The 43,311-nt window shown below is 46.4% G+C and carries 47 protein-coding genes and 1 tRNA gene; 22 read left to right on the forward strand and 26 right to left on the reverse strand.

Annotation, left to right across the window (positions count from 1 at the left end):
* On the forward strand, positions 1 to 375 hold a 375-nt coding region (locus JKY90_08725; GenBank protein MBL4852340.1), incomplete at its 5' end, for a DUF302 domain-containing protein.
* 67 nt (positions 376 to 442) lie between these two features.
* On the opposite strand, the gene JKY90_08730 is transcribed toward JKY90_08725, so the two are convergent.
* Entirely contained in the window at positions 443 to 952 is a 510-nt protein-coding gene (locus JKY90_08730; GenBank protein MBL4852341.1) for a TIGR00645 family protein, read from the reverse strand.
* Positions 953 to 1,145: 193 nt separating this feature from the next.
* On the opposite strand from JKY90_08730, the gene JKY90_08735 reads away from it, so the two are divergent.
* From JKY90_08735 to JKY90_08760, 6 genes are all read left to right on the forward strand, one after another.
* On the forward strand, positions 1,146 to 2,027 hold the full coding sequence (locus JKY90_08735) for a DMT family transporter (GenBank protein MBL4852342.1): 882 nt from the start codon (positions 1,146 to 1,148) through the stop codon (positions 2,025 to 2,027).
* A 2-nt stretch (positions 2,028 to 2,029) separates the two neighbouring features.
* A complete protein-coding gene (bioA, locus tag JKY90_08740; GenBank protein MBL4852343.1) occupies positions 2,030 to 3,295 on the forward strand; it encodes an adenosylmethionine--8-amino-7-oxononanoate transaminase in 1,266 nt (421 codons plus the stop codon).
* A gap of 124 nt (positions 3,296 to 3,419) precedes the next feature.
* Complete coding sequence (locus tag JKY90_08745) at positions 3,420 to 4,061, forward strand: TetR/AcrR family transcriptional regulator (protein ID MBL4852344.1); 642 nt, start codon at positions 3,420 to 3,422, stop codon at positions 4,059 to 4,061.
* Between the two features lie 166 nt (positions 4,062 to 4,227).
* Complete coding sequence (locus JKY90_08750) at positions 4,228 to 4,839, forward strand: glutathione S-transferase (GenBank protein ID MBL4852345.1); 612 nt, start codon at positions 4,228 to 4,230, stop codon at positions 4,837 to 4,839.
* Positions 4,840 to 4,875: 36 nt separating this feature from the next.
* Complete coding sequence (locus tag JKY90_08755; GenBank protein ID MBL4852346.1) at positions 4,876 to 5,553, forward strand: cupin domain-containing protein; 678 nt, start codon at positions 4,876 to 4,878, stop codon at positions 5,551 to 5,553.
* Between the two features lie 50 nt (positions 5,554 to 5,603).
* Complete coding sequence (locus tag JKY90_08760; GenBank protein ID MBL4852347.1) at positions 5,604 to 6,263, forward strand: glutathione S-transferase N-terminal domain-containing protein; 660 nt, start codon at positions 5,604 to 5,606, stop codon at positions 6,261 to 6,263.
* 34 nt (positions 6,264 to 6,297) lie between these two features.
* On the opposite strand, the gene JKY90_08765 is transcribed toward JKY90_08760, so the two are convergent.
* The 6 genes from JKY90_08765 to moeB form a co-directional block, all read right to left on the reverse strand.
* A tRNA-Ile gene (locus JKY90_08765) sits at positions 6,298 to 6,374 on the reverse strand.
* Positions 6,375 to 6,571: 197 nt separating this feature from the next.
* On the reverse strand, positions 6,572 to 8,407 hold the full coding sequence (rpoD, locus tag JKY90_08770; GenBank protein ID MBL4852348.1) for an RNA polymerase sigma factor RpoD: 1,836 nt from the start codon (positions 8,405 to 8,407) through the stop codon (positions 6,572 to 6,574).
* 85 nt (positions 8,408 to 8,492) lie between these two features.
* Positions 8,493 to 10,259 carry a DNA primase gene (locus tag JKY90_08775; GenBank protein MBL4852349.1) on the reverse strand — a complete coding sequence of 589 codons (1,767 nt, stop codon included), beginning with the start codon at positions 10,257 to 10,259 and terminating at the stop codon, positions 8,493 to 8,495.
* 76 nt (positions 10,260 to 10,335) lie between these two features.
* Positions 10,336 to 10,803, reverse strand: a complete 468-nt coding sequence (locus JKY90_08780) for a GatB/YqeY domain-containing protein (GenBank protein MBL4852350.1) — start codon at positions 10,801 to 10,803, stop codon at positions 10,336 to 10,338.
* Between the two features lie 42 nt (positions 10,804 to 10,845).
* Positions 10,846 to 11,061, reverse strand: a complete 216-nt coding sequence (rpsU, locus tag JKY90_08785) for a 30S ribosomal protein S21 (GenBank protein MBL4852351.1) — start codon at positions 11,059 to 11,061, stop codon at positions 10,846 to 10,848.
* Between the two features lie 164 nt (positions 11,062 to 11,225).
* On the reverse strand, positions 11,226 to 11,996 hold the full coding sequence (gene moeB / locus JKY90_08790; GenBank protein ID MBL4852352.1) for a molybdopterin-synthase adenylyltransferase MoeB: 771 nt from the start codon (positions 11,994 to 11,996) through the stop codon (positions 11,226 to 11,228).
* A gap of 67 nt (positions 11,997 to 12,063) precedes the next feature.
* Between moeB and moaA the strand changes: the two genes are divergently transcribed.
* The 6 genes from moaA to JKY90_08820 all read left to right on the forward strand — a co-directional run bounded on the left by moaA (position 12,064) and on the right by JKY90_08820 (position 16,032).
* Positions 12,064 to 13,104, forward strand: coding sequence for a GTP 3',8-cyclase MoaA (gene moaA / locus JKY90_08795; GenBank protein ID MBL4852353.1), 1,041 nt, complete (start codon positions 12,064 to 12,066; stop codon positions 13,102 to 13,104).
* Positions 13,105 to 13,394: 290 nt separating this feature from the next.
* On the forward strand, positions 13,395 to 13,874 hold the full coding sequence (gene moaC, locus JKY90_08800) for a cyclic pyranopterin monophosphate synthase MoaC (GenBank protein ID MBL4852354.1): 480 nt from the start codon (positions 13,395 to 13,397) through the stop codon (positions 13,872 to 13,874).
* Positions 13,875 to 13,880: 6 nt separating this feature from the next.
* Positions 13,881 to 14,117, forward strand: coding sequence for a MoaD/ThiS family protein (locus tag JKY90_08805; protein ID MBL4852355.1), 237 nt, complete (start codon positions 13,881 to 13,883; stop codon positions 14,115 to 14,117).
* Positions 14,118 to 14,119: 2 nt separating this feature from the next.
* Complete coding sequence (locus JKY90_08810) at positions 14,120 to 14,593, forward strand: molybdenum cofactor biosynthesis protein MoaE (GenBank protein MBL4852356.1); 474 nt, start codon at positions 14,120 to 14,122, stop codon at positions 14,591 to 14,593.
* Positions 14,587 to 15,603, forward strand: a complete 1,017-nt coding sequence (gene tsaD, locus JKY90_08815) for a tRNA (adenosine(37)-N6)-threonylcarbamoyltransferase complex transferase subunit TsaD (GenBank protein ID MBL4852357.1) — start codon at positions 14,587 to 14,589, stop codon at positions 15,601 to 15,603. Before JKY90_08810 ends, tsaD begins: the two co-directional genes overlap by 7 nt.
* 66 nt (positions 15,604 to 15,669) lie before the next feature.
* Entirely contained in the window at positions 15,670 to 16,032 is a 363-nt protein-coding gene (locus JKY90_08820) for a nuclear transport factor 2 family protein (protein ID MBL4852358.1), read from the forward strand.
* Positions 16,033 to 16,071: 39 nt separating this feature from the next.
* Here the strand turns inward: JKY90_08820 and plsY are convergent, their stop codons facing one another.
* Positions 16,072 to 16,656 carry a glycerol-3-phosphate 1-O-acyltransferase PlsY gene (gene plsY, locus JKY90_08825; protein MBL4852359.1) on the reverse strand — a complete coding sequence of 195 codons (585 nt, stop codon included), beginning with the start codon at positions 16,654 to 16,656 and terminating at the stop codon, positions 16,072 to 16,074.
* Between the two features lie 119 nt (positions 16,657 to 16,775).
* Between plsY and folB the strand changes: the two genes are divergently transcribed.
* Both folB and folK read left to right on the forward strand, forming a co-directional pair.
* Positions 16,776 to 17,132 carry a dihydroneopterin aldolase gene (folB, locus tag JKY90_08830; GenBank protein MBL4852360.1) on the forward strand — a complete coding sequence of 119 codons (357 nt, stop codon included), beginning with the start codon at positions 16,776 to 16,778 and terminating at the stop codon, positions 17,130 to 17,132.
* Positions 17,132 to 17,626 carry a 2-amino-4-hydroxy-6-hydroxymethyldihydropteridine diphosphokinase gene (gene folK / locus JKY90_08835; GenBank protein ID MBL4852361.1) on the forward strand — a complete coding sequence of 165 codons (495 nt, stop codon included), beginning with the start codon at positions 17,132 to 17,134 and terminating at the stop codon, positions 17,624 to 17,626. Before folB ends, folK begins: the two co-directional genes overlap by 1 nt.
* Before the next feature lie 16 nt (positions 17,627 to 17,642).
* On the opposite strand, the gene JKY90_08840 is transcribed toward folK, so the two are convergent.
* On the reverse strand, positions 17,643 to 18,374 hold the full coding sequence (locus JKY90_08840) for a pteridine reductase (protein MBL4852362.1): 732 nt from the start codon (positions 18,372 to 18,374) through the stop codon (positions 17,643 to 17,645).
* A gap of 105 nt (positions 18,375 to 18,479) precedes the next feature.
* Between JKY90_08840 and JKY90_08845 the strand changes: the two genes are divergently transcribed.
* From JKY90_08845 to JKY90_08860, 4 genes are all read left to right on the forward strand, one after another.
* Entirely contained in the window at positions 18,480 to 19,703 is a 1,224-nt protein-coding gene (locus JKY90_08845) for an SAM-dependent methyltransferase (GenBank protein MBL4852363.1), read from the forward strand.
* 142 nt (positions 19,704 to 19,845) lie between these two features.
* On the forward strand, positions 19,846 to 20,349 hold the full coding sequence (locus JKY90_08850) for a histidine phosphatase family protein (protein ID MBL4852364.1): 504 nt from the start codon (positions 19,846 to 19,848) through the stop codon (positions 20,347 to 20,349).
* Positions 20,350 to 20,439: 90 nt separating this feature from the next.
* Positions 20,440 to 22,593, forward strand: a complete 2,154-nt coding sequence (gene ppk1, locus JKY90_08855) for a polyphosphate kinase 1 (GenBank protein MBL4852365.1) — start codon at positions 20,440 to 20,442, stop codon at positions 22,591 to 22,593.
* Positions 22,594 to 22,607: 14 nt separating this feature from the next.
* Positions 22,608 to 24,122: a Ppx/GppA family phosphatase gene (locus JKY90_08860; GenBank protein ID MBL4852366.1), complete on the forward strand. Its 1,515-nt coding sequence runs from the start codon at positions 22,608 to 22,610 to the stop codon at positions 24,120 to 24,122.
* Positions 24,123 to 24,162: 40 nt separating this feature from the next.
* Here JKY90_08860 and JKY90_08865 read toward each other — a convergent pair whose 3' ends face one another.
* The 13 genes from JKY90_08865 to JKY90_08925 all read right to left on the reverse strand — a co-directional run bounded on the left by JKY90_08865 (position 24,163) and on the right by JKY90_08925 (position 36,140).
* Entirely contained in the window at positions 24,163 to 24,327 is a 165-nt protein-coding gene (locus JKY90_08865) for a hypothetical protein (GenBank protein MBL4852367.1), read from the reverse strand.
* Positions 24,328 to 24,439: 112 nt separating this feature from the next.
* Entirely contained in the window at positions 24,440 to 25,447 is a 1,008-nt protein-coding gene (gene lipA, locus JKY90_08870; GenBank protein MBL4852368.1) for a lipoyl synthase, read from the reverse strand.
* Positions 25,425 to 26,096 carry a lipoyl(octanoyl) transferase LipB gene (gene lipB / locus JKY90_08875; protein MBL4852369.1) on the reverse strand — a complete coding sequence of 224 codons (672 nt, stop codon included), beginning with the start codon at positions 26,094 to 26,096 and terminating at the stop codon, positions 25,425 to 25,427. The genes lipA and lipB overlap by 23 nt, the downstream gene beginning before the upstream one ends.
* Before the next feature lie 9 nt (positions 26,097 to 26,105).
* Positions 26,106 to 26,378: a DUF493 domain-containing protein gene (locus tag JKY90_08880; protein ID MBL4852370.1), complete on the reverse strand. Its 273-nt coding sequence runs from the start codon at positions 26,376 to 26,378 to the stop codon at positions 26,106 to 26,108.
* A 4-nt stretch (positions 26,379 to 26,382) separates the two neighbouring features.
* Positions 26,383 to 27,234 carry a D-amino-acid transaminase gene (gene dat, locus JKY90_08885; GenBank protein MBL4852371.1) on the reverse strand — a complete coding sequence of 284 codons (852 nt, stop codon included), beginning with the start codon at positions 27,232 to 27,234 and terminating at the stop codon, positions 26,383 to 26,385.
* Between the two features lie 20 nt (positions 27,235 to 27,254).
* A complete protein-coding gene (locus JKY90_08890; protein MBL4852372.1) occupies positions 27,255 to 28,403 on the reverse strand; it encodes a D-alanyl-D-alanine carboxypeptidase in 1,149 nt (382 codons plus the stop codon).
* Positions 28,404 to 28,536: 133 nt separating this feature from the next.
* Positions 28,537 to 29,397 carry a septal ring lytic transglycosylase RlpA family protein gene (locus JKY90_08895; GenBank protein ID MBL4852373.1) on the reverse strand — a complete coding sequence of 287 codons (861 nt, stop codon included), beginning with the start codon at positions 29,395 to 29,397 and terminating at the stop codon, positions 28,537 to 28,539.
* Positions 29,398 to 29,411: 14 nt separating this feature from the next.
* Positions 29,412 to 30,359 (reverse strand): lytic murein transglycosylase B, encoded by a 948-nt coding sequence (gene mltB / locus JKY90_08900; protein MBL4852374.1) that lies wholly within the window; start codon positions 30,357 to 30,359, stop codon positions 29,412 to 29,414.
* A 55-nt stretch (positions 30,360 to 30,414) separates the two neighbouring features.
* Positions 30,415 to 31,548, reverse strand: coding sequence for a rod shape-determining protein RodA (rodA, locus tag JKY90_08905; GenBank protein ID MBL4852375.1), 1,134 nt, complete (start codon positions 31,546 to 31,548; stop codon positions 30,415 to 30,417).
* Positions 31,538 to 33,400: a penicillin-binding protein 2 gene (gene mrdA, locus JKY90_08910; protein MBL4852376.1), complete on the reverse strand. Its 1,863-nt coding sequence runs from the start codon at positions 33,398 to 33,400 to the stop codon at positions 31,538 to 31,540. Before mrdA ends, rodA begins: the two co-directional genes overlap by 11 nt.
* Positions 33,401 to 33,564: 164 nt before the next feature.
* The gene (gene mreD, locus JKY90_08915) at positions 33,565 to 34,044 is read right to left on the reverse strand and encodes a rod shape-determining protein MreD (protein ID MBL4852377.1); all 480 of its coding nucleotides are present in this window, start codon (positions 34,042 to 34,044) and stop codon (positions 33,565 to 33,567) included.
* A complete protein-coding gene (gene mreC / locus JKY90_08920) occupies positions 34,044 to 34,922 on the reverse strand; it encodes a rod shape-determining protein MreC (protein ID MBL4852378.1) in 879 nt (292 codons plus the stop codon). The genes mreD and mreC overlap by 1 nt, the downstream gene beginning before the upstream one ends.
* Before the next feature lie 171 nt (positions 34,923 to 35,093).
* A complete protein-coding gene (locus JKY90_08925; GenBank protein MBL4852379.1) occupies positions 35,094 to 36,140 on the reverse strand; it encodes a rod shape-determining protein in 1,047 nt (348 codons plus the stop codon).
* 140 nt (positions 36,141 to 36,280) lie between these two features.
* On the opposite strand from JKY90_08925, the gene gatC reads away from it, so the two are divergent.
* Genes gatC through gatB form a run of 3 tightly spaced genes read left to right on the forward strand, consistent with a single transcriptional unit; the run spans position 36,281 to position 39,525 of the window.
* On the forward strand, positions 36,281 to 36,568 hold the full coding sequence (gene gatC / locus JKY90_08930; protein MBL4852380.1) for an Asp-tRNA(Asn)/Glu-tRNA(Gln) amidotransferase subunit GatC: 288 nt from the start codon (positions 36,281 to 36,283) through the stop codon (positions 36,566 to 36,568).
* 54 nt (positions 36,569 to 36,622) lie between these two features.
* The gene (gene gatA / locus JKY90_08935; GenBank protein ID MBL4852381.1) at positions 36,623 to 38,077 is read left to right on the forward strand and encodes an Asp-tRNA(Asn)/Glu-tRNA(Gln) amidotransferase subunit GatA; all 1,455 of its coding nucleotides are present in this window, start codon (positions 36,623 to 36,625) and stop codon (positions 38,075 to 38,077) included.
* Positions 38,078 to 38,094: 17 nt separating this feature from the next.
* Positions 38,095 to 39,525: an Asp-tRNA(Asn)/Glu-tRNA(Gln) amidotransferase subunit GatB gene (gatB, locus tag JKY90_08940; protein MBL4852382.1), complete on the forward strand. Its 1,431-nt coding sequence runs from the start codon at positions 38,095 to 38,097 to the stop codon at positions 39,523 to 39,525.
* Positions 39,526 to 39,675: 150 nt separating this feature from the next.
* On the opposite strand, the gene JKY90_08945 is transcribed toward gatB, so the two are convergent.
* From JKY90_08945 to JKY90_08960, 4 genes are read right to left on the reverse strand one after another with little or no spacing between them, the layout of a single operon-like run.
* Positions 39,676 to 40,047 carry a hypothetical protein gene (locus JKY90_08945; protein MBL4852383.1) on the reverse strand — a complete coding sequence of 124 codons (372 nt, stop codon included), beginning with the start codon at positions 40,045 to 40,047 and terminating at the stop codon, positions 39,676 to 39,678.
* Between the two features lies 1 nt (position 40,048).
* A complete protein-coding gene (gene prmC, locus JKY90_08950; protein ID MBL4852384.1) occupies positions 40,049 to 40,891 on the reverse strand; it encodes a peptide chain release factor N(5)-glutamine methyltransferase in 843 nt (280 codons plus the stop codon).
* 6 nt (positions 40,892 to 40,897) lie between these two features.
* Entirely contained in the window at positions 40,898 to 41,986 is a 1,089-nt protein-coding gene (gene prfA / locus JKY90_08955) for a peptide chain release factor 1 (protein ID MBL4852385.1), read from the reverse strand.
* Positions 41,987 to 42,004: 18 nt separating this feature from the next.
* Positions 42,005 to 43,285 carry a glutamyl-tRNA reductase gene (locus JKY90_08960; protein ID MBL4852386.1) on the reverse strand — a complete coding sequence of 427 codons (1,281 nt, stop codon included), beginning with the start codon at positions 43,283 to 43,285 and terminating at the stop codon, positions 42,005 to 42,007.
* Between the last annotated feature and the right edge of the window lie 26 nt (positions 43,286 to 43,311).

Below are 43,311 nucleotides of genomic sequence, written 5' to 3' on the forward strand. Positions count from 1 at the left end.
CAGCACGATGTTGAGTTAACCGCGAATCGTCTCGAGCGAATCCTACTTGATAAAGGCATGACAATATTTGCCCGAGTGAAACACGCTGAAGCGGCGTGGAAATTGGGTAAAAAACTGCGTCCGACTGAATTGATTATTTTTGGCAATCCAAAAATTGGCACATTGTTGATGCAATGTCAGCAAACAGCAGCCATTGATTTGCCGCAAAAGGCATTGGTCTGGGCGGATGCGGCGGGGACAGTATGGCTTAGCTATAACAACCCCGATTATATCGAGTCGCGTCATAATATTCAGGGATGCGATGAAGTGACTGCCAAAATAAAAAATGCACTGGCTAGCTTTGCCAGTTTTGCAGTGTCGAAATCAGCAGAGTGATTGATTATTACGTTATGGGTTAGGCAGAGCAAGCCATGTATGGCTATTACAAGCGAAACGCTTGCCTTTAGTCACGATTAGGATGCGATGATAAGCGATCCATGACAGCAAACAAGACGCCAGATATCACAAAGGCAATAAATATAATGACTTTCCATTGAATTTCTTGTTCGTCGTAATTATTGAGATTTATGAACACTTTCAATAATTCAATGGAAGAAATGGCGATAATAGAACCAATCACCTTCATCTTTAATGCCGAAAAATCGACCTTACCCATCCATGCGGGCTTGTCTTGGTAAGCAATAGTGTTAAATTTGGAGACGAAACTTTCATAGCAGCTAAAAACGATAATAAAAAGCAAGCTTGCTATCAGTGTTAGCTCGATCATATTGAGCACGCCCAACACTAGCTCAATCTGGCTGAGTGAATTAAGGTCTGTGATGAGATTGAGTAATTCGCTAGCAAACTTTATAAACAACAAAGTCGTTGAGATAACGAGTCCAATTAGAAAAGGAACCAGCAACCAGCGGCTAATAAATAATAATCTTTCCAGTGCTGGTTCTAGGTTTTTCATGGTAAAAAAATTTGGTTTTATTGTTTAGCTTGCAGAGTAACATATGATGATTGTTCACGTTTTCTGCGGTGTCCTGTCATCCAGAACGACGCTGAGTTTATCGAGGTGGCTTGTTGTGAATGGCAGTGTAAGCAGAGGCAGTCTCGTTGTACCCCGAGGGCACGTAGTCCCAGACACATCAGAGGCTCCTTAAATGAATAGCTTGCAAATCATTATTTTGCTAGTGCTTGGCGCGCTTTGGGGTGCGTCGTTTTTGTTTATGCGTGTGGCGGCACCGGAAATTGGTGCCGTGTGGTTGACTGAGTTACGCGTATTGTTGGCTGGCTTGGTATTGTTACCATGGTTGTTTTGGCAAAGACGATGGACGTTGATGCGTTTACATGCGCGCGATTTATTTGTTGTTGGCGCGCTTAATAGCGCATTACCATTCGTGTTGATTGCCTATATTACGACTTCAGTGACGGCAGGAGTGAGTTCGATATTGAATGCGATTGTGCCTATCGTAGGTATTGTTTTTGCCTATTTTTTTGCAAAAGAAAAGCTAACGTGGTCCCAGTTAATAGGTGTTATTTCAGGTTTTTTCGGTGTGATGATATTGATGTTGTGGCAGCAAGCCGAAATTTCATCGCCTTCACCACTGATGGTGTTAGCGGCGCTTGTGGCCTCAATTTCTTATGTCGCTGGCGCACATTATACGAAACAGCGCTTGGCCAAAATTCCATCTATCGCTTTTGTCATAGGAACACAATTAGCGGCGGCGATTCTGTTGCTGCCTTTATTACCATTTTTTGTTCCGCAGCAATACCCTAGCATGGCAGCAGTCGGGTCTATAGTTGCTTTGGCAGTACTCTCAACTTCCTTAGCATTTATCTGGTATTTTAAACTCATTCACCAGATAGGGCCGACAAAAACCCTTATGGTGACATACCTTGTTCCTTTTTTCGGCATGCTCTGGGGCGCATTGTTGCTTGGCGAGGTGATTACCATTAACCAAGTTGCTGGCGCCGTCTTAATACTTGCAGGAGTTGCGCTATCGCTAAATAGTTTCAGCTTAAAAAATACCACGAAATTATGAGTATGGATATTGACCCAATAGATCACAATCATATCTGGCACCCTTATAGTGCCATGCATTCAGATTTGCCGATTTACACAGTCGATTCTGCCAAAGGTGTCCGCATAAAATTAAAAGATGGTCGCGAGTTGATCGACGGAATGTCGTCGTGGTGGTGTGCCATTCATGGTTATAACCATCCCGAAATGAATATTGCGCTAACTCAACAGCTCGATAAAATGGCGCATATTATGTTTGGTGGTTTTACCCATACTCCAGCTATCGAGTTAACCAGGTTGTTGATTGAGATGTCACCAAAACCATTGCAAACCGTTTTTTATTCTGACTCAGGGTCGGTTGCAGTGGAAGTGGCCATGAAAATGGCCATTCAATATTGGCATGCCAAAGGGAAACCACAACGGCAACGCTTTGTCAGTCTGCGTTGCGGTTATCACGGTGACACCATTGGTGCTATGTCAGTCTCTGACTCTAAAACCGGAATGCATAGTGTTTTCAATCAAGTATTGCAAAAAAATCTGTTTGTAGCACAGCCCACTTGTCGTTTTGGTGAGCCTTGTCCTGATGAAGAATTGCTGTTGCTAAAAAATACCTTAGAGAACAATAAGGATATTGCGGCATTAATATTAGAGCCTATTGTGCAAGCGGCAGGCGGAATGTGGTTTTATTCAAAAGAATATTTGCAAAAAGCACGACAGCTTTGTCATGAGTTCGGTGTCTTATTCATAGCTGATGAGATTGCGACAGGGTTTGCTCGAACGGGTGAATTATTTGCTTGCAACCATGCAGATATCTCGCCAGACATAATGTGCCTGGGTAAAACACTAACGGGGGGTTATTTAACACTGGCCGCCACGCTGGCAACCAACGATATCGCAGCAACCATTGATAGCGGTGACCCTGGCGTATTCATGCATGGCCCTACCTTTATGGCGAACCCTCTGGCCTGTATTGCAGCATTGACGAGCATAAAATTATTATTAGCTTCTTCTTGGCAAGAAAATATCAAACGTATCGAGTCAGGGCTTCGCAACGGCTTGGATCCATGCCGAGAGTTTAATCAGGTTAAAGACGTAAGGATTCTTGGAGCAATAGGTGTCGTCGAATTAAAGCAGCCCGTTGATATGAAAGCCATTACGCAAGCGTTTGTTAAACAGGGTGTTTGGCTGCGGCCTTTCGGCAGACTTGTTTACTTGATGCCGCCGTATATTATTAAACAAAGAGACTTGGCTTTTCTCTGTGAATCCGTATGCACGGTTTTGCGAAGATAGTTTTAAATTGCTTTTATTTGTAAAGTAATTATTCTTATTAGGTTATAGAAAATCAAGGCGTGTTAATGTTGGGATTGAGCTACTAATATTAAGGGCAGCGTAAGGTTTGATGGCTCAATAGAGTTTGAGTTATGAAGTTTTAGCACTAAAATATATGCTTATTATGAAAAATAATATAAAAAAAACCAATACATCAGAGCGCATACTGGACGTCACCCAGGAGCTTATTCAGTCTCGTGGATATAGCGCGATAAGCTTTAATGATATTGCGAAAGAAGTGGGTATTAAAAAGCCAAGCATTTTGTACCATTATCCGAGTAAGGTTGCCTTGGGTGTGGCAGTGGTTGCCCGATATCGAAAAAATTTTTCTATGATGCTAGACAAGGCGTTGAGAAATCGTGAAATCAGCCCTGCCAAGATGATGGATTTTTATTTTTCTCCTTATTTAGACTTAGGAAAAAAGAATGAAAAAATATGCTTATGCGGCGCATTGGCGGGTGAATACATGGCTTTACCGAAAGGTCTTAGAGATGAAGTCACATTATTCCTTGAAGACGGCAAAAAATGGTTAACGACTATATTGAAGTTAGGTAAAAGTACGGGTGATTTTAGTTTCGATGGTAGCCCAGTAGTCATGGCAAATTTAGTATTGGATGCTTTGCAAGGCTCTCTTATTGTCAGCCGAGCAATGTCAAATAAGAATCATGTTAAAAAAACGATAGCCGCGCTAAAAACCGAACTTGGCCTACAGAGCCGTATCACGTAAAACGAGACATAAAACTTACTCACAAGTCTGACGTTCCCTTGTTTCCGCTATTGTGAAAATGCCAATATATTAATGACATGATTGGTGGCCTTGACAGTATGAATAGTCCTCATTTATTATTAACTACCAACCGTTAGGTAGATAATAGCCAAAACAGGAGAAATTAATGAAACTTTATGAATTTGAAGCATTTCCCAACCCGCGTCGTGTACGTATATTTTTGGCAGAAAAAGGTATTGAAGTCCCAAGAGAGCAAATCAATGTGTTAGAAGGCGAGCATAGAACAGATGCTTATAAAGCTAAAAATCCCAGTGCTACCGTTCCTTGCCTGGAACTTGATGATGGTAGTTACATTAGTGGTTGTGTCGCGATATGTCGTTATTTCGAAGCAGCGAATCTGACACCAGTATTAATGGGCAGCACACCTGCTGAACAGGCTGCTGTATCTATGTGGCAGCGTCGAGTTGAAGAAGGTTTGATGGACGCATCGACGACATATTTTCACCATGCAACCCCAGGGCTGGGTGAATTGGAGTTATACCAGAATAAAGATTGGGGCATGAAGAGTCGTGAGCGTACGATTGCCACTATGAAATGGTTGGATAAAGAGCTTGCTGGTAAACCATTTATAGCGGGCAGTAGTTTTTCTATTGCTGATATTACCGCCTTATGCGCGATTGATTTCGTCATGTTTGCTGAGATCGCGACGCTGGATAGTTATCCAAATCTCAAGCGTTGGTATGGTGAGGTTTCTGCACGTGATAGCGCTAAGGCGTAAGTTTAGCTAATCCAGTCAAATCCTTAAGTTCACGATATGAAGATTAACGCTGACCTTACAAAACGAGCTGTAGTAAACAGTAGTTTAGTTGATTGGATTGCATCACCTTTGCCTGGTGTGGACCGTAAGATGTTAGAGCGTGACGGTGACGAAGTGGCTCGTGTTACCTCAATTGTGCGTTATGCGCCAGGCAGTTCTTTTTCACCACATGTGCATACTGGCGGAGAAGAATTTATCGTTCTTGAAGGTGTTTTTTCTGATGAGATGGGTGATTTTAAAATCGACACCTATGTCAGAAACCCGGTTGGTTCTAGTCATAAACCTGCTAGCGAGTTTGGCTGTCAAATATTCGTTAAGCTGTGGCAGATGCATCCTGATGACCAGGAATATGTTCGTATAGACATCAATCAGCCAGAAGGTTGGCAGTCAGGTGGGCAAGAGGGTGAGTCGATATTGTCTTTACATCACACTGACTATGAAAAGGTGAGTGTCGCTCAATGGTCTGCCGGTTTTGGGGCGAGTGAGCTACGTAGTTATAGCGGTGGCGCAGAGTTTTTTGTCCTTTCTGGTAGTTTTTTTGATGAGAGTGGTCACTATGAAAAGGGTGTTTGGTTGCGCTTGCCAATAGGGGCTAGCCATACACCAAAGAGTAAGGAAGGCTGCAAGGTGTATATAAAAACTGGTCATCTGGTACACGAATTACCAAAGCCTTGAGGCTAAGGGTAGTTGGTGAAGGTTTATTTTCGATTGATAGAGATTAACAGATGATTGATTTATACACAGCGGCAACACCTAATGGCATTAAAGTGTCTATAGCGTTGGAAGAACTGTCCTTACCCTATAAAGTGAATCATCTCAATCTTGCTGACAGAGATCAAAAAAAATCAGAGTATTTAAAGATCAACCCCAATGGTCGTATCCCAGCCATTGTTGATCGGGATAATGATGACTTTGCCGTCTTTGAGTCAGGCGCAATCTTGCTTTATCTTGCAGAAAAAACCGGACGCTTGCTACCTAAAGATAACAACGGGCGATCTCAGGTCATTCAATGGCTGATGTTTCAAATAGGTGGCATAGGCCCCATGCAAGGTCAGGCCAATGTGTTTTATCGTTATTTTCCAGAAAAAATTCCAGCGGTAATAGAGCGCTACCAGCATGAGACACGCAGACTGTATGAAGTGCTGGATCGACAGCTAGAAGGGCGTGAATATATTTGCGATGACTACTCAATTGCCGATATCGCTCACTGGAGTTGGGTCAGTTGGTATGAATGGGCAGATATCAATGTTGATGGCTTGGACAATCTTATGCGTTGGCACCAGACAATGTTATCGCGGCCAGCTGTGCAACGTGGAAGAAATATCCCTCCCTCGTTTGATGATGAGACTTTGGTCAATGTCGCGCAAAGTATGTTGCAAAAATAATGACTTCATTCGTCTCGCCGTCATTAAGGTGTAGTGGTGGGCCCAGTAGGACTCGAACCTACGACCAAGGGATTATGAGTCCCCTGCTCTAACCAACTGAGCTATGGGCCCGTAAGCGGAGAGCTTCAACCTAGAAAACGCAGTTGGGCGCAGAAAAGGCATGCAAGATATTGATGTGCATAGCAAATTCAAAAACTGTGTAGTTACCTTATTGGTGATTAGCAAGTTTTTGAATTTGCTAGGTGCATTAAGAGCTTGTATGAACTTCTGTGATTCATCTGTGTTTTCTAGGTTCAAGGCGGCGTTATTTAAGAGCTGCCGCTTTGAGGATTGTTATCACTGTCGAGGAAGCTGCGCAGACGCTCGGAACGCGTGGGGTGACGCAGTTTGCGTAGGGCTTTGGCCTCGATTTGACGAATACGTTCGCGTGTCACATCAAATTGCTTGCCGACTTCTTCCAAGGTGTGGTCAGTATTCATGCCGATGCCAAAACGCATGCGTAGTACTTTTGCCTCGCGGGCAGTAAGGCTTTCTAGCACGTTTTGAGTTTGTTCGCGCAGACCTTCAAACGTTGCCGCCTCGGGTGGCGACATTACATTACCGTCTTCAATAAAATCACCGAGGTGTGAATCTTCGTCATCACCAATTGGCGTTTCCATTGAGATGGGCTCTTTGGCAATCTTAAGCACTTTGCGTACTTTATCTTCAGGCATTTCCATGCATTCAGCCAGCTCTTCGGGTGTCGCTTCGCGGCCCATCTTTTGCAGCATTTGGCGCGAGATACGATTGAGCTTGTTGATGGTTTCAATCATGTGCACTGGAATACGAATGGTGCGTGCTTGATCAGCAATCGAGCGAGTAATCGCTTGGCGAATCCACCAGGTTGCATAGGTCGAAAATTTATAACCACGGCGGTATTCAAACTTGTCGACGGCTTTCATAAGGCCGACGTTACCTTCCTGAATTAAATCAAGGAACTGTAGTCCGCGGTTAGTGTATTTTTTGGCGATAGAAATAACGAGACGTAGGTTGGCCTCAATCATTTCTTTTTTTGCACGACGCGCCTTGGCGTCACCAATCGACATTTTGCGATTGATGTCTTTGATTTCATTGATGCTGAAATTCCATTTCTTTTCAAGCTCGACAAGTTGTGTTTGCTCGTTTTTAATAGTGTCTTTACGCTCTTTCAGCGCGTCTGAATACTTGGCGCCGGAGGCAATTTCACGATCCAGCCATTCAAGATCAGTTTCATTATCGGGAAAGCTAGTAATAAACGCTTTACGTGGCATGCGTGCTTCGTTCATGCAGAGGTCCATGATGTTGCGCTCATGCGTACGAATGACATTAACCACGTCACGCAGGGCGGCAATTAGGCGCACAGATAGTTTTGGTATGAGCTTTAAACGCTTAAAACAATCATCAAGTTTCTCAATAGCGTTGATAGTGGTTTTGTGCTCCCTGCCATTTTTGCTACGTGATTTTTGCACTTTATCAAACAACTTACCTAATCTGGCAAAGTGTTCAGCAGCTTGCTCTGGGTCAGGGCCGGTATCTTTTACTTCTTCCTCATCATCTTTTTTGTCCTCGGCTGTGCGTGCCGCGGCGGGTTTTGGGATGGCTTCAGTATCGAGATCCTCATCAGTAAGGAATTTGACGATAATATCTGTCAAACGTTTCTCTTCATTTTTGAAGAGCGCATAGTCATCCAACAGGGTTTGAATTGTCGGTGGAAAGGTTGCTAGCGCTGACATCATTTGTGACAGGCCGGCTTCAATGCGCTTGGCAATACGAATTTCGCCTTGTCGTGTCAGTAGCTCGACAGTACCCATTTCACGCATATACATACGCACGGGGTCGGTAGTGCGGCCAAAATCGCTGCCGACAATGGCTAAGGCAGCAGCGGCTTCATCGGCGCTATCTTCATCAACAGCATCTTTTTTCATAATGAGGCTGTCTGCGTCAGGCGCAACTTCGTGAACCTCAATGCCCATGTCATTGATCATGTTAACGATATCTTCGATTTGCTCCGGATCGACAATGGTGTCGGGGAGGTGGTCGTTAACTTCGCGATAGGTCAGGTAACCCTGCTCTTTTCCTTTTGCGATCAATAACTTAAGCTGGGATTGCTGCTGTTTGGCATCCATCGGGGGTGAAACCTTGAGGTTGGTAAATTTAAAAAATAGAACCGTTAATTATACCTGATATTGAGGGCTTTTGGGTAGCTTAGTCTCAGTCTTTATGCTGTCCTAGCTTTTGATAGCGCCGTTTGATTTCGGCTTTTTCTTCAGCGTTTGCAATGCCAAGACGGTCACGTTCTTCGAGCTTCTCGAGCTGTGCTTCATTGGCTGTTTTGCGTAGCCTAGACAAGGTGTCATCCCATTCTGCTGCCAGCGCATCGCTATCGAGTAATGACGGCTGGGCAGCAAGCTTGGATAGATGTTGACCATGTTCAGTATCGCGCCAGTGCTCCAAAATACCACCAGTACTGAGATGGGGATGTTGATGCAAGAGTTCAAGTAAGTCGATCAATAAAATGATGCCGGCTTGGTCAATATCTTTGAGCCATGCACCATTTTCAGTGGTTTTTGCTAAGTCGGGTCGATGGAGCAGTACAGTAATGGTTTTGCGTACTAGCGATGGCCCGCGTTGGTTTGTGGTGGCTGTATAGCGATTAGCGGTTTGTGCTGTCTTTGCCGTATTACCGCTAATGTCGATGCTGAGCAGGTTGACGTCGATGCGTGTGCGTTGTGCTAATTCAGCAATCATCATTTGTTGAAAGGTGCCGCCAGGCAATTTCTTAAGTAATGGTTTTGCTGCTTCAGCCAGTCGTGCGCGGCCATCAATCGTGCTGGCATCGGTCTCTTTGCCGAGGTGGTCAAATAGGTATTGCGATAGTGTCTGGGCTTGTGCAATGCGTTGCGAAAAACGTTCAAACCCTTCTTGACGAACCAGTGTGTCGGGGTCTTCACCATCGGGTAAAAACAGAAACCGAATTTGGCGACCCTCATGCAGCGTCGGTAGGGTATTTTCCAATGCGCGCCATGCGGCGTCGCGACCGGCACGGTCACCGTCAAAGCAAAATATAATATCTTCGACTTTACGAAATAAACGCTCGATATGCTCGACACTGGTCGCCGTGCCTAAGGTCGCCACCGCATAGGTAATGCCATATTGCGCTAGTGCAACCACGTCCATATAGCCCTCAACCACCAGTACTTGATTGAGTTTACGGTTACTTTGGCAGGCCTCATAAAAACCGTATAGTTCTTTGCCTTTATGAAACAAGGGCGTTTCAGGTGAATTCAGGTATTTTGGTGTACCGTCACCGAGTACACGTCCGCCAAAGCCGACCACGCGCCCACGTAAGTCTCGAATCGGAAACATGATGCGGTGACGGAAACGGTCGTAATAATCGTTTGCGCTTTTTTTGATAAGTAGCCCGACTTCAACGAGTTGTTCGCGCCTACCTTCATCTGAGCCTAGCGCTGTTTGAATGGCGCGCCATTCATCAGCACAAAAGCCTAATGCGAAACGCTTGGCGATTTGGCCGCTGAGTCCACGACCTTTCAGGTAATCGACAGCTTGTTGTTTTTGCGCGTGTTGACGTAGTTGTGTTTGATAAAAATCATTAGCCAGTTCAGTCAGGGCGAATAATGCCTTGGTATCCGTTGACGGTCGTTGAAAAGTGCCGCCGTCCTCACGCGGCACATCAAGACTAAGGCTATCGGCAAGCTCTTGTATGGCTTCAACAAAATCAAGATTATCGTATTCCATTAAAAAGCCAATAGCGCTGCCATGTGCGCCACAGCCAAAGCAGTGATAAAACTGCTTGTTCTGACTTACTGTAAACGACGGGGTCTTTTCATTATGAAAGGGGCAGCAGGCGTGAAAGTCTTTACCGGCTTTTTTCAGTGTTACACGTGCGTCAATGAGCTCAACAATATCTGTGCGAGCCAGAATGTCATCGATAAACTGTTGAGGAATTTTGCCCGCCATGAGGGGGATTCTATGTTACGGACACCCGGCTGTCAGCCGGAAATAAAATTTACTTGGGCGTAGATATTGGCAGAGCTTAAAGTGCGGCCAATTTTTGTTTGATTATGCCACTGACGGCACCAAGGTCGGCACGGCCTTGCAGTTGTGGTTTCAGGGCTGCCATCAGCTTGCCCATGTCTTTTATAGAGCTGGCGCCAGTGTCAGCAATAGCCTTGTCGATGGCTTTGGTGATTTCGTCATCGCTCATGGCGGCAGGCATATAGTCTTGCAATACGTTGATTTCGGCATTTTCAATAGCAGCGAGCTCGTCACGGCCAGCATCCTGAAACTGTGACGCTGAATCACGGCGCTGCTTAATCATTTTGTCGATGATAGCAATGATTTGCGTATCATCAAGCCCTGCATCATCAAGTTTGGCGCGCTCATCGATCTCACGTTGCTTGATGGCGGCTAAGGCCATGCGAATAACCCCCAAACGTGCTTTATCTTTAGCGCGCATGGCAGTCTTCATGTCTTGAGTGAGGCGCTGCTTAAGGGCGGACATTGTGCCAGTACCTTGCAATGGGGCTAAGGTTTAGTGTTGCAATCAATACAGGCGAACGTGACGCGCAACTTCGCGGTCGACTTTTTTAGCGTGGCGCTTCACAGCAGCAGCAGCTTTGCGCTTGCGAACGGCCGTTGGCTTTTCGTAAAACTCGCGACGGCGGATCTCGGACAAGGTACCGGCCTTTTCGCAAGTGCGTTTGAAACGGCGCATAGCCACTTCAAAGGGTTCATTTTCTTTCATTTTTACTGATGGCATAAAATCCCGATTCCTGAGGTTTACCTACATAAATTAGGCAAAAGTTTAATAAGTTCACTGTGACCCTCATTCACGCAAAGGCAGCCACAGAAAAGCCGATTAGTATAGGCGTTTTGCAGTGAGATGCACAACTATTGTTGTTTAACGGGTGATTTGAGTAAGAATCAAGGGATTTTTGGGGTGCTAGGGCTACAAACCTGACACTCAGGGTCTTTTTTCAGGTTCAGCGTGCGCCACTCACTATGTTTGGCGTCAAGAAGCTGAACACGCCCGACTAGTGTTTGGCCAAAACCAATTAGCAGCTTCAGCGTTTCCATGGCCTGTAGACAGGCAATAGTGCCCACGGCGGGGCCGATGACACCCGTTTGGGCGCAATTTTCGGCATTATCGCCCTCTTCAGAGTATAAACAGGCGTAACAGGGGCTGTCGTCGTTACGTGGGTCAAAGACACTGATTTGGCCCTCCATACGAATAGCTGCACCAGAAACCAAGGGTATTTTTCCGGCAAGCGAAATACGGTTAATAGCGTGGCGGCTGGCAAAGTTGTCTGTCGCATCGACAATAACATTGACCTTTTCAGCGCAGACATAGCGTTGCAATGCCCGTTCATCTATAGCGTAGTCAATGCAATCAATGCGAATTTCCGGATTGATGTTGGCAGCTGTCGCCTTGGCTGAGACGGCTTTATTGACACCGACATCGCTACTAGCGTGGGCGATCTGCCGGTGTAAATTGCTGATATCGACCACGTCAAAATCAGCCAGCGTCATACGCCCTATACCAGCGCCAGCAAGATACATTGCCACAGGTGAGCCAAGGCCACCGAGTCCGACAATCAATACATGCGCAGCCAACAGCTTTTCCTGGCCAGCGATATCGATATCCGGCAATAAAATCTGGCGGCTGTAACGTGTTAGTTGGGCATCATTAAGCATAATTTAGCGGCGAGGTCTTGTCTATCTACGATAGAATGCGATAAATCACTTGCTGTGTCATTAGGAAATGTTGACTAATTTACGACAACAAGCCGAATCTTTAATGCATCCAGTGTTGGTGGATCGTTTTGGCCGAAATTTCAACTACGCCCGTATTGCGCTTAATGAGCGTTGCAATTTACGTTGTACTTATTGTATGCCGGAAGAGGGCGTTGATTTTCAGGCGCCGGAGAAATTGCTACGCAAGGATGAAATTGCGCGTCTGGTGAGTGTGTTAGCGTCAGTGGGTGTGAATAAGCTGCGTTTTACTGGTGGTGAGCCAACGCTGCGTAAAGACTTGCCCGAGTTGGTTGCTATGGCAGTCAATACTCCTGGCATTGAAAATGTTTGTCTGACGACCAATGGTTTATTGTTGCATCGAATGCTTGATGACCTAAAACATGCGGGGTTAACAGGTATAAACATAAGTCTTGATACGCTGCGCGAAGATCGCTTTAAGCACATTACCCGGCGTAACGGTCTCGGACAAACCTTGCAAAATATCGAATTGGCTTTGCAAAAAGGTTTTAGCAGCATCAAGGTCAATGTCGTTGTTATGCGTGGCATTAATGATGATGAAATTGAATCATTCTGCGAGCTGACGCGCGACAATCGATTAACAGTGCGATTCATAGAGTTTATGCCGTTTGATGCCAAACAACTGTGGTGTGACGGCGATTACCTGGTGCGCGCCAAAGACATTGTTACCCGATTGCATAAGACCTATAACGAACTGCTGGCGGTGCCAGGCTCTGAAACAGAGCATCATCATTACCGCATCGCTGGCTATAAGGGCACGGTCGCTGTCATCCCCGCGTTTACGCGTAGCCTTTGCCGTAATTGTAATCGTATTCGCATTACCGCTGATGGACAATTGCGTAACTGTCTTTATTCTGGCACGGATTACGATCTGCGTGATTTGATGCGCCGTGGTGAGAGCAACGCACAAATCGTGGCACAGCTACAGCAAGCAATTACTGAAAAAGTAGCAGATGGCATTGAGGCGCGCGAACGTAGCGTGACGAAAGTTGCCATATCTCGTATTAGCATGACCCAGATTGGTGGCTAGGAGCTTGTTGGACTTAGGTGATCGTAGCGAGAGAAAGCCATTTCGAGGTGCCCCCCGCCTTCGCGGGGGCAGGCTTTTGGGGTATGAGTTCATTTTTTTGATCGTTTGCACCCCGAGGGCACGTAGAGGCGAATATTGAGCATATTTAACGAAAAGGATCGGAAAAATGAGCCATACCCCAAGGGCACCTCGAAATGGCTTTTTCGTACGACTGCCTGGATGCAGGAGTTAGAGCGACGCAGGAAGCCAAAGCCGAGTAGATTCACCCTAAGTCCAACAGGCTTCTAGATATGACAAAAAAATTTAGCCACATAAATAAAGAGGGCGACGCGCATATGGTCGATGTCGGTGACAAGACAGCGACGGATCGACAAGCGACTGCGCAAGGCTGTATCAGTATGTCTGCTGAGGCGTTTGATTTGTTAGCAGCAGGCAGCCACAAAAAAGGCGATGTGCTTTCGGTTGCGCGTATTGCTGGCATCATGGCGGCAAAACGCACAGCGGACTTGATTCCCTTATGTCATACATTACCGTTATCTAAAGTCGATGTGTTGTTTGAGTTAAATGAGGCAAAGCAGCAAGTGATATGCCAAACGACAGTACGTTGTCATGCGCGCACGGGTGTTGAAATGGAAGCCTTGACCGCAGTGCAAATCGCCTTGCTAACGATCTACGATATGTGCAAGGCAGTTGATAAATCAATGGTGATTGATGGCGTTCGCCTACTCAAAAAAACCGGCGGAAAAAGTGGTGGCTGGCGTGCGTCATAGATTGTTATGTCAGTAACTGTAAAGTATTTTGCTTCCTTAAGAGAGAACGTTGGTGTTGCCGAACAGCAATGCCAAATTGCGCAAGAGGGTTGCAGCGCTACTGAACTATGGACGCAACTTAATCCATCAATAAAGCTGGCTAATAATAGTTTAGTTGCTATCAATCAAAATTATGCGTGTCTCGGCGCGCAAGTTAATGATGGTGATGAAGTGGCATTTTTCCCTCCGGTGACAGGAGGATAGTCATGCCAGTCATATTGCAAGAATTTGCATTGTCGCCTTATCAACGTTTACAAGACTATGAAACACAATGTCGCAAGCCTGGTAAGTCAGGTGCCGTAGTGAATTTTATTGGCAGCATGCGTGATATGCATGAAGACTTGTCTGTCGAGGCAATGACCATAGAGTGTTATCCAGCAATGGCTTTGCAAGAAATTGAACAAATATGCGAAAACGCTACCGCGCAATGGCGATTAGATGATTTTTTAGTGATACATCGTTATGGCAGAGTCGAGCCAGGGGATGCTTTAGTGTTGGTGGCGGTGTGGTCGACCCATCGACAACAAGCGTTCGATGCCTGTCGTCATATCATTCATCACCTGAAACATAAGGCGCCATTTTGGAAGCAAGAGCACAATGGTGACAGCAGTCGCTGGTTAGAGCGCAATACGGATGATGTCGCAGTCAGTGCGTCTGATATTGAGCTAAAGTCATGCTAATTCTGGGCATTGAAACTTCTTGCGATGAAACTGGCTTGGCTTTGTACGACAGTGACAAGGGCTTGCTGGCAGATTGTTTGCATAGTCAGATCGCTTTGCATCAGCAGTATGGTGGCGTTGTCCCTGAGTTAGCTTCACGCGATCACGTCAGGCGTATTACGCCTTTGTTTAAAGAAGTGTTAGCTGTTGCGAGTTGTCAGCGCTCTGATATTGATGCTATTGCCTACACCGCAGGCCCCGGTTTAATCGGCGCGCTATTGGTTGGCGCATCGTTTGCGCGTGCGCTGGCCTTTGCTCTGGATATTCCTGCTTTGGCGATACACCATATGGAGGCGCATTTATTGGTACCTATGCTTGAAGAGGTCGCACCGTCTTTTCCATTTGTTGCCTTGCTCGTGTCCGGTGGTCATACCCAGTTAGTGCGTGTTGATGGCATTGGTCAATATGAGCTCATTGGCGAGTCGGTCGATGATGCGGCTGGTGAGGCGTTTGATAAAACAGCAAAAATGTTGGGCCTTGATTACCCGGGCGGCCCTGCTCTAGCCAAGCTTGCAGTTGACGGCGACCCGCAACGTTTTCGTTTCCCCCGACCGATGACCAACAGACCCGGCTGTGATTTTAGTTTTAGTGGACTAAAGACACATGCCCTAACGACGTTTCGCGCAACACAGGGGTGCGAGCAAGACAAGCGCGATATTGCACGTGCCTTTGAAGATGCAGTGGTCGATACGCTTTTTATTAAATGCCGCCGCGCCATGGAATTAACAGGATTAAAACAATTAGTCGTTGCCGGTGGTGTTAGCGCCAACCAGTCGTTGCGCCAGCGGTTAGCACAGTATTCGCAACAATCAGCAGTGCAAGTTTACTTTCCGAGAAATGAATTCTGTACCGACAATGGCGCTATGATTGCCTATGCTGGCTATCGTCGTTTCGAATTAAATCCGCATGCGGATTATGCTATGGATGTGCGGCCACGTTGGCCTTTAAGTGAATTGTCTGTGCCAGCCTGAAGCGCACGTTAAGAGTCAGAAACAAACCCAGAAGTAAACCCAAAAGTAAACAAGGAAGGCAACATTATGAGTAATAAGTTTGAAGCAACATGGGAAGCCTATACCTCTTCATGGAAGGCGGAGTCTGTCGATGATAAACGCATCATATTTGGTCAATGTCTTGACCTTGCATGTGTATACAATGACCCGATAATAAAAACAAAAGGGTGGGATGCGCTATTGGAATACATGATTGATTTTCACAAACAAATTCCAGGCGGTCACTTCGTGACCAAATATTTTCTCGCACATAGCAATAAAAGTATCTCAAAATGGGACATGAAAAATGGTGATAATACCTTGCTTGGTGAAGGGATCAGTTACAGTGAATACAATAAAGCAGGGAAGTTGGTTTCAATGACAGGTTTTTTCGAGACACCTGAAGCATAGAAAACATGAAAGATAAACAATGGTTTGTGTGTGGCGAGATCAAGACGACGAATCGATTTTAGTGGCAGCAAAGAGTTTTTGTATATTTAGCCTATGACGCCAAATCAGTAATATTGAGATAATCATAGTCAGAATAACGTACTGATTGTGCTCTGAAATAAACCATGCGTAGAACGGTACCGCAATGGCAGCGGCCAATGCCCCTAGTGCTGAGATACGGCTTAGTGCTGCGACAATTATCCAAGTGACTATAAGTGCCAAACCAACTGGCCACATCAAGCCAAGTATGACACCCAAGCCAGTAGCAACCCCTTTGCCGCCACGAAAACTAAAAAACACCGGATATAAGTGGCCAAGAAAGGCACACAATGCCACGGCTGCTAAGACGCTGGTGGTGCCATCGATCCAGGTCGCAAACAGCACGGGTAGCAAGCCCTTCAGCATATCGCCAAGTAACACTTGCGCGGCAAGACGCTTGCCGCCAAAACGCAGCACATTAGTAGCCCCTGGGTTACCAGAACCTTGAGTGCGAGGGTCAGGCAGGCCAGATAAACGGCAAAGTACAATGGCGCTCGAAACAGAGCCAAAGAAATAGGCCAGCAAGCACAGCGCGATAGGTATCATTGTTGGTTAATCATGCAAGCTACCATTATCCCACCATCACTATGGTGCACTCTTGTTGGTTTCGGTATTGTGAAACCGCTATAGTGACACAAACCTTGTGAGAAGATTGGCCGAGATTAATGGATATTATTTACCTGAATGAGTTAAAAATCGAAACCGTTATCGGTATTTGGGATTGGGAGCGCAAGATCAAACAAGAGATTGTGATTGATCTAGAGATGGGCGCTGATATTGCACGTGCTGCTGAAACAGACCACATTGATGACACCCTAAACTACAAAGCCGTTGCTAAACGACTGATAGAGTATGTCGGTGACAGTAAATTCCAGCTAGTCGAAACGCTGGCTGAACGTGTTGCCGGGATCGTCCGTGATGAATTTGATGTGCCTTGGGTTAAGGTAACGATAAATAAACGTGGTGCTATTCGTGGTGCGCGAGATGTTGGCATTATTATAGAGCGTGGTGCCAGAGAGTAATGGCGCGCGTCTATTTAAGTATTGGTAGTAATATTCAGCGTGAAATGAATATTCGCGCCGGGCTCGATGCCTTATTTAAACATTTCGGTGAGCTTGATTGTTCACCTGTTTATGAAAGCGTTGCAGTGGGGTTTAAAGGGGATAGTTTTTATAATCTTGTTGTTGGTTTTGACACCGAGAAAAAGATAACAGTTGTCGCAAAAACCTTGCGCGATATAGAAGACCAGCAACAGCGTGTACGCGATGGAGTTAAATTCAGTTCAAGAACGCTAGATCTTGATCTCATTCTTTATGATGACCTGGTGTTGAATGAAGAACACTTACAGATTCCGCGCGACGAAATAGAAAAATACGCCTTTGTCTTGCAACCCCTCGCTGATATTGCGCCGACGAAACGCCACCCTGTACTAAAACGCTCTTATGCCGATATGTGGGCTGCGTTTGATCCCGATAAAGTCGCACAGTTTGTTGTCGATTTTGATTGGCGGCCATAAAAACTCGTCAACAAGCTTATAACGAACGACCGCCATCGATAGTGATAATTTGGCCGGTAATGTAATCGGCGTCGCGTGCTAAAAATAATACCGTTTTGGCGATATCAAGCGGGTCACCTAGGCGTTGCAATGCAATGTCATCCAGAGTCTTTTGTTTGCTTTTTTCATCAGGCTCAGTCGTCGGCCATAGAATTGCCCCGGGCGCAATACCATTGACGCGCACATCTGGCGCTAACTCTACGGCTAAAGAATGTGTCAGTATGGCCAGTCCCGCCTTGGCGGCGCAGTAAACGCTATGACCCTTTAAAGGCCTTTGTCCATGCACGTCAATGATATTAATAATGCAGCCTTGTTGTTTGGCTAATTCCTCAGCAGCGGCCTGAGCGATAAAAAAAGGTGCTTTCATATTGCTGCCGATGAGATCATTCCAGTCATCTTCGCAGGTGTTACCGATGGCAGTAGGATAAAAGCTTGAGGCATTATTGACGACGACATCTAGCCGTTGCCAGGGTTGTAATGCGGCTTGAATGAGGCGCTTGATGTCAGTGATTTTAAGCAAGTCGGCAGGAATGCCATGCGCTGATTTTGGCCGAATATTATTTAATTCCTTGGCGAGTTCAGAGGCGGCTTGCACTGAATGTCGATAATGAATTAACACGTTATAGCCCGCATCATGTAAATGTCGGCACAGGGTGGCGCCAATACGTTGCGCGCCACCTGTAACCAGCGCCACTTTATTTTCTTGCATAGGTTTTCTCTTAATAGACTTTTTAGTAGGTTTTTTGGTCCGTTTCTACCCAGTGTATGTCAAGTGTATTACCACGGAGTCTATTTTACCCACTACAATAGCAGCATGACAGCAGTTCCAGATAACACGAATGTAATCCCCGCCGATTGGCCTCAGCCAAACCCGGATGCCATAGCGCACAGTGCAGCCCTGGTTGATGTGATCAAAGCAGATATCAAGGCACAAGGCGGTATCATTGATTTCGCGCGCTATATGCAGAACGCCCTTTATGCACCCGGCTTAGGATATTATACCGCTGGCGCCAACAAGTTTGGCCCGGCAGGTGATTTTATTACTGCACCGGAGGTTTCGCCTTTATTCGGTCGTTGTGTCGCGCGGCAATGCCAACAAGCCTTGTTAGCTCTGCCAAAAACAGATGATGGCAGCATACTGGAGGTGGGTGCAGGTTCGGGTAAGTTGGCGCGTGATATTTTGTTAGAACTAACCTCACTGGATTGTTTGCCTTCGCGTTATTTTATTTTAGAAAGTAGCGCCGATCTACGCCAGCGTCAGCAAGCTTTATTGCAAGATAGCGTGGCAGATTATTTTCACCGTATTGAGTGGCTTGACGCCTTACCAACAACGCCATTTTCAGGAGTTGTACTGGCTAACGAATTTTTAGATGCACTGCCAGCAAACAGATTAATAAAAAGTGATGATCAATTTCAAGAGCTGGGTGTCGTTGTCGAAAACGGCTGTTTGCAATACAAGAAACTAAAAGCAGAAACCATAGCGACGAGTATATTGCAGCAACGTCTCGAACCCTTGTCCATCGAATTTGATACCGGTTATATCGCTGAACTTTGTCTGGAAATGGATGGCTGGATAGCAAGCCTTGCCGCATGTTTGCAGCAAGCACTGGTATTATTCATTGACTATGGTAGTGCACGCCATGAGTACTATCATCCACAGCGTGTACAAGGCAGCTTGCGTTGCCATTATCGTCATAGAGCGCATGATGCCCCTTTTGTTTATCCTGGCTTACAGGATATTACCGCGCATGTTGATTTTACTGCGGTGGCAGAAGCCGCAATAGATAATCAACTGGACGTGCTGGGTTATACCAACCAAGCTTATTTTCTTATGTCGTGCGGCCTCACTGAAAATGTTGATATGGAGTCAGCGACGGATGTCGAGCGTGTGGAGATAGCGCAACAAATTCGCCGTTTAACCTTGCCAGGTGAAATGGGTGAGACCTTTAAGGTAATGGCGCTGGGACGTGACTTGCCTGATGATTTGTTGGTTGGTTTGCTGGGTTTTTCTATGCGTGATCTACGTGGAAATTTATAGCGGCGATGAGTTGATGATCTAGAGGCTATTGTCTCGTTGTCATGCTCCAGTGTGGCAACGCATGGGTGAGCCAAGTGTATAGTTCAATATGGGTTCCTACGGAGGATCGTGGGAACCAGAAACCTATACCAGGTATTGCAATGTGAAGAGCCTAACAATTGTGCGTCATGCTAAGGCAGGGTGGGGCAAACAAACACAGGATGATTTCCAGCGGTCGTTGAATGAGCGAGGGTTTCGCGACAGCGCTGATATGGCGCAGCGATTATTAGTACAAGGCTTGGCTCCACAGAAAATAGTGACCAGCCCTGCGCTGCGTGCGATCACCACAGCGCGACGATTTGCGGATACCTTTGGGCTAGAGCCCGCATTACTTACGACAGACCATAGTATCTATGAGGCAAGCAGTGATAATTTGCATGATGTTGTGTGGGGCTTAAGCGATGACTATAACGACATAATGTTAGTTGGGCATAACCCGGGCTTGTCGGATTTGGTGCGCTCTTTGGCCTCGCAAATGATTGACGAGTTAGCGACCTGTGAAGTGGTGATATTACAGTTTGACTGTGAGGCATGGCATAAAATTGATGCGCATTCAGGTCGTCTTTCTTTTAACGATGCACCACGTAAACACAATAATATTGGTTGATGATTAATTGCATTGAAAACGTAACCTAACAGCATGATAAACTTTTAGTAGTAAGATTATATTCCATCAATGAATTAGAGGCTCCCTAGAGTGAAAGGTAATACGCAAAGTAGCGCGAAAAACCCCACTGTAAAATATTTTGTCGAAAAGGAAGTGAGTTGGCTTTATTTCAATGAAAGAGTTTTGCAGGAAACGCGTGATCGCAGTGTGCCTATTATTGAACGTATACGGTTGCTTGGTATTGTATCGAACAACTTAGATGAATTTTTCCGCGTTCGTGTTGCCGATGTGCGTCGCCGTATCTTGCTGGAAGATGCGCAACACATGACGCAATCCATCGCTGCCAAGCTGTTAAGAAAATTACAGCGGCAAATTGTTAAGTTGCAAGAAGATTACAATCAAATTTATAGAGAGTTGTTTGCCGAACTTAAAAAGCATCATATTTATTTTTTAACAGAGCAAGATTTAAGCGACGGTCAGCGTCGTTATTTACGCACCTACTTTAGAGAATCGATTTTGCCTGTGTTGGCACCTGTTATGTTGGGCGAGGGTAGTCAGTTACCCACCTTGTCAGAGCAATTGATGTACCTTGCGTTGAAAATTGATTACCTTGATAAGGGCCCGCGTAACAAACCCTATGCGGTGCTTGAAGTGCCGACGGATAAATTGCCGCGCTTTATTCAAATTCCCAGTCAACGATCAAAGCGTATCAAGCGCTTGATTATGCTTGATGATGTATTGCGCATTGGCATTGAAGAAATTTTTACAGGATTAATTGATTTTCAATCGATCAGTGTCTACACCATTAAGTTGACGCGCGATGCTGAGTTGACGATTGGTGATGGTATTACGCAAAGTTTTCTCGATAAAATGTCTTATAGCCTGAAGGGGCGGCATGCAGCGCAGCCAACACGATTAATGTATGAGCGTGGCATGCCTAAATCGATGATTGATTTTTTTGTCAAGCAACTCAACCTTTCTGAATATGACAGTGTCACACCGGGCGAGAGGTATCATAATTTTAAAGATTTTATGAGCTTCCCTAACCTTGGGTCACGATATTTAGAGTATAAACCACTTTCACCCATAGCGTGTTCTGCCATCGATGCTGAGATAACTACGTTTGATGCAATTAAAAAATCAGATGTATTTTTGTACTATCCTTACCAAAGCTTTTCTTATTTCACCAATTTTTTACGTGAAGCAGCGATTGATTCACGGGTAACGGAAATCCGTATTTCTATTTACCGCGTAGCGACTGAATCCCGTGTTATGAATTCACTGATCAATGCGGCACAAAATGGTAAGGCGGTGCATGTGATTGTTGAGTTGCAAGCACGTTTTGATGAAAAGGCGAATATTCAATGGGCGCAGCAGCTGACCGAATCAGGGGTAAAAGTTTCTTTTGGTATTCAGGGTCTGAAATTTCATTCAAAGATTTGTTTGATTAAACGCATTGAAGGTGGTATTGAGACTAGCTATGCAGTGGTTGGTACAGGGAACTTTCATGAAAAAACGGCACGCGTTTATACCGATTTTGCTATATTCACCACCAAGCCTGAAATCACAGCTGAAGTGGCAAAAGTATTCGAATTTTCAGCCAACAGCTATCGTCGTTTTGATTTCAAACATTTGTTAGTGTCGCCCATTAATTTTCGTCAACAGTTGCGCAGTAAAATAGATGTTGAAATGGCTAATGCCCAAGCTGGTAAGCAGGCATGGATATTTATTAAAGTGAATAACCTTTCTGATCCCGAATTAATTGATAAGCTTTATGCAGCGAGCCGCGTCGGCGTTAAGATAAAAATTATTGCCCGCTCTATTTGTTCGCTAGTACCAAAAGTCAAAGGTGTTAGCGACAATATCGAGGCGATTAGTATTGTTGGGCGGTTTCTCGAGCATTCACGCGTTTATGTTTTTGCTAATGATGATGACCCAAGTGTGTATATTAGTTCAGGCGATATGATGTCACGAAATATCGACCATCGTGTCGAGGTGAGTCTGCCTGTTTACGATAAAGAAATTAAGCGTCGAATTATTGATATTTTGCGTTTGCAATCTAATGACAATTGTCGTGCGCGCATTCTTGATGTGGCGCATAGTAATGCCTACGTTGCCAGAGGGAACCGCCGCAAAGTTGATTCGCAAATAGCTATTCATGCGTATCTCTTGGCCGCGGAATCAGGGCGTGGACAGCAAGCGATAAAATCGTTGCTAGATAAGCGCCGCACATCACTGATATAAGGCTTGAATAAAATATGAGTAGTGGTCGCGTCGCTGCATTAGACTTGGGTTCTAATAGTTTTCATTTGCTTATAGCAAGAATTGATAGCGATAAAATCCGTTATCTTGATCGCCACAAAGAAGTGGTGAGGCTGGCGGAAGGGCTTGACGATAAAAATCGTTTAAGAGACGAAGTCGCAGATCGTGCGTTTGCTGCATTACACCGCTTTGCAGAAATTATTGACGGTATTGAGGCAGATTCAGTGCGCGTAGCGGGCACCAATACTCTACGCACTATGCGCAATGGTGATAAATTTCTGGAAAAAGCCGAATCAATTTTAGGCGTGCCGATCAATATTATTAGTGGTATTGAAGAAGCACGTCTTATTTATCTTGGTGTTACACAAGATTTGGCGCCGAGCGATGAACGTCGTCTGGTTGTTGATATTGGCGGTGGTTCCACCGAGTTAATCGTTGGCAAGGGGCTCGCGCCAAAGCGGTTAGAAAGTGTGTATATGGGTTGCGTTGTTTACAGTGGCCGTTTCTTTAAAAACAAAAAAATTAGCCAGGAAAGTTATGATAAGGCCTTGCGTGCAGCACGACGAGAATTACGCGCCCATGCTGACAAATTTTCAGCAGAAAATTGGGGTGAAGCCGTAGGCTCTTCGGGAACCATTCGTACGGTTGGCGAAATAGTTAATCACAATTGGCCCGATGAGCATGATATTACGCTGCGTGGCTTAGAGAAACTAGCCAAGAGACTGGTTAAGTCTGGTCATGCTGACGCCATTGATTTGGCCGGTTTAAAAGAAGATAGGCGTCCTGTAATTGCGGGCGGCGTGGCCATCTTGCATGCAGTTTTCCTTGAGCTGGGTATAGAGCGCATGCAGGTTTCCAGCTACGCGATGAAGGAAGGGATTATTCATGATTTGGCTGGTCGTGTTCGTCATTCCGATGCGCGTGATATTACGGCTGCTAATATGATGGCTAATTATCACGTTGATAGCGCTCAAGCTAAGCAGGTTGAACATCATGCTTTGGCCTTGCTGAAATTGGTTAAAGTCGAGCTAGGGGTGAGAGTAAAGCTGGCCAAGCAACTACTCGCATGGGCAGCCAAATTACACGAGATTGGTTTGACCATTTCACATAGTGGTTTTCAAAAGCACGGTGCTTATATTATTTTAAATGCTGACATGTTGGGCTTCTCTAAGCTTGAGCAAAAGCAAATTAGTTTTCTGGTGCTCAATCAGCGGCGGCGTTTACGTGCAGTGGCAGAAAGTTATCACTTTACTGCTGATTGGGTATTGGTACTTGTCTTTCGTTTAGCCTGTTTGTTTTGTCGTTCACGCCAAAATAGTGATCTGCCAGAGATTCAGTTTAAAACAAGTAAAAAGAAATTTACTCTGAAAATTGATGATGAATGGTTGGCACAACACCCATTAACCCGAGAAGACCTTGAGGCTGAAAGTCATTATTGGCTGAGCCAGGATATACAGTTCAAACTGTCGTTACTTTCTGATAGTGGTGAATCTGGCCAGCAGAAAAAGTAGACGTTTTCTGCTGAGAAGTGAGGGCAGGGGGTGTTAACAATCATTTTAATAGTCCTGCCAGTGCGCATTTTTTATCCAGCAAGGCGGAGCGAGCGCAGTGTGGTTGGCCCACATAAGCGAACGACAACGCTGCTGGGTGAAAAATGCGCACTGGCCCTTCGGGTTGCATCTGAAAAAGCGCCATACTGCGTTGTTCATCGCTCATTTGGAACCACCAAACCTCTCTTCTCTCGCCTTGTACCCCAAGGGCACTTCTTGCGGGGCGTCTGGCGCTTTTTCAGATGCAACAGGATTATTAAAATGATTGTTAACACCCCCTAGGCGATGGCTTCCCCTGCCGCTTGTTGATCAGCATGGTAAGACGAACGGACTAATGGACCGCTGGCAACATTACTAAAGCCAAGTTTTTCGCCAATTTTTCTTAGCTCCTCAAACTCGTCAGGGTGAACAAAGCGCTCAACAGCTAAATGATGTTTGCTCGGCTGTAAGTACTGGCCTAATGTCAGCATGTCGCAATCATGGGCGCGAAGGTCGCGCATCACTTCAACAACTTCTTCAATGCTTTCGCCAAGACCGAGCATAAGCCCAGACTTGGTTGCAATATTTGGATACAGTGCTTTGAAGCGTTTAATGAGATTCAGTGACCAGGCATAATCAGAGCCGGGCCGTACGGCTTTATACAGACGTGGAATGGTTTCTAAATTATGGTTAAAAACATCGGGTAGTGACTGCTTGAGAATGTCTAAGGCTCGGTCCATGCGGCCACGAAAATCGGGCACCAATACTTCAATTTTAGTCTTTGGTGATTGTTGACGAATGGCATCGATACATTGCACAAAGTGTCCAGCGCCACCATCGCGTAAATCATCACGGTCAACCGATGTTACGACGACATAATTCAATGTCATGGCTTTAATAGTGCGCGCAAGATTGTCGGGTTCATCAGGGTCTAGGGAATTAGGTCGGCCATGACCGACATCGCAAAACGGACAGCGACGGGTGCAGATATCACCCATAATCATAAAGGTCGCTGTACCCTGACTAAAACATTCGCCTAAATTTGGGCACGATGCTTCTTCACACACAGTATGCAAACGGTTTTCACGCAGAATAGATTTAAGCCGAATAACCTCTGGCAGGTTGGGTGCACGGGCACGAATCCAGCTCGGCTTACGCACCATAGTCGTTGTTGGCACGACCTTGATAGGGATGCGCGCGACCTTGTCAGCACCTCTTAGTAGAACACCTTTTTTCTTGTCTAGTAGTTTGCTGTCTTGGCGTCTATTGTCAGCGCGCTTATTTTCAGTGGTTGTGTGGCTGGGCATAGTCATTCAATGTCGTAGGATTGCTATCGATTAGCCTCTCAGTGTAACCGAAAACCTGTTGAATTTGGTTGCAAAGGGCATCACTAGCACTGCCCAGAGAGTGCTCGGTGGTAAAGTTGCTGAGCTGGGTGACAGCAAGACCGGCATAACCGCAGGGGTTAATACGTGAAAAGGGCGATAGATCCATATCGATATTGAGGCTGAAGCCATGATAAGCACAATGTCGACGAATACGCAGGCCAAGTGCTGCAATCTTTTGCTTATTGACATAAATGCCGGGCGCGTCAGCACGACGCACACCCTCAATTGCATTATTGGCGAGAAAATTAATTAAGGCCTGTTCGATAGCACCAACAAATTGTTTAACACCTAGATCAAGGCGCTTTAAATCAAACAGGGTGTAGCCAATAAGTTGGCCAGGGCCGTGGTAGGTTACCTGGCCGCCACGATCACTGCGCAGTAACGGGATGTCGCCAGCGTTTAAGACATGTTCTTTTTTGCCCGCACGACCCAAGGTGAAGACAGCTTGGTGTTCAGTTAACCAAAGTTCATCGCAGGTGTTGTCGTTACGCTCGGCAGTAAAGACCTGCATTGCCTTGAGCATGTCACTATAGTCGCTGACGCCAAAATGGCGACAAATCAGTTTCATTCGATGTTCCTAAAGTGTCATCATGACATCACTGTGTTTATTAAAAGCCAGGTAGAGATCATCAAGCTGTTGCCGATTCTGTGCCTTTATGGTGACAGTGATTGAGACAAAGCGCGTCTCTTTACTATGACGTTCAGTGATAGCTATTTGGTGTTCAGTGAGGACATATTGCTTAACGATATGCTCGATGGATTCACGCAGTGAGCAGACATTTTTACCCATCACCTTAAGCGGGAATTCACACGGGAATTGTAGGCCGAGTTTTTCATCGCTGTTGGTCATGCTGTTAGCTGTTGCTACTCAGTGTTTTTTTAAATTGATTGAACAGGTCTTGCATGTGTTGGCACAGGGGACCGGTTTGACCATTGCTGACTAATTTCCCATTGAGCTCGATGACTGGTGCGACTTCTTTCGTTGCACTGGTCAGCCAAATTTCATCAGCGTTTAATAGTTCTTGTTGGCTGATGTTTGTTTCAGCTATATCCAAGTGATTTTTTTCTGCAATTTCAATGACGATCTCACGAGTTATTCCTGGTAAGATGTGATTGCTTTTTTTGGGGGTGATAATTTTATTATGTTTTACAATAAAAACATTGCTGGCAGCACCTTCAGTCAGCGTGTCGTTACGCAGTAAAATTGCCTCATGGCAGCCCACGTCGACTGCCTGTTGACGTAATAATAAATTTCCCAGTAAGGCGGTTGATTTGATATGGCACCATTGCCAACGAATATCTTCCAAGGTTATTGCTTTTACCGGCGACTGTTGTGAAGGCGGCAATGGTTTGCTCATGGCAAATACGGTTGCTGCACAGGTTGCTGGAAAGGCATGGTCACGGTCAGCCACGCCACGTGTAACTTGCAAGTAAAGCGATTGATCTTCTGATTGATTTTTTTTGATCAGCTGATTCAGCAGTGTGCACCACTGTTTATGAGAACAGGGATTAGCTAAACGTATCGCTTTTAAGCTGTTGCCGAGTCGTTGTAGATGAGCGTCAAGACGAAAGGCCTGGCCACCGTAGACAGGGATCACTTCATAAATGCCATCGCCAAAGACAAAACCACGATCCAACGGTGAAATGCTTACTTCTGACAGCGGTAAAAATTTGCCATTGATGTAGGCGGTCGATGTGGCATCCATCATAGATTTATAGAGTGGCTTTATTCAAAAAATAATAAGACAGTATCCTTGAGTCGTTGGATTAAGCCACCTTCGGTGTGGTCATCCAATGCAATCAAGGGTTGCTCGGCGAGGGTCTTATCACCAAAGGTAATAATGGCAGTGCCAAGTGTCACGCCTTTGCCAATGGGTGCAACGATTTGTTCTTGCACCTGAATAGTGGTTGACAGTGCATCATCTTGGCCACGCGGAATAGTGACATAGATATCTTCGCTGACACCTATATTAATTTCACTGCGATTACCTTTCCACAGCCTACTCGTAGACAACGTTTCATTGGCAGTATAGAGAAGTCGTGTTTCATAGAAACGATAGCCATAATTCAGCAGTTTTTGACTTTCTCGTGTACGGGCATTAGGACTCTTGGCACCCAATACGACGGAGATAAGTCGCATGTCATCACGCAACGCCGAGGTCACTAAGCAATAGCCCGCTGAATTGGTATAACCTGTTTTGACGCCATCGACGGTATCATCGCGCCACAATAATTTATTGCGATTAGGCTGGGTGATATCGTTATAGGTGAACTCTTTTTGTGAATACCAAGCATAATAAGTAGGGAAATTGGCGATCAGTGCGCGTGTCAAAATCGCCAGATCGGTAGCCGTGGTGTAGTGTTCTTTGCTGGGTAAGCCGGAAGCATTTTTAAAATTGGAGCCGGTCATGCCGAGCAACTTTGCTTCGTGATTCATCAGGTTGGCAAAGGCGTCTTCGGTGCCGGCAATATGCTCGGCCAAGGCAACAGTGGCATCGTTGCCTGATTGAACGATCATACCTTGAAGCAGGTTTTCTACGCTGACCCTGGAGTTGACTTCGACGAACATACGCGAGCCGCCAGTGCGCCAAGCGGTTTCACTGATAAGTACTTCATCAGCGAGTGCGAGATTGTCTCTTTCCAGTTCGGCGAAGACAATATAGGCCGTCATCAGTTTTGTCAGACTGGCAGGCTCGAGTCTTTCAGTAGCGTTGCTGCTGGTGAGGATCTTACCGGTATGAAAGTCTTGCAAAATATAGCCGCTAGCAGCCACTGTAGGGGGTGCTGGAACAGGTCTTGGTGCCGCCTGGGTGGTTAGCGATATAGCGAGTAACAACGCGCTAGAGAGCAGCCCAACAAGATAAATACGATACATTTCAGGGAAGGAAGAATTAAAAAACGTTTTTGTTAGCATGACTGTGTTGTGTGATCGTTGTGTTTATTGTCTATTCTAACGTGTCCTGGCGGGCACGTCTGGCTTGATTAATTAGGGCGACCTTAAGGCGTTGTTAACGCGCTGATTCGAGGACGACACGACTATTAGGGAAACCGATACGATGCAGGCGGGCATGTACTCGTTCGGCATCTTCATTGCTGGCAATCGGACCGATTCGTACGCGGTAGAGTTTCTCAGCATCATTGTAATGGGTGTTGATACGCCAACGTGGGCCAAGGCGTGCGTAGAGGTCTTTTTGTAAGTTTTCAGCGTTGCTGCTATGGCTAAAGGCGCCTATCTGGATGAACAGCCGTTCGGTGGCAGTGGCGGATATTTTTTGTTTGGTAGTTTTTAATGGTTTGGTGGTTGCGCGCAGCTTGCCGGGGTCAAGAGCACGAACCTCAACGCGACCCGTGCCCGAGCCAATGATATTGAGTTTTCTCGCGGCGGTGTGCGATAAATCAATAATTCGTCCTGACACAAAAGGGCCGCGGTCATCGACCTTAACGATAATTTTGCGACCATTGTCGAGGTTGGTTACTTCGACGTAGGTGGGTAGTGGCAAGGTTTTGTGTGCTGCAGTCATAGCAAACATATCGTAAGGTTCGCCGCTAGAAGTGCGCCTACCGTGAAACTTGGTGCCATACCAAGAGGCAATGCCGCGTTGGACAAAACCTTTACTGCTGCTTAGGGTGTGATAGCGTTTACCAAAGACGACATAGGATTTAGGATTGCCATATTTGCTGCGCGGCTCGCGTTTGGGCACGGCATTAGGGATTGCAGCAATATCAATATTACGATGGGGGGCGCCATCGCTGCTTGTTGGTTGCTTTGTTGGGCTAGAGGTTTTTTTCGGTGCGCTACTGCATGCAACAAGAACGCAAGTGGCCAGTAATAGGGCAATAAACGAACAGTATTTAAATAATGAAAACATACAGTGTTTGGTGCCTATGACGCGTCGCGTGCCTTTTTGATTTCGAGGCTAAGTTGATGGACTGCCATGGCATACAGTGCGCTGTGATTATAGCGTGTAATCACATAAAAGTTTTTCAGTGCAAGCCAAATTTCTTTATTTGAAACTTGTTCAAACTCAAGCAATGATGCAATCATGGTTTTGTCTGCGTTGGAGTCAAACTCTACACCATATTTTGCAAACTCAGCCAGTGGCGTATGGGGTTTTAAGCCGCGTTCGACAAGCTCTTGATAACGGTTGCCACTTGCCGTGGCTGGAATGACAATATCTTTGCCAGCCTGCCAACCGTGTTTTTTAAAGTAATTGGCAACACTACCAATAGCATCGACAGGGTTATTCCATAAATCACGAATGCCATCGTCATCAAAGTCAATAGCATAGCTGCGGTAACTGCTTGAAATAAATTGTGGAATGCCCATGGCGCCAGCATAAGAGCCTTTAATGCTAAATGGGTCAATGTTTTCGTCGCGTACTAATAATAAATAGTGTTTTAGCTCGCTTTTAAAGAAGCGGCTGCGCTTGGGGTAGTCAAAGCCTAGTGTGGCTAGTGAGTCCATGACGCGGTAACGGCCTTTATATTCACCATAGCGAGTTTCAACACCGATGATGGCGGTAATGATATGGGCAGGCACACCATATTCTTTTTCGGCACGATTTAATGTTGTTTCGTGTTTGTTCCAGAAAGTGACGCCTTTCCCGATGCGACTGGGTTTGATAAATATTTTTCGATATTCATGCCATTTCAGTTTCTTTTCTGCAGGGCGTGATATGGCTTCGATAATTTTGGGTTGTAATTTTGTTTTAGCAAACCATTGTTGCAATTGTTTTTTGTCAAATTGATGCTCGTCTACCATGTCATCAATAAATTGTTTGACGTCATCGCGTTGATTGAAATCATCGGCTTGCGCTGTGCTTAGGCACATAAATAGGCTTACTATTAATACAGATAGTTTTTTTATCACTTGAGTTCTCACCAAATTAGTTACGAATCATTTTACGATGGGTGTGAATTGACATCAACACACCAAATGCGGCCATGATGGTGACCATTGAAGTGCCACCATAGCTCATCAAAGGCAACGGCAGCCCAACAACGGGCAATAGACCGGAAACCATGCCGATATTAACAAAGACATAGACAAAAAAGGTTAAGGTCAGGCTACCTGCTAAGAGCCGCGTATAAGTATCCTGCGCCTGCGTGGCAATGACAAGCCCGCGAATGACAATGAATAAATACAAGGCGAGTAGCAGTAGAGCGCCAACAAGCCCAAGTTCCTCAGCAAAGGCAGCAAAAATAAAGTCGGTTGAACGTTCAGGTAAAAATTCTAGGTGTGATTGTGTGCCTTGTAAAAACCCTTTGCCATAGAAGCCACCTGAGCCGATAGCAATCTTTGATTGAATAATATGATAGCCAGAATTTAGCGGGTCACTCTCTGGATTAAGAAAAGTCAGTACCCGTGTCTTTTGGTAGTCATGCATATAAAGCCAGGCTAAGGGTAAACACGAGGCGAAGACGGCGCCAAGAAAAAACATTAAGCGCCAGGAAATGCCGGCAAGAAAAATGACGAATATTCCACAAGAGGCGATCAATATTGAGGTGCCAAGGTCGGGTTGTTTAGCGATTAACACGACTGGGATGGCGATGAGAAAGGCGCTGACGGCGAGATGTTTGAGCGACGGCGGCAGCTTACGCTCGGCTAGATACCAGGCAAGAAGCATCGGCAGTGCCAGCTTCATGATCTCAGCGGGTTGAAAACGAAACAAGCCAAAATCCAGCCAGCGCTGGGCACCCTTGCCGACATCTCCGACGATGGCGACAGCGATGAGTAAAATAATGCCTAAGCCTGCTAACCAGGGTGACCAGCGCTTGAGTTTGTCGGGGGGGATTTGTGCAATCATTAGCATGGCAGCAAAAGCCAGGCCAATACGGACTATCTGGCGGTAGACGATATCGAGGTCTTGATTGCCTGCGCTGTAGAGAACGGCGAGTCCAGTGATTGATAGAGCAAACAAGGCAAGCACAAGGGGCACATCGAGGTGCATGTGGCGTACAAACCATGATTCATTGCGTTGTTCGCCCCAACGACGAAAGGCGTCTTCTTTAAGTTCCATAGTCAGTCAATGTGGTTAGATAATAGTGCAACACCTGGTAGGCGATAGGTGCCGCTGTAGAACTACCGCTGCCGCCATTTTCGACGATAACCGCGATAGCGATTTGCGGATCATCAATGGGGGCAAAGCCGATAAACAAGGCGTGGTCTTGTAGGCGCTCGGCAATCTCTTCTTTAACATAGATCTCGTCTTGTTTAATACCAAATACCTGGGCAGTACCGGTTTTTCCAGCTATCTTAAAAGGTGAATGTTGGCCAATTTTACGTGCTGTGCCCTGCGGCCCATGGACCACGGCTTGCATCGCTTCGACTACATTTTTCCAATGTTTATCATTTTTTAGCTGTATCTGCTCTGAACTAGTTTCAAGCAGGTTGATGGTGGTGGCTTCTTCACCGTTTTCGCTAACGGCGCGAACCACGCGTGGGCTGATCAGTGCGCCACGATTGGCGATGGCCGCTGTGGCACGGGCAAGCTGTAAGGGAGTGACGGTCATAAAACCCTGACCAATGCCGGTGATCAGTGTTTCACCTGGAAACCAGGGTAGACCACGTGCATCTCGTTTCCATTGCCGTGAAGGCATGATGCCGCTGAGTTCGTTACTGATGTCGACGTTGGTTATGCTGCCAAAACCAAATTTGCTCATATACTCGTGCATATGGTCAATACCAAGACGAAAGGCGATGTCATAAAAAAATACATCACAGGACTCGGCAATGGCTTTTTCTACATTGGTGTGGCCATGGCCCCAACGTTTCCAGTCACGATAGCGGTGGTTGTCGCCTTCCAGTGAGTACCAACCAGGGCAAAATACGCTGCTGTCAGCATTGATTTTTTTATACTCCAGCGCGGCCAGAGCAATAATGGGTTTGATGGTAGATCCGGGTGGGTAGGTGCCGCGCAATATGCGGTTGAATAAGGGGTGGTCGGCGGAAGTATTTAACGCGTTATAGCTTGCGTGATCAATGCCTTGCACAAAGAGGTTGGGGTCATAACTGGGTTTGCTGACCATTGACAGCAGATTGCCCGTCGCTGGTTCAATGGCGACGATGGCGCCACGCTGATCGCCTAGGACGGCTTCGGCGATACGCTGCAGCTCGATATCAATGGTGAGGTGGAGGTTTTTGCCAGGCTTGGGTGGCGTACTATCGAGCACATCGATAATACGCCCTTGAGCATTGGTTTCAACGCGTTGATAACCAATTTGGCCGTGTAACAGTGGTTCATAAAATTTCTCAATGCCAATTTTACCAATGTAGTCGGTTGCGCTGTAATTGCTTTGGTCGATTCTCTTGAGTTCTTTCTCATTGATCTGACTGACATAGCCGAGGGTGTGCACGGCAAGGGCTCCGTAGGGATAGCTACGCAGTAAGCGCGCATTGATTTCAACACCAGGAAAGCGATGGCGGTTAACGGCAAAGCGTGCTACTTCTGCCTCGCTCAGATGGGAGCGCAGAGCGATGGAATCGTGACGGCGTTTGCGTTGTAGTTGATCGTAAAAGCGTTGAATATTGCGTTGGGAAATATCAACATAACGCCCTAGTTCATTGATGGTGGCATCGAGATCGACCACACGTTCAGGAATTAATTCGAGCGTAAAGGAAGGCAGGTTCTCGGCCAGCACGCGACCGCGGCGATCAAATATCAGACCACGAGTCGGCGCCAGTGGTACAACGGTGACGCGGTTATCATCTGCTTGCGTGGTGAAGTGGTGATGGTTAACCACTTGCAGGTAGAACAGTCGCGCAATAATTGTCGACACCATCAAAATCACAATAATTAAGGCGACAATGGTGCGGCGACGAAATTGCTCGTTTTCTCTTAGGTCATCAGTCAGTGAGGTGGTGCGTGGCATGACTTGTTATGGAGCCTCTTGATTAAGTCATGAACGAAGATCTTGAGCCCAAAGCATCCAACTTCTTCGTTGTGAATCTTCGCACCTCGAATTTGAATATTTTGGCTTTCAATCTATTTCGTACAGACTTAATCAAGAGGTTCCTTGGGTCACGGATAAGGGGGCTATTGTACGTGGAAGTTGCGGCGTATAAAGCGTAACAGCAAAAACACGACGGGCCACAAAAGTAAGCCTGTTATTGAGGGAATCCAATAATGTATCGCTGACACCGGCTCATCGATCATACCTTTTACCCATAAGGTTACCAGTTGTCCTGCAATCAAAATCAAGAAAACAGTGAGGGCTTGCTGCCATATCGGGAAGTTACGCATGCGACGGTGTAGCGTGATCGCAAGAAAGGCAATAACGCTATAGGTTGCGGTATATTGACCGAGTAGACCGCCTCTAATGACATCGAGGCATAGGCCAACAGTAAAGCCGCTAAAAATTCCAACACGGTGAGGTAGCGCGATGCACCAGTAAATGAGCGTGAGTGCTAGCCAGTCAGGGCGCAGCCAAGCTAGCCAAGAGGGCAGAGGTGCAATCATCAGCGCGAGCGCGGCGGCAAAGCTAAGAATAATGGTGAGGCTGCCTCTTTGCCGCATCATTGTTCGTTACCGTTGTCGTGTAGCTCTGTATCGTTTGCCTCTGTTTTGGTGGCTGTTGCGGTGGCGGGTTTAATTATTGTTGTATCGGTATCGAGCACAGTTTGTTTTTGTCTGACCAGTAACACTTCCCGTACATGTTTGATGTCAGCATTGGGTTGTGCGCTCACTTTGGCAAATGGCTGGCTTGGGTCGATCTCAAAATTAGTAATCGTGCCTACTGGGTAACCAACAGGAAAGCGTCCCCCCAGCCCAGAGGTGACCAGCACATCACCAATCTTAATATCGGCATTATTGGGGATATGCTCAAGTTTTAATTGATCGCCAGTGGCAACACCGACGGCAATAGCGCGTGCGCCTGTGCGTAACGATTGCACGGGTAGGGCGTGACTTGGGTCGGTAATGAGCATGGCAGTACTGCTAAATGCACCAATACTAATCACTTGCCCCAAAACGCCATTGGCATCGAGTAAAGGTTGCTCTAAAAAAACGCCTTCGATATCGCCTTTGTTGATGATAATGCGACGGGTAAACGGTTCAAGATCAATGGACAAGATTTCTGCGATCAGCACATCTTCGTTAACCTTGCTCGATGAGTCGAGCAGCTCACGCAGACGGTTATTTTCTGCCAATAAGGCATCGTACTTTTGCAAGCGTATTTGCAGTAGTAGGTTTTGCGCGCGCATGCTGGTATTTTCTATTTGTAATTGCTGACGCGAAGAAAAGGTTTCTTGCAGCCAATTACCACCGCTACGTGGTAGGTCTACCAGGGCTTGAATGGGGTAGAGCACAGCGGATAAGGTAGTACGCAGACCAGTGAGATAGCCTTTTTGGTAATCTGTCACCATCAGCGCAATCGCCATTGTCAGCGCGATCATTAGGCGTAAACTGGTAGACGGGCCACGTGTGAAAAGTGGGTTAATGTGTCGCCTCTTGTTAGTTTATGGTCAGGTAACGCACCTTCAAAATGCGACGACCCGCTAGCCCGTATTTCTTACCAAAGATTAAATGAGGCTTCGCCATCTTGGTAAGAAATACGGGCTTGTGCTTTATTCGACGCAGAAAACGTCGCGGCCACGCGCGTCAAAGAGTTCCAGGGCTTTGCCACCACCACGAGCGACACAGGTTAAAGGATCGTCAGCAATAATAACGGGCAGGCCAGTCTCTTCCATCAATAATCGGTCAAGGTCACGCAATAACGCACCGCCGCCAGTGAGCACCATGCCGCGTTCAGCAATGTCGGCACCAAGCTCTGGTGGCGTTTGTTCCAAGGCAGTTTTGACGGCACTGGTGATGCCACTTAAAGGTTCTTGTAGCGCCTCAAGTACTTCATTGCTGTTGAGAGTAAAGCTGCGTGGTATGCCTTCAGCGAGATTACGACCTTTGACTTCCATCTCAAGCACTTCATTGCCAGGGAAGGCGGTGCCAATTTTATGTTTGATTTTTTCAGCGGTAGCCTCACCAATCAGTGTGCCATAGTTGCGACGTACGTAGTTAATAATGGCCTCGTCAAGTCGATCACCGCCGATACGCACTGACTCGGAATAGACGACACCGTTTAACGAGATGATGGCAACTTCGGTCGTGCCACCGCCGACATCTAGCACCATTGAGCCGCTGGCCTCACTAACAGGCAGGCTAGAGCCGATAGCCGCTGCCATTGGCTCTTCAATTAGGTAGACTTCACGTGCGCCAGCACCCGCTGCCGATTCGCGAATGGCACGGCGTTCAACTTGGGTTGATCCGCAAGGAACACAAATCAATACGCGCGGGCTAGGGCGCAAATAGCGGCTTTCGTGTACTTTATGAATAAAGTACTGGAGCATTTTTTCGGTGACCGTAAAGTCGGCGATGACGCCATCTTTGAGTGGGCGAATGGTGACAATATTGCCAGGTGTTCGACCAATCATTGCTTTGGCTTCAGCACCCACAGCCTCAATGCTCTTGGGGCCACCAGGCCCGCGATCGTGGCGAATTGCAACGACCGAGGGTTCATCCAGCACAATCCCTTTGTCACGGACGTAAATCAGAGTATTTGCTGTGCCAAGATCAATGGATAGATCGTTGGAAAACAGTCCGCGTAGTCGTCGGAACATATTAGAAGGGTCTCCGCCTCACACAAACCCCTAATGTAACAACGTTATAGGGCTTTGGGCAAGGTAATAACTGTGGTACCTTGCCCGCTGATTGCTCACAGTTTAAACGATTTAGCGGAAATAGCCTGGAAGTAACAGTAATGTCGATTGAAGATTCAGATATAAAAAAGATTGCCCATTTGGCACGGCTAGGCATCGCTGAAGACGATATACCCGCTTACGCCAAAGAGCTTTCCAATATTATGCACTTGGTAGAACAGATGAATGCGGTCGATACCGATAATATTGAGCCGATGGCGCATCCACTGCATGCAGTGCAGCGTTTACGTGATGACACAGTGACAGAATCTGATTTGCGTGAAGCGGCGCAAGCGATAGCGCCAGAAACTGAAGCGGGCCTTTATCTTGTTCCAAAAGTGATTGAATAATCGCCGCACATTGTTCTAATGTTCGTTTTCATCAAGTTTACGTAGGAAGTTTCAATGCACAATAAAAGTCTCGCTGAACTCGCTAAAGGTTTACAGACTCGCGAGTTTTCCAGCGCAGAACTCACCGCTAGTTTGTTGGACAGGCTACAAGAAAAAGATGCTGAGCTTAATGCCTTTGTTACCATTACGCGTGACCAAGCCATAGCGCAGGCACGCGTCGCCGATGAAAAAATTGCTAAGGGCGATGCTGGCCCACTGACGGGTATCCCCATCGCACAAAAAGATATTTTTTGCACCAAAGGCGTTAAAACTACTTGCGGTTCAAAAATGCTCGATAATTTTATCTCACCTTATGATGCACATGTGGTGGAAAACTGTAATGCCGCTGGTTTAGTCATGTTGGGAAAAACCAATATGGACGAATTCGCTATGGGTTCATCAAATGAGACCAGCTATTACGGTACCGTTAAAAACCCATGGGATCTCGAGTGTGTACCCGGCGGCTCATCCGGCGGATCGGCCGCAGCAGTAGCGGCGCGGTTAGTCCCTGCGGCGACCGGAACCGATACCGGCGGCTCAATTCGCCAACCAGCATCGCTATGTGGAATAACCGGAATCAAACCGACCTATGGCCGCGTGTCACGCTATGGCATGATTGCTTTTGCATCGAGCCTTGACCAGGGCGGCGTGTTTACTCGAAATGCTGAAGACGCTGCCTTAATGCTGGCCGTGATGGCGGGTTTTGATCGCCGTGACTCGACCAGCCTTGACCGGCCAGTACCCGATTACAGTGCCACGTTAAATGATACGTTGGCAGGCCTGAAGATTGGCTTACCTAAAGAATATTTCAGCGACGGCTTAGAAGCAGGCACGGCTGAAGTGGTGCAGGCAGCCATTAAGGAATATGAAAAACTCGGTGCTGAAATTATCGAAGTCAGCTTGCCGAATAGTGCTTTAGCGATACCGACCTACTATGTAATTGCTCCAGCCGAATGTTCATCAAACCTGTCGCGTTTTGACGGCGTACGTTATGGCTATCGTAGTGACAACATCACCGACCTTGAATCGCTCTATGTTAATTCACGCAGCGAAGGTTTTGGCGCGGAAGTGAAGCGTCGCATTATGATTGGCACCTACGCACTGTCGGCCGGTTATTACGACGCCTATTATATTAAAGCGCAAAAAATACGACGTTTAATCAGTGATGATTTTGAGCAAGCCTTCAAACAGGTTGATGTCATTATGGGGCCGACAGCGCCAAGCCCGGCTTTTAAAATTAGTGAAAAGACTGACGACCCGGTATCGATGTATTTATCTGATCTTTACACCGGCGCAGTCAATTTAGCGGGACTGCCTGGCATGTCGATTCCTGCTGGTTTTGATAAAGGTTTGCCTGTGGGTTTGCAATTGATCGGCAATTATTTTGATGAGGCGCGTTTATTAAACGTCGCCCACCAGTTTCAGCAAGCGACAGACTTTCATAAACAAGTCCCGTCGGCCTACGTATAGTATTTGAGGTTAGAGATATGGAATGGGAAGTCGTCATCGGGCTGGAAACACACGCCCAGCTTTCTACAAAAAGTAAAATTTTTTCTGGTGCAGCAACGGCCTATGGTGCAGCGCCTAACAGTCAAGCTTGTTTAGTGGATTTGGGCTTTCCTGGTCAATTGCCTGTGCTTAATAAAGAAACTGTGCGCATGGCCATAAAATTTGGCTTGGCCATTGATGCTGAAATCGGCAAACGTTCTGTTTTTGCACGGACAAATTATTTTTATCCCGACTTGCCAAAAGGCTATCAAATCAGTCAGTTTGAATTGCCAATTGTCGGTAAAGGTGAAATTGATGTCGTGCTCGACGACGGCACCACCACAACCGTGGGCATCACCCGTGCGCATCTGGAAGAAGACGCCGGCAAATCCATGCACGAGGGTTTTGCTGCACATAGCGGTATCGATTTGAATCGTGCTGGCACACCGTTGCTCGAAATTGTCACCGAGCCAGATATGCGTTCGGCTAAAGAAGCTATTGCCTACGCTAAAAAACTGCGTGGCTTATTGATTTACCTTGAGATCTGCGATGGCAATATGCAAGAAGGTTCCTTCCGTTGCGATGCCAATGTGTCATTGCGGCCAAAAGGCCAGCAAGAATTTGGCACTCGTGCCGAGATTAAAAACCTCAACTCATTCCGCTTTATGGAAAAAGCCATTAACTATGAAATTGAACGTCAGATGGACGTATTGGAAAATGGCGATAAAGTCGTACAGGAAACACGTTTGTATGATTCAGACAAAAATGAAACTCGCTCGATGCGCTCAAAAGAAGAAGCCAACGATTATCGATATTTCCCCGACCCCGATTTATTGCCCGTAGAAATTGAAGACAGCTTTATCGAAGGCGTGCGTAAGACCTTGCCCGAGTTGCCGGATGTAAAACGTGCGCGTTTTGTTAGTGATTACGGATTGTCAGATTATGACGCCACTATTATTACCGATAGCCGTCCCTTGGCAGATTACTTTGAGGCCGTGGTTAAGGTTTGCCAACAAGCTAAACTTTCCGCTAACTGGGTGATGGGTGAATTGTCTGCCTCCTTGAACAAGGAAGCTAAAGATATTAGCGACAGCCCAGTCAATGCCGAAATGCTCGGCGGTATGCTCAACCGTATACAAGACAATACTATCTCCGGCAAGATCGCCAAGACTGTATTCGAAGCCATGTGGGCAAGTGAAGGTAATGCCGATGCCATTATCAAAGCCAAAGGCCTTAAGCAGGTGACTGACACGGGCGCTATTGAAAAAATTATTGATGAAGTATTGGCAAGTAACGCTGGCCAGGTTGCAGCTTATAAGGGTGGTAAGGAGCAGTTGTTCGGTTTCTTTGTCGGCCAGGCAATGAAGGCCAGTAAGGGTAAAGCCAACCCGGCGATAGTTAATGAGCTGTTAAAGAAAAAACTTGGCTAAGGAGCTGAAGTGGCATCCTAAACCTGATCACCCTTATGAACGAAAACAGGACGTAGTTTGTAGCCTGGATGGCGCGCAGCAAAATCCGGGGCGGTGGTTATACGTAATTAGTTCCCGGATTCCGTTGCACTTCATCCAGGCTACGCTAGCTTAGCTAATAAGTAATTGAATTTCGTGCGCTTTAGATTTCCCATGAAGGCCAGTAAGTTGCAACACGCCTTTGATATCCTGCGAGATAGACAGTTGCAGTAAATTTTCTTCATCGAGAACCTTGCTAAGTAGTTCATATTGTTTGCTATTACCTGAGCGATAGACCGCAAATATTTGTTCTTTATTGCGCTGAATTTTTTTTAGAATTTTCCCAATGTCATCGCTGCTAACGCTTTCATTGACAGGGTAGTATCCGATGATTTTATTATCTTTCTCTGTAATTAAGCCCAGCGCAGAATTTTTACCGGCAAGTTGTGCTTGATGTAATAAGGCATTAACCATAGGCCGTGGTAGGGTGATAGTGTCAATCATTTTAGCCTATCCATTGCGCGCTGATTGCGCGGGGTTGTTGTGCATAGTCGTTATGTCCATTGACTTGGTTATAGCCAAGTATTTTTAATTTATCAATAAGTTTGTCTTGTTGTGCAAAGCCATGTTCGAGCAGTAAATAAGCCTTTGTTTTTAGATGGTGTGTTGCCTGTTCGGCGATATGAAATAAATCGGCATAACCATTGTTTTCTGCGCTTAAGGCAGTTGCTGGTTCAAAGCGTACGTCGCCTTGTTGTAGGTGCTTGTCGTTTGCTGCGATATAAGGTGGATTGCTAACGATCAAATCATATTTCTGTTGTTGTAGATTTTCAAACCAATTACTGTGCAGAAATTTAACGTTGTTGATATTGTGTTTCTGCGCGTTGTGTTGGGCGATAGCTAACGCATTGTTGGATGTGTCGCAGGCATCGATATGGCTGTTGCTGCGCTCAACGGCAAGGGCCAGTGCGATGGCGCCGCTACCGGTGCCAAGGTCGGCAATACGACAGGCCTGCTTTTTATCAATATATTGCAGTGCTAATTCGACCAATAACTCGGTTTCGGGTCGTGGAATGAGAGTGTGTTGGTTAACGACGAGTTCAAGCGACCAGAACTCGCGTTTGCCAACGATGTATGCAAGTGGTTCGCCTCGTTCACGACGTTGTATGAATTGCTCGCAGCTGTCTAAGGTCTTGGTATTTAGTGTGTCATCATTGCGCGTGAAAAGTTGTGTGCGTGACAAGCCAAATGAATGGCAAAGCAATAATTCGGCATCGAGGCGAGGGCTATCCGAAACTGTTTGTAGACGTTGTGTCGTGTTGTCTAATACGTGAGCAATGGTTGCCATAATTTTTCAGGTTTCGTCAGATATAGCGGCGAGTTGATCGGCCTGGTGTTCTTTAATCAATTCATCAATGACTATATCGGCATTGCCTTGCATCATGTCTTCTAACTTGTATAGGGTCAGGTTGATACGATGATCGGTCACGCGACCTTGTGGGAAGTTATAGGTGCGTATGCGTCCCGAACGGTCGCCACTACCAACTAATTGACGCCGCGTATCGGCTTCGGTTTTGGCTTTTTTTTCTTCCTCAGCAGCAAGCAGACGCGCTTTTAAGACGGACATGGCGCGGGCGCGGTTTTTATGTTGTGAGCGCTCATCCTGACATTCGACGACCACGCCAGTGGGTAAATGCGTGAGGCGTACTGCAGAATCGGTTTTGTTGACGTGTTGCCCCCCTGCACCGGATGCGCGATAAGTATCGACTTTAAGGTCGGCAGGATTAATTTCGATCTCTTCGATTTCATCAGCCTCTGGCATAACCGCAACGGTGCAAGCTGAGGTATGAATGCGGCCTTGTGATTCGGTTTCAGGCACACGTTGCACACGATGGCCGCCGGACTCAAATTTTAATCGTGAATAAGCACCTTGTCCGACTAAGCGCATAATGACTTCTTTAAAACCGCCATGTTCACCAGCATTACTGCTAATAATTTCTGTTTGCCAGCCTTTGTTTTCTGCATAACGTGAATACATGCGAAATAAATCACCGGCAAAAATGGCTGCTTCGTCACCGCCTGTGCCAGCACGCACCTCAAGGAAGATGTTGCTGTTATCGTGGGGGTCGGTGGGCAGTAAGAGCAACTGTAATTCTTGTTCGAATTCTTCTCGACGTGTTTCGCCATCACTAAATTCGTCTTTGGCCATCTCACGAAGGTCAAGATCGCTGTCTTTCATCATCTCTTTGGCGCTTTCGATATCTTCAATCGTCTTTTGATGATTGTTAAAACACCGTACGATGGGGTCGAGCTTCGAATATTCCTGCGACAGACTGCGAAAACGGTTTTGATCGCTCATGATGTCTGGCTCGGAGAGCAGTGCGCTGATTTCTTCTAAGCGTTCGCTTATATTTTCGAGTTTGGCAATGATGCTGGTTTTCACTGAGAGTCCGTATTATTTTTAGGTGTCTTGGTCTTTAATGCCGAGTAATTCACGGGCAACGTCGATGACGTTATTGCGGCCTTCGTAGCTGGCTTTTTTCATTTGCGAGCTGGGTTGATGAATGAGTTTATTGGTGAGGTTATAAGCAAAGCGTTTTAATACCTCATTTGCATTCGCACCGCGTTCTATAAGCTGTAAGGCTTTTTGTAATTCATCATCGCGCAGTTGTTCAGCACTTTGTCGATAGGCACCAATGGTGAGGCCAGCATCGAGTGACTGTAGCCAGCCGTTAAAGTGTATGACTTGTACTTCGATGATTTCTTCGGCCTGTGCAGCAGCTTGTTGGCGTGAGCGTAGCCCTTCGTTAATGATGTCTTGTAGGTCGTCGACGCTGTAGAGATAAACATCATCCAGCTTGCTGACCTCGGGTTCGATATCGCGTGGCACTGCAAGATCAACCATTAGCATGGGTTTATGTTTGCGTTGTTTTAAGGCACGTTCAACAGCACCTTTGCCGAGTATGGGTAATTGACTGGCGGTTGATGAGATGACTATGTCGGCATACTGTAACTGGTCTGGCATTGCGGCCAATGCCACGGCTTTGCCGCCAAGCTCACTAGCAAGTTTTTGCGCGCGCTCAACGGTACGGTTAGCAATGATTAGTTTGCCCATACCCGCTTTGCGCAGGTGCCTGGCAGTTAGCTCAATGGTTTCACCTGCGCCAATGAGTAACGCCGTATGTTTTTCAAAATCACTAAAAATTTGTTTAGCCAGGCTGACCGCAGCAAAGGCAACAGAGACGGGACTCGCGCCAATGGCGGTATCGGTGCGTACTTGTTTGGCGACAGAAAAAACATGCTGATAAACACCGTTAAGCATACGCCCGACAGTGCCTGCTTGTTTGGCATTGCTGTAGGCATCTTTCACTTGGCCTAAAATTTGTGGTTCACCCAAGATCATGGAATCAAGTCCGCTGGCAACGCGCATCAGGTGGCGCACAGCATTTTGTTCGGGCAAGACGTAAATATAGGGTTCGACTTCTTCCCGAGTCAGGCCATGATAGTGACGAAACCAGTTGAGGATGTGCTCACTATCATTAGGTGCGGCCGAGCAAAGCAATTCGGTTCGATTGCAGGTCGACAGTATGCTGGCTTCACTGGCAGGCGTTTTGCCGATGAGTTCACGCAAAGCATCGAGCAATCGCTCGGGCGCGAATGCCACGCGCTCACGCACGGCAAGCGGTGCGGTCTTGTGGTTTATTCCGATGGCAATTATGGCGTCAAGGCGATTACCGGGCAGGTGGGTGCTAGGGAGCCTCTGACTAA

The sequence above is a fragment of the Gammaproteobacteria bacterium genome (assembly GCA_016765075.1).
In the GTDB taxonomy this organism is placed as follows: domain Bacteria; phylum Pseudomonadota; class Gammaproteobacteria.

Coding starts and splice junctions, on each gene's coding strand:
- mreD (MBL4852377.1), bottom strand. CDS start 34,044: ATGCGGCAAAGAGGCAGCCTCACCATTATTCTTAGCTTTGCCGCCGCG.
- JKY90_08890 (MBL4852372.1), bottom strand. CDS start 28,403: ATGTATCGTATTTATCTTGTTGGGCTGCTCTCTAGCGCGTTGTTACTC.
- mltB (MBL4852374.1), bottom strand. CDS start 30,359: ATGTGCCTAAGCACAGCGCAAGCCGATGATTTCAATCAACGCGATGAC.
- JKY90_08750 (MBL4852345.1), top strand. CDS start 4,228: ATGAAACTTTATGAATTTGAAGCATTTCCCAACCCGCGTCGTGTACGT.
- lipB (MBL4852369.1), bottom strand. CDS start 26,096: ATGAAACTGATTTGTCGCCATTTTGGCGTCAGCGACTATAGTGACATG.
- folB (MBL4852360.1), top strand. CDS start 16,776: ATGGATATTATTTACCTGAATGAGTTAAAAATCGAAACCGTTATCGGT.
- gatA (MBL4852381.1), top strand. CDS start 36,623: ATGCACAATAAAAGTCTCGCTGAACTCGCTAAAGGTTTACAGACTCGC.
- rpsU (MBL4852351.1), bottom strand. CDS start 11,061: ATGCCATCAGTAAAAATGAAAGAAAATGAACCCTTTGAAGTGGCTATG.
- rpoD (MBL4852348.1), bottom strand. CDS start 8,407: ATGGATGCCAAACAGCAGCAATCCCAGCTTAAGTTATTGATCGCAAAA.
- JKY90_08760 (MBL4852347.1), top strand. CDS start 5,604: ATGATTGATTTATACACAGCGGCAACACCTAATGGCATTAAAGTGTCT.
- JKY90_08820 (MBL4852358.1), top strand. CDS start 15,670: ATGAGTAATAAGTTTGAAGCAACATGGGAAGCCTATACCTCTTCATGG.
- mrdA (MBL4852376.1), bottom strand. CDS start 33,400: ATGCCACGCACCACCTCACTGACTGATGACCTAAGAGAAAACGAGCAA.
- folK (MBL4852361.1), top strand. CDS start 17,132: ATGGCGCGCGTCTATTTAAGTATTGGTAGTAATATTCAGCGTGAAATG.
- moeB (MBL4852352.1), bottom strand. CDS start 11,996: ATGCTTAATGATGCCCAACTAACACGTTACAGCCGCCAGATTTTATTG.
- JKY90_08860 (MBL4852366.1), top strand. CDS start 22,608: ATGAGTAGTGGTCGCGTCGCTGCATTAGACTTGGGTTCTAATAGTTTT.
- tsaD (MBL4852357.1), top strand. CDS start 14,587: ATGCTAATTCTGGGCATTGAAACTTCTTGCGATGAAACTGGCTTGGCT.
- dat (MBL4852371.1), bottom strand. CDS start 27,234: ATGGATGCCACATCGACCGCCTACATCAATGGCAAATTTTTACCGCTG.
- JKY90_08730 (MBL4852341.1), bottom strand. CDS start 952: ATGAAAAACCTAGAACCAGCACTGGAAAGATTATTATTTATTAGCCGC.
- JKY90_08840 (MBL4852362.1), bottom strand. CDS start 18,374: ATGCAAGAAAATAAAGTGGCGCTGGTTACAGGTGGCGCGCAACGTATT.
- bioA (MBL4852343.1), top strand. CDS start 2,030: ATGGATATTGACCCAATAGATCACAATCATATCTGGCACCCTTATAGT.
- gatB (MBL4852382.1), top strand. CDS start 38,095: ATGGAATGGGAAGTCGTCATCGGGCTGGAAACACACGCCCAGCTTTCT.
- JKY90_08755 (MBL4852346.1), top strand. CDS start 4,876: ATGAAGATTAACGCTGACCTTACAAAACGAGCTGTAGTAAACAGTAGT.
- prmC (MBL4852384.1), bottom strand. CDS start 40,891: ATGGCAACCATTGCTCACGTATTAGACAACACGACACAACGTCTACAA.
- JKY90_08810 (MBL4852356.1), top strand. CDS start 14,120: ATGCCAGTCATATTGCAAGAATTTGCATTGTCGCCTTATCAACGTTTA.
- plsY (MBL4852359.1), bottom strand. CDS start 16,656: ATGATACCTATCGCGCTGTGCTTGCTGGCCTATTTCTTTGGCTCTGTT.
- JKY90_08865 (MBL4852367.1), bottom strand. CDS start 24,327: ATGAGCGATGAACAACGCAGTATGGCGCTTTTTCAGATGCAACCCGAA.
- JKY90_08845 (MBL4852363.1), top strand. CDS start 18,480: ATGACAGCAGTTCCAGATAACACGAATGTAATCCCCGCCGATTGGCCT.
- moaC (MBL4852354.1), top strand. CDS start 13,395: ATGACAAAAAAATTTAGCCACATAAATAAAGAGGGCGACGCGCATATG.
- JKY90_08735 (MBL4852342.1), top strand. CDS start 1,146: ATGAATAGCTTGCAAATCATTATTTTGCTAGTGCTTGGCGCGCTTTGG.
- JKY90_08780 (MBL4852350.1), bottom strand. CDS start 10,803: ATGTCCGCCCTTAAGCAGCGCCTCACTCAAGACATGAAGACTGCCATG.
- lipA (MBL4852368.1), bottom strand. CDS start 25,447: ATGCCCAGCCACACAACCACTGAAAATAAGCGCGCTGACAATAGACGC.
- JKY90_08895 (MBL4852373.1), bottom strand. CDS start 29,397: ATGTTTTCATTATTTAAATACTGTTCGTTTATTGCCCTATTACTGGCC.
- mreC (MBL4852378.1), bottom strand. CDS start 34,922: ATGATCGCGCTGACAATGGCGATTGCGCTGATGGTGACAGATTACCAA.
- moaA (MBL4852353.1), top strand. CDS start 12,064: ATGTTGACTAATTTACGACAACAAGCCGAATCTTTAATGCATCCAGTG.
- JKY90_08945 (MBL4852383.1), bottom strand. CDS start 40,047: ATGATTGACACTATCACCCTACCACGGCCTATGGTTAATGCCTTATTA.
- gatC (MBL4852380.1), top strand. CDS start 36,281: ATGTCGATTGAAGATTCAGATATAAAAAAGATTGCCCATTTGGCACGG.
- rodA (MBL4852375.1), bottom strand. CDS start 31,548: ATGGAACTTAAAGAAGACGCCTTTCGTCGTTGGGGCGAACAACGCAAT.
- JKY90_08880 (MBL4852370.1), bottom strand. CDS start 26,378: ATGACCAACAGCGATGAAAAACTCGGCCTACAATTCCCGTGTGAATTC.
- JKY90_08775 (MBL4852349.1), bottom strand. CDS start 10,259: ATGGCGGGCAAAATTCCTCAACAGTTTATCGATGACATTCTGGCTCGC.
- JKY90_08805 (MBL4852355.1), top strand. CDS start 13,881: ATGTCAGTAACTGTAAAGTATTTTGCTTCCTTAAGAGAGAACGTTGGT.
- JKY90_08925 (MBL4852379.1), bottom strand. CDS start 36,140: ATGTTCCGACGACTACGCGGACTGTTTTCCAACGATCTATCCATTGAT.